General features: G+C 44.5%; 50 protein-coding genes and 1 pseudogene (2 of these 51 cut by a window edge). 16 read left to right on the top strand and 35 right to left on the bottom strand.

Translation table 11 applies throughout. The features are described 5' to 3' along the window. The 10 genes from M3636_RS22250 to M3636_RS22205 form a co-directional block, all read right to left on the bottom strand. On the bottom strand, window positions 1–271 hold the 5' end (the start) of the coding sequence (locus M3636_RS22250) for an ABC transporter permease (protein WP_251384052.1). The gene continues 836 nt to the left of window position 1, outside the view; only the first 271 of its 1,107 coding nucleotides appear in the window; it begins with the start codon at window positions 269–271; its stop codon lies off the left edge, out of view. A 1-nt stretch (window position 272) separates the two neighbouring features. Further along, window positions 273–1,430 carry an ABC transporter permease gene (locus tag M3636_RS22245; RefSeq protein ID WP_251384051.1) on the bottom strand — a complete coding sequence of 386 codons (1,158 nt, stop codon included), beginning with the start codon at window positions 1,428–1,430 and terminating at the stop codon, window positions 273–275. A 4-nt stretch (window positions 1,431–1,434) separates the two neighbouring features. Then, entirely contained in the window at window positions 1,435–2,352 is a 918-nt protein-coding gene (locus tag M3636_RS22240) for an ABC transporter ATP-binding protein (protein WP_251384050.1), read from the bottom strand. A gap of 292 nt (window positions 2,353–2,644) precedes the next feature. Then, window positions 2,645–3,748, bottom strand: coding sequence for a PsbP-related protein (locus tag M3636_RS22235; protein WP_251384049.1), 1,104 nt, complete (start codon window positions 3,746–3,748; stop codon window positions 2,645–2,647). Window positions 3,749–3,933: 185 nt separating this feature from the next. Continuing rightward, on the bottom strand, window positions 3,934–4,098 hold the full coding sequence (locus tag M3636_RS22230; RefSeq protein WP_082560289.1) for a DUF3934 family protein: 165 nt from the start codon (window positions 4,096–4,098) through the stop codon (window positions 3,934–3,936). A gap of 131 nt (window positions 4,099–4,229) precedes the next feature. Then, on the bottom strand, window positions 4,230–5,453 hold the full coding sequence (locus tag M3636_RS22225) for an MFS transporter (RefSeq protein ID WP_251384048.1): 1,224 nt from the start codon (window positions 5,451–5,453) through the stop codon (window positions 4,230–4,232). A 68-nt stretch (window positions 5,454–5,521) separates the two neighbouring features. Continuing rightward, a complete protein-coding gene (locus M3636_RS22220; RefSeq protein WP_128100368.1) occupies window positions 5,522–6,121 on the bottom strand; it encodes a TetR/AcrR family transcriptional regulator in 600 nt (199 codons plus the stop codon). A gap of 236 nt (window positions 6,122–6,357) precedes the next feature. Further along, entirely contained in the window at window positions 6,358–6,528 is a 171-nt protein-coding gene (locus M3636_RS22215; protein WP_164848566.1) for a hypothetical protein, read from the bottom strand. 87 nt (window positions 6,529–6,615) lie between these two features. Beyond that, complete coding sequence (locus M3636_RS22210) at window positions 6,616–6,798, bottom strand: hypothetical protein (RefSeq protein WP_128100367.1); 183 nt, start codon at window positions 6,796–6,798, stop codon at window positions 6,616–6,618. A 179-nt stretch (window positions 6,799–6,977) separates the two neighbouring features. Further along, window positions 6,978–7,397 carry a VOC family protein gene (locus tag M3636_RS22205; RefSeq protein ID WP_128104307.1) on the bottom strand — a complete coding sequence of 140 codons (420 nt, stop codon included), beginning with the start codon at window positions 7,395–7,397 and terminating at the stop codon, window positions 6,978–6,980. Between the two features lie 273 nt (window positions 7,398–7,670). Between M3636_RS22205 and M3636_RS22200 the strand changes: the two genes are divergently transcribed. Next, the gene (locus M3636_RS22200) at window positions 7,671–8,423 is read left to right on the top strand and encodes a class I SAM-dependent methyltransferase (RefSeq protein WP_251384047.1); all 753 of its coding nucleotides are present in this window, start codon (window positions 7,671–7,673) and stop codon (window positions 8,421–8,423) included. A 90-nt stretch (window positions 8,424–8,513) separates the two neighbouring features. Here the strand turns inward: M3636_RS22200 and pbp4 are convergent, their stop codons facing one another. Beyond that, a complete protein-coding gene (pbp4, locus tag M3636_RS22195; RefSeq protein ID WP_128100365.1) occupies window positions 8,514–10,625 on the bottom strand; it encodes a penicillin-binding protein PBP4(5) in 2,112 nt (703 codons plus the stop codon). A 146-nt stretch (window positions 10,626–10,771) separates the two neighbouring features. Between pbp4 and M3636_RS22190 the strand changes: the two genes are divergently transcribed. Further along, on the top strand, window positions 10,772–11,176 hold the full coding sequence (locus M3636_RS22190; protein WP_056692743.1) for a CBS domain-containing protein: 405 nt from the start codon (window positions 10,772–10,774) through the stop codon (window positions 11,174–11,176). 199 nt (window positions 11,177–11,375) lie between these two features. Here M3636_RS22190 and M3636_RS22185 read toward each other — a convergent pair whose 3' ends face one another. The 4 genes from M3636_RS22185 to M3636_RS22170 form a co-directional block, all read right to left on the bottom strand. Further along, complete coding sequence (locus M3636_RS22185) at window positions 11,376–11,825, bottom strand: hypothetical protein (RefSeq protein WP_128100364.1); 450 nt, start codon at window positions 11,823–11,825, stop codon at window positions 11,376–11,378. A 42-nt stretch (window positions 11,826–11,867) separates the two neighbouring features. Further along, window positions 11,868–12,341, bottom strand: a complete 474-nt coding sequence (locus M3636_RS22180; protein ID WP_128100363.1) for a GyrI-like domain-containing protein — start codon at window positions 12,339–12,341, stop codon at window positions 11,868–11,870. Between the two features lie 254 nt (window positions 12,342–12,595). Further along, window positions 12,596–14,515 (bottom strand): beta-glucoside-specific PTS transporter subunit IIABC, encoded by a 1,920-nt coding sequence (locus M3636_RS22175; protein WP_251384046.1) that lies wholly within the window; start codon window positions 14,513–14,515, stop codon window positions 12,596–12,598. A gap of 92 nt (window positions 14,516–14,607) precedes the next feature. Continuing rightward, complete coding sequence (locus tag M3636_RS22170; RefSeq protein ID WP_251384045.1) at window positions 14,608–17,304, bottom strand: glycosyl hydrolase; 2,697 nt, start codon at window positions 17,302–17,304, stop codon at window positions 14,608–14,610. Between the two features lie 299 nt (window positions 17,305–17,603). Between M3636_RS22170 and M3636_RS22165 the strand changes: the two genes are divergently transcribed. Both M3636_RS22165 and M3636_RS22160 read left to right on the top strand, forming a co-directional pair. Continuing rightward, entirely contained in the window at window positions 17,604–18,611 is a 1,008-nt protein-coding gene (locus tag M3636_RS22165; protein ID WP_128100361.1) for an AraC family transcriptional regulator, read from the top strand. Between the two features lie 158 nt (window positions 18,612–18,769). Then, window positions 18,770–19,375 (top strand): hypothetical protein, encoded by a 606-nt coding sequence (locus tag M3636_RS22160; RefSeq protein WP_251384044.1) that lies wholly within the window; start codon window positions 18,770–18,772, stop codon window positions 19,373–19,375. 207 nt (window positions 19,376–19,582) lie between these two features. Here the strand turns inward: M3636_RS22160 and M3636_RS22155 are convergent, their stop codons facing one another. The 3 genes from M3636_RS22155 to M3636_RS22145 all read right to left on the bottom strand — a co-directional run bounded on the left by M3636_RS22155 (window position 19,583) and on the right by M3636_RS22145 (window position 23,279). After that, complete coding sequence (locus M3636_RS22155; RefSeq protein WP_251384043.1) at window positions 19,583–20,569, bottom strand: phosphotransferase enzyme family protein; 987 nt, start codon at window positions 20,567–20,569, stop codon at window positions 19,583–19,585. 495 nt (window positions 20,570–21,064) lie between these two features. Then, entirely contained in the window at window positions 21,065–21,676 is a 612-nt protein-coding gene (locus M3636_RS22150; RefSeq protein ID WP_251384042.1) for a hypothetical protein, read from the bottom strand. A gap of 4 nt (window positions 21,677–21,680) precedes the next feature. After that, window positions 21,681–23,279 (bottom strand): glycosyltransferase family 39 protein, encoded by a 1,599-nt coding sequence (locus M3636_RS22145; protein ID WP_251384041.1) that lies wholly within the window; start codon window positions 23,277–23,279, stop codon window positions 21,681–21,683. Between the two features lie 166 nt (window positions 23,280–23,445). Between M3636_RS22145 and M3636_RS22140 the strand changes: the two genes are divergently transcribed. Further along, window positions 23,446–24,855 (top strand): CAP domain-containing protein, encoded by a 1,410-nt coding sequence (locus M3636_RS22140; protein WP_128100356.1) that lies wholly within the window; start codon window positions 23,446–23,448, stop codon window positions 24,853–24,855. Between the two features lie 163 nt (window positions 24,856–25,018). Here M3636_RS22140 and M3636_RS22135 read toward each other — a convergent pair whose 3' ends face one another. From M3636_RS22135 to M3636_RS22125, 3 genes are read right to left on the bottom strand one after another with little or no spacing between them, the layout of a single operon-like run. Further along, window positions 25,019–25,549, bottom strand: coding sequence for an isochorismatase family protein (locus tag M3636_RS22135; RefSeq protein ID WP_128100355.1), 531 nt, complete (start codon window positions 25,547–25,549; stop codon window positions 25,019–25,021). 29 nt (window positions 25,550–25,578) lie between these two features. Continuing rightward, complete coding sequence (locus M3636_RS22130; RefSeq protein ID WP_251384116.1) at window positions 25,579–25,965, bottom strand: iron chaperone; 387 nt, start codon at window positions 25,963–25,965, stop codon at window positions 25,579–25,581. Window positions 25,966–26,025: 60 nt separating this feature from the next. Continuing rightward, window positions 26,026–26,685: a M48 family metallopeptidase gene (locus M3636_RS22125; RefSeq protein WP_440131389.1), complete on the bottom strand. Its 660-nt coding sequence runs from the start codon at window positions 26,683–26,685 to the stop codon at window positions 26,026–26,028. 250 nt (window positions 26,686–26,935) lie between these two features. Here M3636_RS22125 and M3636_RS22120 point away from each other — a divergent pair, with 250 nt between their 5' ends. Further along, the gene (locus M3636_RS22120; RefSeq protein WP_128100353.1) at window positions 26,936–27,697 is read left to right on the top strand and encodes a GNAT family N-acetyltransferase; all 762 of its coding nucleotides are present in this window, start codon (window positions 26,936–26,938) and stop codon (window positions 27,695–27,697) included. A gap of 366 nt (window positions 27,698–28,063) precedes the next feature. Further along, window positions 28,064–30,559 carry a transglutaminase domain-containing protein gene (locus M3636_RS22115; RefSeq protein ID WP_251384040.1) on the top strand — a complete coding sequence of 832 codons (2,496 nt, stop codon included), beginning with the start codon at window positions 28,064–28,066 and terminating at the stop codon, window positions 30,557–30,559. 224 nt (window positions 30,560–30,783) lie between these two features. On the opposite strand, the gene M3636_RS22110 is transcribed toward M3636_RS22115, so the two are convergent. Continuing rightward, a complete protein-coding gene (locus tag M3636_RS22110; protein ID WP_251384039.1) occupies window positions 30,784–31,686 on the bottom strand; it encodes an SDR family oxidoreductase in 903 nt (300 codons plus the stop codon). Between the two features lie 182 nt (window positions 31,687–31,868). Here M3636_RS22110 and M3636_RS22105 point away from each other — a divergent pair, with 182 nt between their 5' ends. Next, a complete protein-coding gene (locus tag M3636_RS22105) occupies window positions 31,869–32,852 on the top strand; it encodes a MerR family transcriptional regulator (RefSeq protein ID WP_251384038.1) in 984 nt (327 codons plus the stop codon). 56 nt (window positions 32,853–32,908) lie between these two features. Here the strand turns inward: M3636_RS22105 and M3636_RS22100 are convergent, their stop codons facing one another. Next, on the bottom strand, window positions 32,909–34,372 hold the full coding sequence (locus tag M3636_RS22100) for an alpha/beta hydrolase family protein (protein ID WP_251384037.1): 1,464 nt from the start codon (window positions 34,370–34,372) through the stop codon (window positions 32,909–32,911). 251 nt (window positions 34,373–34,623) lie between these two features. After that, window positions 34,624–36,009, bottom strand: coding sequence for an amino acid permease (locus tag M3636_RS22095; protein ID WP_251384036.1), 1,386 nt, complete (start codon window positions 36,007–36,009; stop codon window positions 34,624–34,626). Between the two features lie 216 nt (window positions 36,010–36,225). Here M3636_RS22095 and M3636_RS22090 point away from each other — a divergent pair, with 216 nt between their 5' ends. Together M3636_RS22090 and M3636_RS22085 are read left to right on the top strand one after the other, a co-directional pair. After that, window positions 36,226–38,121, top strand: a complete 1,896-nt coding sequence (locus tag M3636_RS22090) for an AraC family transcriptional regulator (protein ID WP_251384035.1) — start codon at window positions 36,226–36,228, stop codon at window positions 38,119–38,121. A gap of 267 nt (window positions 38,122–38,388) precedes the next feature. Next, complete coding sequence (locus M3636_RS22085) at window positions 38,389–38,757, top strand: DUF6713 family protein (protein WP_128100346.1); 369 nt, start codon at window positions 38,389–38,391, stop codon at window positions 38,755–38,757. Between the two features lie 104 nt (window positions 38,758–38,861). On the opposite strand, the gene M3636_RS22080 is transcribed toward M3636_RS22085, so the two are convergent. From M3636_RS22080 to M3636_RS22070, 3 genes and pseudogenes are all read right to left on the bottom strand, one after another. Then, window positions 38,862–39,851: a phosphotransferase gene (locus M3636_RS22080; protein ID WP_128100345.1), complete on the bottom strand. Its 990-nt coding sequence runs from the start codon at window positions 39,849–39,851 to the stop codon at window positions 38,862–38,864. A gap of 683 nt (window positions 39,852–40,534) precedes the next feature. After that, a pseudogene (locus M3636_RS29820) lies at window positions 40,535–40,747 on the bottom strand (cold-shock protein); the annotation flags it as partial. A gap of 32 nt (window positions 40,748–40,779) precedes the next feature. Then, window positions 40,780–41,394 (bottom strand): hypothetical protein, encoded by a 615-nt coding sequence (locus tag M3636_RS22070; protein ID WP_251384034.1) that lies wholly within the window; start codon window positions 41,392–41,394, stop codon window positions 40,780–40,782. Between the two features lie 216 nt (window positions 41,395–41,610). Here M3636_RS22070 and M3636_RS22065 point away from each other — a divergent pair, with 216 nt between their 5' ends. Both M3636_RS22065 and M3636_RS22060 read left to right on the top strand, forming a co-directional pair. Then, the gene (locus tag M3636_RS22065) at window positions 41,611–42,540 is read left to right on the top strand and encodes an alpha/beta hydrolase fold domain-containing protein (RefSeq protein WP_251384033.1); all 930 of its coding nucleotides are present in this window, start codon (window positions 41,611–41,613) and stop codon (window positions 42,538–42,540) included. Window positions 42,541–42,661: 121 nt separating this feature from the next. Continuing rightward, the gene (locus tag M3636_RS22060) at window positions 42,662–42,985 is read left to right on the top strand and encodes a hypothetical protein (RefSeq protein ID WP_251384032.1); all 324 of its coding nucleotides are present in this window, start codon (window positions 42,662–42,664) and stop codon (window positions 42,983–42,985) included. Window positions 42,986–43,136: 151 nt separating this feature from the next. Here the strand turns inward: M3636_RS22060 and M3636_RS22055 are convergent, their stop codons facing one another. The 3 genes from M3636_RS22055 to M3636_RS22045 form a co-directional block, all read right to left on the bottom strand. After that, window positions 43,137–43,355, bottom strand: coding sequence for a hypothetical protein (locus M3636_RS22055; RefSeq protein ID WP_056692804.1), 219 nt, complete (start codon window positions 43,353–43,355; stop codon window positions 43,137–43,139). A gap of 295 nt (window positions 43,356–43,650) precedes the next feature. Next, window positions 43,651–45,825, bottom strand: a complete 2,175-nt coding sequence (gene gnpA, locus M3636_RS22050) for a 1,3-beta-galactosyl-N-acetylhexosamine phosphorylase (protein WP_251384031.1) — start codon at window positions 45,823–45,825, stop codon at window positions 43,651–43,653. Window positions 45,826–45,838: 13 nt separating this feature from the next. Then, window positions 45,839–46,858, bottom strand: a complete 1,020-nt coding sequence (locus tag M3636_RS22045) for a glycoside hydrolase family 88/105 protein (RefSeq protein ID WP_128104306.1) — start codon at window positions 46,856–46,858, stop codon at window positions 45,839–45,841. 169 nt (window positions 46,859–47,027) lie between these two features. Here M3636_RS22045 and M3636_RS22040 point away from each other — a divergent pair, with 169 nt between their 5' ends. Both M3636_RS22040 and M3636_RS22035 read left to right on the top strand, forming a co-directional pair. Next, the gene (locus M3636_RS22040) at window positions 47,028–47,969 is read left to right on the top strand and encodes an AraC family transcriptional regulator (protein WP_251384030.1); all 942 of its coding nucleotides are present in this window, start codon (window positions 47,028–47,030) and stop codon (window positions 47,967–47,969) included. A 53-nt stretch (window positions 47,970–48,022) separates the two neighbouring features. Continuing rightward, window positions 48,023–49,015 (top strand): DUF4003 family protein, encoded by a 993-nt coding sequence (locus M3636_RS22035; RefSeq protein WP_251384029.1) that lies wholly within the window; start codon window positions 48,023–48,025, stop codon window positions 49,013–49,015. Between the two features lie 109 nt (window positions 49,016–49,124). On the opposite strand, the gene M3636_RS22030 is transcribed toward M3636_RS22035, so the two are convergent. Then, on the bottom strand, window positions 49,125–50,297 hold the full coding sequence (locus M3636_RS22030; protein ID WP_251384028.1) for a DUF4317 domain-containing protein: 1,173 nt from the start codon (window positions 50,295–50,297) through the stop codon (window positions 49,125–49,127). A 377-nt stretch (window positions 50,298–50,674) separates the two neighbouring features. Here M3636_RS22030 and M3636_RS22025 point away from each other — a divergent pair, with 377 nt between their 5' ends. Beyond that, entirely contained in the window at window positions 50,675–51,256 is a 582-nt protein-coding gene (locus M3636_RS22025) for a hypothetical protein (protein ID WP_251384027.1), read from the top strand. 80 nt (window positions 51,257–51,336) lie between these two features. Next, window positions 51,337–51,879, top strand: a complete 543-nt coding sequence (locus M3636_RS22020) for a hypothetical protein (protein WP_251384026.1) — start codon at window positions 51,337–51,339, stop codon at window positions 51,877–51,879. Window positions 51,880–52,017: 138 nt separating this feature from the next. On the opposite strand, the gene M3636_RS22015 is transcribed toward M3636_RS22020, so the two are convergent. The 4 genes from M3636_RS22015 to M3636_RS22000 all read right to left on the bottom strand — a co-directional run. Continuing rightward, window positions 52,018–52,725 carry a DNA alkylation repair protein gene (locus M3636_RS22015; protein ID WP_251384025.1) on the bottom strand — a complete coding sequence of 236 codons (708 nt, stop codon included), beginning with the start codon at window positions 52,723–52,725 and terminating at the stop codon, window positions 52,018–52,020. A 202-nt stretch (window positions 52,726–52,927) separates the two neighbouring features. Then, a complete protein-coding gene (hemG, locus tag M3636_RS22010) occupies window positions 52,928–54,424 on the bottom strand; it encodes a protoporphyrinogen oxidase (protein ID WP_251384024.1) in 1,497 nt (498 codons plus the stop codon). Window positions 54,425–54,443: 19 nt separating this feature from the next. Continuing rightward, window positions 54,444–55,535, bottom strand: coding sequence for a TIGR04053 family radical SAM/SPASM domain-containing protein (locus M3636_RS22005; protein ID WP_251384115.1), 1,092 nt, complete (start codon window positions 55,533–55,535; stop codon window positions 54,444–54,446). 236 nt (window positions 55,536–55,771) lie between these two features. Continuing rightward, window positions 55,772–57,671, bottom strand: the 3' portion of a protein-coding gene (locus tag M3636_RS22000) for a HEAT repeat domain-containing protein (RefSeq protein WP_251384023.1). 1,472 nt of this gene lie beyond the right edge of the window; only the last 1,900 of its 3,372 coding nucleotides appear in the window; the start codon falls outside the window, past its right edge; it ends in the stop codon at window positions 55,772–55,774.

Here is a 57,671-nt window from a genome sequence, read left to right as displayed (position 1 = left end):
TTGGCGTAAACACGATACCCAGATTAGTACGATGATGAATGGCATCATCTGCGGATGAGGCCTGTGTAATGGTGACATTTTGCTTCTTCAGCATGTCTGATACATATGAATTCACCGTTGTATCCTCTATATACATTGTAAGTGTAACCTTCGTCGCTTCCTCATACTGCGCAACGACCGAGTACGTAAATACAACGGGCAACAATAAAATCAGGATAAACGTAAGCTTTCGTTTGAAAACCCGCTTGAGATATAGTTCGAATACCCGCACCTTATCGAACCACCTTTCTAGTCAGGGAGTACACCGAAATGAGGAGAAATCCCATTGCGGTAATAAGCGCTGTGAATACAGGCATCAGATCTATGACACCTTGCTGAATATAATCAAACATAGGACGTTGGAACACTTCATTGATACTTATTGAACTCAGCTCTCCCATATCCAGTTTAACGAATCCACCACCCACAAACGTCATCACTGGAATCAATATGGTGACTAGACCATCCACTTGCTTGATTCGACGGGCAATCACACCGAGCAGCAATCCCAACGCATTGAAGAAGATGGCACCTGCAAGGATAATGAACAACACAAACATAATGCTATCTCCATAGCTAACATCGAAAAACAATTTGGCACATACGACGATGACTACTCCTTGCATGATGGATATCGTCACACCTGTCAGAAATTGCCCCATAATTAACGCTGTCTTGGAGATTGGAGTAACCAGATAACGATCCTCCAACGCTTCACTGTATTCTTCCTGTACAAAGTTCATCGTGTTAGCCAGACCATATACCAGGATTAGAACAAGCATGGTTACACCGTAATAACTCATTGCTGAAATACTGGAACCACTTGATGAGGCAGATGCCCGATCTGTTTCTCCAGATGCAGTTAACATATTGCTGTACTGATGAGAGTAAACGATGTTCTGATTGCTTGCACTTGCGATTTCCATCGCCAAATATCCATCCCCGTAGGCAGATAACGCCAAATCGGTTATATTTACTTTTTCAATATGATTGTCTTTCCCATATACAGTGATATTACCAATCTGATGTGCTTCATAGTCCAGCGTTAGATCACTAGGCAGATAGATAAATTGTTCCACTTGACCAGACTCGAGCATTTTCATAGCTGTCTCACTACTCGTCTGTATCTGGATGTCGAACATCTCTTCATTGGCAGAACTACTCAAGAAAGCAACTACATTTTTGCCGACTTCACCATCATCTTCATTCACAACTACAGTAGAGATCTGTGGGATCAGAGAATGCTTCGATTCCTGATCCTCTGACTGGAATACCCCTGACAATGCGTTGCCCAGAATCAGAATTAACAACAGGGGCAGCAGAATATAATTTACAAACACGACAGGGTTCTGAAGCTTGCGCTTCATACTGGTAGCAAATATCGTCCACATCGCTCTAATCCCTCAAGTTCTTTCTGGTTAATTGGAAAAAAACTTGCTCTAGATTCGGCGTTACATATTGAAAGCTCTTCATGTCTTCCCCGAAAGATTCTCTGATCTGACTTAACGTGTTTATATCATTTTTGGGAACACCAAGCTCTACACGATTGCCATCTGACAGTAGTACAACGTAATCTTCAAGCTGCTTAGCATACGCTGTACTTTTCTGTTGTAGCTCCAATCGAATGATAGCCTGATCGGTATACTCCTGAATAACGTCATGTAGCTTGCCTTGGCATAACAATTGTCCGTCATCCATAATACCGACATGAGAACAGATCTTCTCAACCTCTTCCATATAGTGCGAGATATAGATAACCGTCGTTCCGAGCTGATTCAGCTCTGTAATGGCATCCAAGATGCGATTACGGGATTGTGGATCAACACCAACCGTTGGTTCATCAAGTATAATGACATCCGGGTTGTGGACAATACCACATGCGATGTTAAGCCTTCTTTTCATACCGCCGGAGAACTTTTTAGGTTTCTGTTTGCGTTCTTCCCACAGTCCCACGAATTCAAGCGCGAAGCGAACTTGGTTTTTCAAACGTTCTCCCTTTAATCCATACAACTTACCGAAAAACAACACATTCTCATAGGCAGATAAATCATAGATCAACGCTAGATCCTGTGGAACGTATCCTACACGTTTGTTTGTACTTGCATTGAGATATTCATTAAACCACTGAATTTTCCCACTTTGGGGCTTATCTAGTCCCAATATCACTCTGGTTAACGTGGATTTGCCCGCACCGTTGGGGCCAAGCAATCCATAAATTTGACGATCCCCCACCGATATTGACAGTTGCTTTAATACAGGTTTCTTCTTGTTATAACTGAACTGAATATTCTCTCCGGCGAATACGGTTTGCATTAATCCTACCTCCCAATCACTTCATGCCTTGTATGTAAATTGAGTGTAGCATCCCGCTAAAATACTTACGTTATATAGTCATAACATGCAGATATGATGTCATAACTGTACCTCCAAAGATACAAAATGATGACTTAACTGTTAAAGCAAAATACATGTTGGTATGTCATACACAAAACAGCGATCCCCTAGATACGACGTACCGTATCCAAAGAGCCGCTGTAATATTATAGTTTGAGCTATTTCAGTGAACTGTGCTGACACAAGTTCAAGTTCACGTCGTTCGTGAATGTTACTTTTCAGGCTCCACATACGTACTCGTGTACATTTCATAGTCTTTTTTCACCCGATCAAAGCGGCTCTCTGTGGTGTAGAATATAATCTCTACAAAATGCTTTGGTGACTCCAGAATGGTGCGTAACTCAGCGGTTTGGCGCTTATTATCCACGTAGTGTCCTTCCAGCTGTATGCCTTTCAGACCGTTAATTTCAACAGGTATCATCTCTGGTATGGGAGTATCCTTACCATCCGCGTAGACTTCAGCGACATATCGCCCGTAATCCTCTAATGTTAGATCTGAACCGAACTCATCCTTGGATGCAAGGTATATCGACAACTGCTCATTATTCTCTGCCAAAGATATATCAAGCGCTGATTCCGATAGATCAAATTCATGAACCTGCCAGTTGGAAGGTGTGCTAATCTGGAACTGTGCGTATTTTCCTTGATGGGCAACCAATTCTGTCGAAGATGTGCTATAGTCCGTTGGCTGGTCATTCAAAATACGGAGATGCTTAGCCACTTGTTGTTCAAAAAACTCCTGATCTACTGCCGTAAATTGGTACATCTTCGTATATGTAATGATATAGAAATGCTGATCCGTCTCTAGAAATGCTGTGATGTATCCGAATTGATGTTTGCCATATTTCGTGCGTCCTTCTTTTACATAGGCTTCTTTTTGATCAATTATCAACTGACTTGTTCTAATCACCTCATCACTTGTGTCTACTGACTCTTGTGCTGCATTTATGTTTTCCTGATGCCGAACCATATAATCCGTCAATGACATGTCTGGAATATAGTCTTCACGGTTCACACGGTCAATTCGAAGTGATTTCGTTTGATCCTTTGTAGCTAATTTTAAAAGGGACGGGCTGATCTCCTCCGTAACAACTTCCCATTCGGAAGGGAGGCTGACTGATAGTTCTTTCTGCTGAGGATAGAACGTTACGAGCTTTTCCACAGCATCTTTTGAGGAAACGATGGACTCCGAGTTGATGGTGGGCTCAGATACATAGGACGGTGTAGAAGGTTCACTGCATCCAGTAAGGGTAGCCATCGCGGACAAACTCAGTATAGTAGTACATACAATGCCTTTGGTAACATGCTTAGCCAATGATATAGACTCCTTTGATAAAATAATGAGAATAATGCTCTCTGCAAGTTAGAGGTTTATTTTACCATTTATATCGGCAATTTGGATGGAATAATAAAGTGGCACTTAAGTAAAAAAAGAGATCTGCCCCTGTCTTTAGGTCAGATCTCTTCATCATGAACACCTCACGCTTTGCCAGTCCCCACTCACTGGGACTTGTCATCTGAGGTTTCGTTATCATCCTTTTTCTTCGTACCCTTACTCTTATAGGGTTTCGGTGCACTTTTGGCACGATTGGCACTCGCTTGCCAGCGATTCCAGCCTTTTTTGCCTGTACCGCGGCCTGTTCCGCCACCTTTAGATTTACTCATCGTATCACTCCAATAATCCTGTATATGCTTAAAAATGACCATTCTAGATAACGTTCATCGTAACCCAGCCCAATTATTCACTTCCAGCATCTATTATTATAACAAAATATCACTTCAAATATCGTTAATCGTTACATTTCGGCTTTCAGTTGTCTAGCCTGTTTGCCTCCTCTAAGCACCCACATGGATAATAGGAAACAAATTCCTAGCACAATGGAAGCAGAAACGTACGGGTAATTAATATTTACATCAAATAATGCCCCTGCAACAATCGGTCCTGCGATATTGCCTAGACTTGTATACGCTGAATTCAATCCCGCCACAAAGCCTTGCTGCTCCTGCGCTAGTTTGGACATTTGTGTACTGATTGCAGGGCGTAAGATATCCATTCCAAGGAACACAATAAAGGTAACGACCAGAATCAGCCAATACGTATGCACGAATAAGGTCAGCATGACAAACACTGCTACAAAAAACAGACAGACCGAAATGACCTTTTTCTCCCCAAACCGGTTCAGTAACCAGCCGATGAGAGCGACCTGCACTACAGCCCCTGCAATGGAACCAAACGTAATGATGAACGCAATATCCTGTGTTGTAAATCCGAATTTTTGATATACAAATAGCGAGAATACCGTCTCATAGTTTGCAAGTCCAAATGCCATCACGAATACGATAATCAAACTGAAAAAGTAAGGCGCCTGATATGATCGTAGCAATTGAGATGCCAAGCTCTGTGTTTTAACCTTAACTTTAGGTGCTCCCACATCAGGTTTACTCGTTGCGGGACTACGCGTCGACTCTGGCAAAATGGCCAATGTGATGAGTGCTGCTAACAAACCGGCAACACCTGCAGCGTAGAACGGAATCCGAATACCGAACTCAGCCAGATAACCACCGATACCAGGCCCAATGATGAACCCGGTTGAGATCGCGGCATTGATTAATCCCATTCCTCGACCGCGTTCTTCCTCTGTTGTTATATCTGCCGTGTAGGCCATAACTGCCGGGAAAATCAACGCTGCACCAATGCCGCCAAGCATACGCGCGGCGAAGAGCAGCACAGGTGCATTAACCGCACCAAACATAAATTCGGATACAGCGAAGATTAACATACCGACGACGATAATCCTTTTGCGCCCCAAAGCATCAGACCAACGGCCCGCCACCGGGGAGAACAGAAACTGTGTGAAGGAAAATGCCGCTACCAGCAGTCCCACCGTGAATCCGGTAATATGCAGTAGCTCCATATACGCAGGCATAATGGGCACAACAAGACCTATACCTGTAAAGACGAGAAAAATATTAACCATTAATAGTAGTAATGCGCCCCTATTGCGCGTTAATAAAGCCATGATTGCATCCTCCGTAGTTGTCAAAATGTTGCCTGCTCATATATTCCGTTCAAGTGGCAACCCTATGTTCAATCCTTATCTTTTGCAATGCCGTGCAAGAATACACTTGCAGCGTGACGATATAAGGCAAGAGCCTGTTCTGGCTCCATACTGCGCGACATGTGACTTAGTCCGATAATGGTACTTTCCAATATAAGCGCGAGGTGATCTACGTTGTCGGCCTTGAACTCTCCGTTATCGATCCCCTCTTGTACCAGTTGTCTGTTAAATTGAATATGCCGCTCAAACATCACCGTGATGCGTTCTTCGATATCGTTCTCTTTCTTCTCCTTGGTGAAGAATTCATCGGCTGCCTTGGTCAGTGGGTGATTCATCTCATCCAGGACAAGCTGTTCTGCCAGACCGTAAATTTTCTCGGTAGAGGTGCGATAGAGATGCTCCTTGGCTGTCCAATTTTCTTCCCATTCCCGATCCCATTCATCGATTAAATATAAAAAGAGACCTTCTTTGCTTTTGAAATGGTAATATATATTGCCCTTGCTGCTTCCCGTTGCCGCCACGATATCTTCAATGGATGTTGCCTTATAGCCTTTTTGCACAAAAAGAGCTCTAGAGGCATCCGCTAGTTTCTTCTTCGTTTGCTCTGTTTGAAGTTGCTTTTTGTTCATTCTTTCACTCCGTTTCTTACATACTGCTTGCATACTGAACATTCGTTCTATATTTTAACGGATGAATGTTTAATAAGCAATATCCTATCCCGGTTGTTTTCGTGACAAAAATGACATACCCGGTTCGCCTCTTCACGTGACTTCTCTCTTCTCCAGCGTCAATGGCAGTCTAATATACAACAAAGAAGGTGCCATCTGGCACCTTCTTAGCTTCTATTTATCTGGCTTAATACCGATTATTGTTGTCCCGCACGTACCCTAATATTCCCGAGTTCATTGGCATTGATGGCGAAGGCATTACCACCCTGACCCACCGAAGCTTTCGCAGATTGTGTCGCATGAAACTTCAAACGACTTTTGTCTACCTCTACCCGGTTTACGTGTTTAGCTTGTTTTTTCTTAGCCACACCGATCTACCTCCCAGTCTTAATCGTTCTCTTTTGTAGAAACAGAAGCATGGTGAACACTTCGCATTCATTGATTCATTGACCAGACTAGCGTTTACGCGAGGATCTGCTTCCCTTCTTCTTCTCTTTTATAATCTGAACATTAACAGCATTACTCGCAAGCACATTCCCAGACTCCGCGTAACCTTTGGCAGTTTGGTGAATCTGAATGACAATGTACTGATTCTTCCCGACACGATAACGGTAACTTTTCACATTGGAACGGTTCATATCCATCTCCCTGTACATCGTTGTGGTCATGCATGCTCTATGTTATTCATGTCCATATTCGAGGGGCTGTGTGAATGCTGTATGTACGATAGATTTCTCAAAAAAACAACCTTCCTATGGCATAGGAAGGTTATCTCATTTAATGTATACACTTTATTGTTTATATGCTTAATGTTCAATTATTCTCCAGCAGGGAATGCACTCATATCCATATAAGTTATTTCCCACAAGTGATCGTCCAGATCTTGAAAACTCCAGCCATACATGAAGCCATGATCCTGCGGATCATTGTAGTGCTTGCCGCCTGCATCCAGAGCAGCTTGTACAATCTGATCGACCTGTTCACGGCTATCTACGGATAGCGCAACGATAACTTCGGCCGTCTCGGCAGCATTAGAGATTTTCTTAGGAATGAACGATAGAAAACGCTCTTCCACCAGCAGCATAGCATAAATGTTGTCCCCAATGATCATACAGGTGGTTGATTCATCCGTAAAATTAGCATTAAATTCAAAACCGATCTTGGTGAAAAACTCCACTGATTTCTTCAAATCTTTGACGGGTAGGTTAACAAAAATCTGATTTGCGCTTACAGCCACCATCGATCACCTCGATCTGTTGAATTAGATTCCAACTCAAAATAACATTTCGCATATAGGCTGTCAAATGATTATACTGGTTATATTCCAAATGGTGAGGTGACAAGCATGTTATTCCAATTCGTTCGAAGTAATTAGTTATCGGGCTGGGTCAAAACGCGTACCAGCTATGCAGGGATACGTCTGTCTTCTTGACCTAACTCAGCAGGTTACTGTATCGAACGTGAATAACATTACCACTTGTTGTATCAACTCAAATTTGGAGGAATACGAATGAAACAAACCATACAATATGATGCTTTTTATGAACAGATCGGGGCGATCAACGGTTGGGATTTTAGTTCCATTCAGGTTGTATCCGAAGGTGTCCTATGGAACCTGTATACTGAAGTTATGCGCCACACACGCCCCTCTGATCTCTTACTCGACATTGGCACAGGTGGCGGAGAAGCTCTACTCGCTCATGCAGCGTCTGCGTCATTACTTGTTGGGATCGATCTTTCCCACGGCATGATGGAGACTGCCCAGCGTAATCTTCTCAAGTCAGGCCACTCCAACGTCCGATTTGTGCAGATGAATGCCGAGCAACTTCAATTCCCGGATCAATTTTTCAATATCATTTCTTGCAGACATGCTCCCTTCTGCGCATCAGAAGCATATCGTGTACTCGCTGATGGAGGTATGTTTCTGACCCAGCAGGTTCGGGAAAATGATAAATATAACATCAAAGAAGCCTTCGGCTTCGAGGCAACCGAAGACTTGCCAACAAGCGCATTAGCGGAGAGATATGTGAACGAGCTACGTGAAGCTGGATTCCGTGATGTTCAACTCAAGGAATATAATGCGACCGAGTATTATGCTCGTCCAGAAGATCTGCTCTTCCTGTTAACCCATGCGCCGATTATTCCTGGATTCGGAGAACGGGCTACAGATGTGCAGACGTTCCAGCGTTTTATTCAGCAATATCAGTGTGATCAGGGAATTCAGACAAATGCCGCACGTTTCATGATAACAGCACGCAAATAAAGCTCTATAGTCTAGCTAAAAAAATAACAAAGAAACAGCCCACCAGACCTTTGGCAATGCAATTCAGGTCTGGTGGGCTGTTATATATTATCATGATGCCGGTACGTTCAATTTCTCCAGAAACGGCTCTAGCTTATCCACGACATAATGACTTCCGCCCCGGCCGTTCACTTGTTCGATTACAGCAGAGATGAGGAAGGACGGGGACTCGGTATCAAACACCACGACGAATCCGTTCTCCTGTCCTTTCTCTCCTTTCTTCGCTTTCAATTCTGCGGTTCCCGTCTTGGCGGCCAGTTCTCCTGGTAGCGGATTAAGGGAATGAGCCGTTCCACCTGAACGGGTAACGACTTGACCGAGTGCATCCTTCACCGTAGCTGCAACATCAGGTGTGATAATCACCTCGGGTTCAGATGTTTCTTTGCCTATAATCAGTACTGGCTTCACCATTTTCCCTTCATTAATAAAGGGTGTAAACGAAGTCGCCAGATGGATCGGAGACATCAACATCTCTCCTTGACCGTAGGACGTATCGGCGAGAAGCACCTCTGATGCAAGATCCAGATGCGCCTCATTTGCATACTGGCTTGGCTTCAAATACAATTCGTCCAATCCGAAGTTATCACCGAATCCAAACTTTTGAATACCTTCGATGAATTTGGCACTTCCCATCTCAATGGCTTCTTGGGCAAAATAGATATTGTCTGAATAGACCAAGGCATCGACCATATTCACCGGTGATACACTCTTCACACGTTTCACATAATAACCGCCCCAGCTCTCATCCTTACGCCATTGTAAACCAGGGATATCATGTTCCTTATCCGCAGTAGTTACGTTCTCCATAAGTCCTGCTGCTGCCGTTATTGCTTTGAACGTTGATCCTGGTGCATAACGATTCGTGAATCGATTGATAAAAGGTAACCCTTCATCTGCGGAATACGCATCCCACTCCGCCTGCGTAAGACCTGTAACCATTTTATTTGGATCGTAGGCTGGCGCACTAGCCATAGCAAGTAGATGGCCATCTGTCGGATTCATCAGCACCATGGCTCCGGCGTCTCCACCGCTGGAAAGGGTCTGATACAATTTTCGCTGTGTTTGCGCATCAATGGTCAACTGTACATCTTGTCCATCGACGGCATCTTTACGAATTAACTCAGACCGTACATTTCCTAGTTCATCCGTTATCTCAATCAAGCCACCTCGCTCGCCGCGAAGTTGTTTCTCCATGGATTGCTCCAGGCCAGCTTTACCAATCCAGTCCTCTGCCCGGTAATAACCTTCGGTATCTTTATCCAGATCCTCTTTTGTCACTTTACGCACATAACCAACCAGATGAGCAGCCGCTTCACCCAGCGGGTAGTATCGAATGGTTTTGGATTGCAGCTTCACGCCATTTAGCCCGTCAGGCACGCTGGATTCATCGGTCGTAGCAATCGGAACAAAATATTCTGGCTTCACCCACTTCTGGTCTAATAGCTTATTAATGGCGTCTACAGACACGTTGTAATGCTGAGCAATCTGGGCAAGTATTGCATCTGGGTTGTCGCCCAGCTCTCCTGGCACAATGCCCCATTCATTGACCGACCCTTTTGTAGCAAGAGGCATTCCTTCATGATCTACGATGCTGCCACGTTCCGGAAATAGTGTCCGCACTCTCACCTTACTGCCTTTAACCATATCTTTGAGAATCATCGACGGCTGCCAATCAATCCGCCAGACTTTAGTGCCATCCTCAAGCTCTTGTCTGACAAGTTTCAACGACTGAGTTTCGTTCAAGTCGCCAAGCAAGGTTGTCAATTGCAGACTATAGTCCACCTCGTAGATGTCAGGGTTCGTTCCCTCGGCGCTTGCTTTTTCACTTGTTCCGGATTCCGATTCGTTGGAATCCGATGTCGTTTCGGTGACCCGCAGTTTCACTTCCGCCTTTACCTCGGATACCTCCATGCCAGAGTAGATTGCATTATACTTTTCCACAAACTGTTCTCTGCTCAGTCCAGATTCATCCAGTGAAGCAGGTGTCATCATCGTATATAGCTGATCGAATTCCTTTTTCTGCAGATGATCTATGTACTGGGCTACAGTGGTCTCTGGCTTCGCTTCTTCAGCCTTACCGTTTTGCATATATAAGTACATTCCGACTCCACCCGCAAACAAGATCGGGAGTAGTCCGTACAAAATTTTATGTTTCTTTTTCATGTCATATCACCTCTACAATATACTATAGATTTCCAAACTCATTTAAACAATGGCACAAATCTGACGAAATTATCATTAAAAATAGCCGAATGCTCACATAATATGTTTAAATAAGGAGAGTGAAATTACTGCAAAGGAGCCCGATGATGGAAATCAGCTATTTTTTACTCCCCAAAGCCGAAGTGGCCTATATCAAGTCTTCTGCTTCCATGAAGGATGCAATCGAGCAGCTTGAAGCGCAGCATTATACTGCCATACCCGTAATTGATCAGGATGGAAAATATGTTGCTACCCTGTCCGAAGGTGACTTGTTATGGAAAATGCGAAGTACGCCTGGATTGACTTTTGATAATATGGATCAGGTTGAGGTACATGAGATTAACAATCGTGTATACAATGAATGCGTATACATCGAGGCCGAAATGGAGGATATGCTGACATTGGCAGCGGATCAAAATTTCGTACCTGTTGTTGATGTGGATCGTGTGTTCCTTGGCATCATCCGTCGTAAAGACATTATCGAATACTATACGCGCAATATCTCTGATTAGAGCAAAAACAACACTTGCCCACTGCACGCTACATAGCACCAAGCTACACTGCTGTACAAGAGGGTGAAACAAATAAGGCGAGCCGCGGCTCGTCTTTTTTGCATGATTTTGGCTATGACACTTGGGTATGTCACCAGGCTAGGTCGTAACTTGCTCTACGCTCAGATTTACTTCATTTTCCTTCAATATAACCCTTCCTTCATTGCGTAGGTTCCTCATCGAGCTTGAAGTACCATTCTAGAAAAACATTAAAATTCGACCATTGTGGTGTACTCTCTCCCCGAAGGAAACGCTCAATTGATTCGCCGAGCTCAACCAAAATAACTTCGCCCGTCACACGATTATAAAAGAATCCTCCCTCACCCTCGAAGCTATCCAGCGGAATATATGCTTCCGGTAGCCCCAACGTGAGCTGTGCTACAGTGATGTCTTCCATATAAACGGTATTCACCATAAACCAGCAAATCTGATAAAGCTCCTGATTTCTACTATAGAATGTAGGCCCATCTTCAGCATGCAAATAAAACTGCGCAAAATCGGACTCCAAATCAATACCCAGTTTCCGTAACGCTTCTTCATAATCTGCCGGGACATCTTCATGCCACCAGCCTTGATCCTCACAGTACTCCATTACCCGAGTTGATAACATGATACGCCTCCTAATGATTGAACCTTCTAGAAATTAACCCGCTTACGACTTTACAGGTATCCACACTTGGGGCGGAGCACCGTCACCACTGTATACTTCAAGTTCCGGAATGCCTGCATGCTCATAAGAACCTGTAGGGAACCATTCAGAGATAATATATGTCCACAAGCGCTGTATCGCTTCTGGCGCAAGTTCTTCTGCTTCAAATACAACCCATTTCACCGCAGGAAGCTCTATTCCATACATGCCTGCTGGAACTTCACCCGAATGAGAGGTAGCAATCCAGTACTCCATTTGCCCGTCATGTAATTGCCTCTGATCTACACAGATACCCACCAAGCCAGGGATTACCCCGTTATTCAACTCGCCCAGTCGATCCTCAATCCCCTCAGCTAGAGCTTCTTGCCACATTTGAGGAATGCCTCTAAGATTCTCACCGTCTACGCAAGAGAAGGTTCGTTTGATCCCGGCAAAAGTAAGAGCCTGCTGCTCAATAACGTTATACTTTACATTCATTAGAATTCCCCTCTCCAATTCGCGCTTGTGTCTTCCCTCAGGAAGACCTTTAACTACTGTATCAAAAGAGTCTTACGAATGGAAATACTATGCTTCCCCTTTGTTCTTCTACGTAAAAAAGCCCGCTGTAGTCGCGGGCTTCGGTGCTTCAGAAATTGAAATATTTATATAGAGGGATACTTCATAAGTTAGGATGGAGATACTATCCCTTAGTGCAATCGGGCGCAGTGAAGTTACCCGACCTACCAGATCAACTATGGTTTAATTAAGATTATTGGTGTCCCTGTGGTAATTGTTTCCGCTTCGAATCCACTCACTGATGCATAGCTGCCAGAATTCGTGATGATTACTGGAGTAACGATATCAAAGCCTTTATTTTGGATCAGCACTAAATCGACCTCCATCAACACATCGCCAACATGAACCTGATCTCCTTCCTTCACATGGAGAGTAAAGCCTTCACCCTTCAGTTTGACAGTATCCATTCCGACATGGATGAGTACCTCTACCCCATCGTTACCAATGACAGCAATTGCATGTTTGGACTTGGTTATCGTTGCTACTACGCCATCTACCGGAGAGACAACGGTTCCCGCGGACGGAATAATTGCCACTCCCTTGCCCATTGCTTCACTTGCGAAAGCTTCATCAGCCACATTGGCAAGTGGAACTACCTGACCAGACAGTGGGCTATGCACTGTCAACGCCGTTACTGACTGAACTGAAGCTGAACTATGCTGTGTTGCATGAACTTCTTTTACAGATTCCGCATCTGCTATTGCTCCATGTGTGTCTGACTCTGACTTGGTGGATACATTCCGAGGTTTATATCCCCACAAATACGTTAAGATGAAGCCCACAACAAGACCTACCGCCATCTGCAAAACGTAACCGTAGAACCCCGCATCAACACCTTGCGGGTTGACGGCACCTGGAATACCAAATACGCCAGATGGAGCAAAGGCATATACCTTGGACAAGAAAGCTCCACCGATGACTCCACCCACACTACCACCGATAATCGCCATAACTAGCGGTTTTTTCTGTGGAAGTAACACCCCGTACAACGCCGGCTCACTCACACCTAGCAAAGTAGTTCCTCCCGTAGAAATACCTAACGTTCTCATTTGTTTATCTTTGGCTCTCAGTCCAAAAGCCAACGCTGCTCCTGCCATGGCAAACTGATTGGCTGCGAGCAAGCCCATAACGGAGTCATAGCCGATGGTTGCCATATTGTTAATAAAGATCGGAATAAATGCCCAATGTAATCCAAACATAACAATTAGAATCCAAGGTCCACCCAATACAAGCCCAGCGAGAACAGGATTAAAATTGTAAATGGCTGTAGTAATGTCCGCTAACCCGTTACTGAGGTACGATATTACAGGACCAATGATAAATAAGGTTAGTGGAACAGTTATTAATAACACGATGAATGGAGCCAGGAAATAACGGAAGCCTTGAGCTATACGCTTTTCAATTACGCGATTCAGCAGCGATGCGAACCAGACTGCTACAATCGCTGGAAATACGGATGAGGTGTAATTCATGATATTCATCGGAAGGCTAAGGAAGGTCAACTGCTGCTCGGAACCTACAAAACTCAGCAATGAAGGGTATACCATTGAACCGCCAATAACCATACCGATATATTGATTAAGACCAAAGTACTTCGCTGCAGAGGCGCCTAAAAATACGGGGAAGAAATAGAACAGTGTATCTCCGATCGCGTTTAACACAATATAGGTTCCATCCGTGGCAGTTAGAACACCAAACGCAGACAGACAGGCTAACAAACCTTTAATAATACCGCTCGCTGCAAGCGCTCCCATAATTGGCATGAATACACCGGAGATCATCGATGTGAAGCGGTCGAACAGATTCTTTTTCTCACCCTGTACATCATCGGACGAATTAGACTCCCCGAGGTCCCCTAGAAGGGATGACAGCTCGTTGAATACAGGCACAACTTGATTTCCTATGACAACCTGATATTGCCCCCCTTGCTGAATGACAGTGAGCACGCCATCCATTTTCTTGATTTCCTCAGCATTAGGGATTTTGTTATTTTTCAACTCAAATCTCAAACGGGTAACACAGTGAGTAACTTTATTGATGTTCTCCTTGCCTCCGACACTGCGTAACACATCCGTTGCCAGTTGACGATGATCCATGCCTAATCACTCCTTAAGGGGGATTCGGAATGAACCTACGTGAAGGTAAATTCATTCTGCCATTCACATTTTGGTTCATTCCGTATCCATTTTCAGTATTGTAAATAAACGTGACCTACGATCCCTGTTGGCTCCTGAATTAGGAACTGGGATAGGAAATCCTGCTGCTCTTTCACCAGAGTATTGGTTACTTCGATGACAAGTCGATTGCCCGTCAATTGTAGACATCCGCTTGCTTCATATGCGTACGGCGGGCAAATTCGTGTTCCAATGTCATAACCATTCAACCAAACTTGAGCCACTTCATATGGTTCTTTAATGACTAGTCGTGCGCGGTCAGGAACCTCATGTAGATCAAAATCAATCTCATATCGAACGGTGCCTGAGAAGTCCGGTCGTCGCTCTGGGACAGCGAGAGAAGTTAGCTCTACAGCCTGCCCATAGGTTGTGAAGGACGGGTATTGCATCGCTTTCGCCAAAGAGATATTCCACGTTCCTGTAATCTCCTGTACCTGCTCGTAAGCTCCGTTCGTCTCTAAACCAGCTGTGATCTGATTCATTACTCCTGAACCTTGAACAATCATCACCGATTCATACTTATCCAATCGCAGAGTGAACGTATGTTTCGCACCATCTACACGCACATGAAGCGGGCGGAGTGTATTAGCAAAGGCATCATAGATCACCCATTCGTTTAATCCTTCCTGCACAGGTATTTCAACCGTTGTCTCTAACGACTGTGCTGGATCTTCATTGAAGAACATATAGATATCACCGTCCTTATGACGGTAGTGATAATAGCGCAGGTATGGCTGATACTCTGATACAGAAATTTCATGCAAAGCTTCCCTCTGCATCCGAGCAGATAGTTCATCCAGTCCAACGATGCTAACACGCTCATGCTGTGCCAAGGCTGACAAGACTGCTGTACCATCTTCGCCTTCACTGCTGCGTTCAGGCATCCCTTGCACGAAGTACACGCGCAATCCCGCTTCCGCGAAGACAAGCAACTGTGCCATGAGATCACTTGGCAGCGCCTCTGCATATGGAATGATCAGAGCAGAGAATTGTTCGCCGTTCATCTGAAGTTTCCCATCCGAGGCTTGCGCCGATATAACCAGTTCAGCAGGCACAATATCAAAATCAATCTGATGCTGTGTAAGCTCTCGCGCTGGTTTCTGGAACAGCATATATTCGCCAGACCATTCCGCTTCGGCATGGTACAGAATTGCTGCTGGTGCGACATGCACACCGTCTGATAACAGATGACTAACTCTATTCATATAATGTGTGAGCGTTGGCAAGTAACGGTATTGAGGATCATGCCCATTCGCATACCAATGTGGTGGACAATCAGGATCAGGATACTTTTTCGGTGAGAATGCATGGGGTACAAAGTGATTCACACCTCTGACAAGCATATGATCCGTAAGCCATTTCATCAGCTTAAGCCCTTCCCCAAACCCATATGCGCCGTATACCTCACACATCGTACGCCCTTGTTTCTTCGGATCGAGATGTCCCAGAGAGGTTCCCATCTTCGCCAATCCGTAATGGAAGAACTCACCGTCCCATCCCGTGGAGGTAAAGGACTTGAAGTAACCATCATCCATTCCCGGCAAGATCTGATGCAGCACAACGTCTAGGCCTGACATATCTTGTCCCCATAAACTCCGGTAGAAGTGACCCGCTCCATAACCTAATCTGGCATGAGCATTATTGTCCTCGATGACATGCCCGATATACTCCACACGATGTTCCCTGCACCAATCGCCCAATCTTGCTGTGAAATGCTCTGCGTACAACGCCGTGAGCAGATTCATATAGTGATAGCGTATTTCATGACCTCTTGAACCTGCATTCGCCCATAATAGAGGTAACAAGCGAATAACATCCTCATCCGCAAGCTGTTCCTTTAACAGCTCAGGAAGATCCTCTCGCCATGGTAAAACCATATCTAGACGTCCGATGGACGCCATCGGTCCTTTTATATTGCCGAATCGCGGCTCGTCAGAGAAGAAACCAGCCAGAGTCGAGCCAAAATCATGCTTATATCGTTCATAATGCGCTTCATACACGGTGTCAATCAGAACCTGAGTTGCTTCTGGTACAATCGGATTCAGATATCCTTCCGTTGCCTGCTCACCGCCCTCATAGGTTAGAACCAGGGTGAAAATTCTCCAGCGCCCTTCAGGCAGATCCCAATGAACGGTTCCCCCATTCAAGTGGGGAGTCAGATTAATGAGTGAGTAAGGATCGATCTCATCGGGTGCAATTTTGCGAGCCGCCACCACACCTACAATGCGATCTTTAGCCGAGAAAGCTTCCAGCTGTTCACTCTTCTCCTGATCCGAATCCAATTGCTCGATACCAACACTAATGCCTCTCTGCCCTGGTCTTTGCAGTGCCCACTTCACCATTATGCCTGCCTGATTTTGTGGACCAACAAAGTCCTGTTGATGGACTTTCAGAAATTGCTTCTGATACTGGGGATAATCGCTCTTGATCCTCCCCGCGGCATACCCCGTCGGAAAATGGGAGTCATCTAAAATCCACACTTTCATGTTGCGTTCTCGTGCCTCATCCATGATGATGTCCAGATCTGTCCACCAGCGCGGACCCACAAAGTCCGGATGCGGACGTGATTCTACACACACAGCCTTGATGCCACTCTCGTCAATGATCTGCATATGTTCACGCAGTACATGCTCTTCCTCACCATGCTGCCAGAAGAAGGGCAGAATATAGTTACTCTCTTTCTTTTCCAATACCTCAGTTAGCTTTCTCATCGAGTTCTCTCCTCTCGCCTTGCATCCAACCAAATTATTAACACAAATGATTATAAGTATCAAAACTTCATATAGTTGAAAAATTAACCATTACGATATAACGGGGTAATCATGCATAATTCATCACTTTTTTTAGTGAATCGGGCATATATAAAACAAAACAAAGCATAATCCAAAACTACATTTCCAATATAGCGCTTTCAATCTAACGTCGAAATATCAAAACAGCATATATTGACTGTCATAATTACAGATGTTATGGTTGCATCAATTATTGAGTCCGCTAGGAGGTGCTTCATGTGAATCACGATCAATTAGATGTTAAACTTCGCACGCTTACAGACAGCGAAATTCGTTACAAGGCTCAACCTGCTGCCGCTGCTCTATCTTCCTCCTACAATTTAATAGATAAAAAAAACTATGAAGGGCAGGAAGTTTACGTATTTGCAGATGTCATAGCAATAAAAGACAATATCATGATATCTAAGCACACACGTTTTGCTGAGGTTCCACCTCACATTCACACCTTTATTGAGCTAAGCTTTGTCTATTCAGGGCAATGTTCGCAGATTATTAATGGGAAAAAGGTCACCTTGAAACAAGGGCAGATTTGCATTGTCGATACGGGTGTTCCGCACGCGATTCTGCCTACATCAGAAGAGGATATCATCATCAATATCCTGATTCGTAAGGAGTATTTCACCTCTTCATTTCTAAGCAAGCTGTCGAACAACGGCATATTATCCCACTTTCTAGGCAATGCGATCTCTGATCGACAGAACCACAACAGGTACATTATTTTTCACTCAGAGAACAATACCAACGTCCCACTCCTGATGAGACAACTGCTCTGTGAGTACTATGAGCCCTCATTAGGCTCTTCCGATATCATGAATTCTTATATGCTGTTGATCTTCTATGAGCTGCTGCGGGTGTTCCAATATGACACGAATCGTCCAGGCACGTTGACCCAAAGTAAAGTGACCATCATTGAAATATTGAAATACATCGACCAACATTATATGGACTGTACGCTCACATCCACCGCAGAACACTTCAACTTCAATCCCAATTACTTGTCCACTATGATCAAAAAAACAACAGGCCAATCCTTCAAGGAGCTTGTCCAACGTGAGAAGCTTAACTACTGCTCATTCTTGCTCGCCAATACAGATCGCCCTATCTATGAAATTGCAAACAGTACAGGGCACAGCAACCTCAATTTTTTCTATAAAAAATTTCAGAGTCATTTCGGTATAACACCACAGCAATATCGGGAACAGCACATGGTTAGGCTGCCAGAGTAAGCTCTACGAGTAAGGAGCAACAGTACGATGTCGCTATAACTTCTGGTCAGAGCCTGTGCTCTCCAATTCATTCCAGGCATCGTGACATATGCTTATTGGTTCGCAACCTTTCCTACTACCGTTCGTCTAATCACTAATAACTGAATAGGGAGATGACTATGCGGATAACTTGCGAAGCTGGTACTGGATTTACGATTGGCAAGATTGCACTTCAACCAGAGGCACTGGACGTAGACTGCTCCAGCAGCCAGATCACCACTGTGGTTGATCCTGAACGAATCGCTATCCCCTACGTGGATGATGCTGAATATGGCGCGTGCTTCGATAAAATGACCATGATGGAAGGCACCTACCAAGAGGAATTTGGGAAAAGTTATGATGTTGAATTTACCATTGATGTAGACAAGAAGGGGTACATTACAAAGTTTGAGCATACGTTCCCACTGGAGCGTTATATTGACCTTGTGCAGACACAATCCTATCAAGTGATTCGTACCAATTGGCGTGGTCGGACATTTCACGTAATGACGTATGCATACGCTGAAGAAGTGCGCAATCCGAATAATGTCATTTATCGATGTACAAATGAAGAAGACGTATTTGTAGTAGGTGAGATTGTTTCTTACTCCACTACATCATCCACCGGTCAACGCTACGGTACGCTCCATTTCCGTGCCTTAATCTCTGCCAGGGATGATCTCTATCCCCTTAGCTACATGTGCAAACCCGATTTCGATCTAACCATTCATGCTTCGGAATCATAGTTTGGCAGTTTGGCGATACATAATATGAAAGAGCGCTAGGTTTACCCTGATGTGGGTTCACCTGCGCTCTTTCATGAAAGTAAAGTATACGTTGCCTTTAGCATGTTGCTTTAGGAGTGCTGCTTGTGGGGACTAGCTGGTGCTATTTACACGTTATGAACTCTGATAAGGTAGTCATACTACGTACGCATTGCAGCTCCTACAACTCTACGATAGCGGTTGAGCGAATAACTTCGCTTTTTCTACCAATGACTTCTCCAGCCTCTCCCGCAATCCACACATCCACTCAGGCTCATGCGCCCATTGCTGAGAGGTAGATCGAAGTATACGTACATAGCCGTACAGGTTGGCGAAGCGGCGACATACCGGAAACATCGTCTCCATATCAACCGTTTCTTCGGATACAGACCAGTATCCTCGCATAAAGGATTGTTTCATACGCTCCCAGTGCTCTGGCTCAATCTCCTCCTGTAAAGTATCCAATGATTGCTGCACATCCATCGCATACCAGTGAACCATAGCATCATCGAAATCAATGGCATAAAAAGCATGATTCGCCTGATCATAAAATACATTATCCAGTTCAAAATCATAATGAATGAGACCGAAGTTCTGCCTCGTAACAGGCCATGATGCTAACACTGTTCGCACAGCATTGACCTCATTCAAAGCCTCTGTCTCATCCGAAAACTCCTCTAACACACCTTGCATCCAATCCAGCACTTCTGTATAAGTCCAGCGACCCGTATGCTCTGGCACGTATTGACGGGACACGTTGTGCAGCTTGCCTAGTGCCTGACCATAACCGTGAACAATCCCCTCATCCAGTTCAACACGAGCAAGTGATATCCCTGGAACCCGCTTGAACACCGATGCATAATAGGCCCCCCACGGTGTATGAACCTGAACAAGCTCCTCCCCGTTATGTGCCGGAACAGCCTCCAGCGCTCCATATTGATGTCGGTGAAGCTCATGCAGGAATGCTAATTCGGCTTCTATATTTGATTTATCCTTTTCGTCCACAGGTGCAAAACGAAGCAACCGAACCTCCTCTTGAAATCGGAACGGGTACACCGCATTCGACGATATCCGGTAATGTTGGAACATATCCAGCGACTCAGCATCATAGTCCCATTGCTTCAATATCATCTCGGCAAGATCATGGTTGTGGAATAAATATTTTAATTTTAACATGGGCATCTAGCTCCTCATTTTGATTTTGTTAATACTTCTTGGGCTTACTGGGTCAAAAGATTGACTCCAAGCATCTATTGCCTGCAATAGATCGTTTCATTGAGCCAACGCCGAGTTGAATGGCTATTTATGCGCGCAAAAAACCGCAGGCTATGCCTGCGGCTTTTAAAATTCGTGGTGTACAAGAAGTATGCATAAACAAATAAACCTCGTCAGCACCAGGAAAAAAATGCAGTTATATCCCTATGGTCAGCAGCCATCCGATGGAATTCTGAGCAGCCTATTGCCGCAGCCTAACCCCCGATGTCTGCTGTATCTATTCAGTTCATAATCACCTTAATGGTTGTAGTCATTGGGTTCATCTTAGCCCGTCGTTTCATGACGCTCACTCCCTTCGATAAACAAAGTTATTTCTATAATAATCCAACTATTTCATGTAAGCAATTACAAAATCGCCTCACTACCTCAACACTTAGCATGTAACATCTTCAACATTTAGAAAGCGTTGATCACAATCCGTTCTATCTTCTCCGTATTGTCTTGGTACCAGATCATGATCATATCCCCTTGCTTGAGATCAGACAACTGTAATGCCGAACTAGCGTTTGAATTGTTATCCTGAATCCCCATCGCCATTCCTCTAGTAATGGTCACATCATCATTCACCGTCCATTTCATTTCCACGCCCGTAGCATTCATTTCCATGTTAGTTCCTGGAAAACTCCCCTGCTGACTGTTGTCGCTCGAACTGGAGGGTTGTCCGTTCTGCACCGGCTCCAATAATGCCACGGTGATTACATTGCCATCGACAGAGATCACTTTGCCCATGGAATCTGCATTCATCATGCCTCCCCGCATGGCTTCCCGGTTACCTGTACGTGCATCTGAATCTGTTCCGCCAGCACCACCTCGATTGAAACCTCCGTTAGCATTAGGCGCACCGTTCATACCTCCATCGCCGCCATTCATATTAGGAAATCCAGTCATACCTGGATTGGAACTCGGCATTGCAATCTGCTGAGACGTAATGGCATCACAGGATACCAAAAGGACAGAACATACAAGCATCATCCATATATAAGATGTAGTTCTATTACGTTTATGCATACGGTCACCCTTTTCCTAGGGAAGTCTGTGAAGCTGGTTTCCAGTCGATTTTTCCTCGAAATACGAAGTCATATACATCCTTGAATCCCATGTAGGACAGCACAATGAGCAGCGGATATACCGGATAAATATACCTCGACTTGATCTCCCACAAGATATAGAATCCGATAAACCCTAGAATCACTAATATCAGCGAAACCTCATCGTATCTCTTGGCACGTATCGCACCGATCACCCGAATCAGGATGAAACAATACATCAAGAAGTTCATGACATATACGATCCATAACACACCAACTCGGTACGGCGAATCTCCTGCAAATAATTCTGTCATTGGATTCGTATAACTGTAGGAGCCTGCAATTCCTGCACCCCCACCTCTACCTCTTCCCATGTCCGTCCCACTTTCATTACCGATTCCATATCGATCCATCTGATAGGTACCCTCAGTCCACGTCCATATGACCTTCTTATAGTACATTTCCGCCAGTTCACCTAAGCTTGCCTCGGATAACTTCCTCTCAATCTCTTGCTTAAATAGCTCTACACTTGTTGCTTGATTGTAGTTCGCCTCTCGCTGATAGATTCGATAACTCTCCATATTGTCCCAGAATCCGAATCGTTCCAGATTAATCCCCATATTGAGCCACATGTAGATCGGTGCCGAGTTCTCATTCACGGATCCTTCAACGGTATGCGTCGATTGCAACACTGCATTCTGCGTCCAGCTTGGAACGTTAAATAGAATAGACAGTATGCCGATGGATGCTATAACTTTTTTGACTCCAATATTGCGCCAGTTAAGCAGGATATACAGAATAGCAGCAATCAGGATGACCGCACCCACACTTCGGAAATAGTTACCGATCGCCAATAGAACAGCAGCTATGATCAACATGCTCCACGATGTTTTTTTCGTAAATCGGATCAAGCAATGTAAGGAAGTTGTAAAAAATGCGGTCGCAATCACATCGTTATAGATCAGATTGTTCATAAATAACGACGGAAGATACGTCGCTGCAAAGATTAAAATGCCATAATCACGCGCTGTGGATCTGCGATTCAATTGTTTATAGATCAGATAGATCATATAGGTCGTTACGAGTGAAAAGAAAATATTAAATAGCTTAATAACCAGATAATTGTCTGGAAACAAGTAGAGCAACGTTTTTAAATACAGCACGATAGAGAAATTGAATGGAAACATATGCAGATATCCACCCGTCTCAAACGAGGAATAGTCCTGATCATAGAGCATATTCATCGCCAGAGAGAGTACAGTCTGTGAATCATCTGTAGGCACACGCGGGAACAGGAAAATAATCCCCACCTGAATGACAAACGAACAAAGTAACACCACAGGAATGACAACCTTGGGGCGGAATTTATCCAATGTCAGACAGAGCCTGTAGAGCAGGATGCTAGATACGAGTAGTACGATAATAATTGGAATGAATATATCCCATTGCTGCGTCTCTAATATGGGATTATCTCCATACATGGCGTAATTGTACTGCGCCCGGAGAAAGAAGGACGAAGCGATAAATAGCCCAATACATAACGCCATAATGAGATAGAGCGTCTGATGAATCACCTTAAACATGTCACAACTCCTTTTCCATTACAGGATTCGAACCGTATTATAAGGGCTCTAACTGAAAAATCGCTGAATTTAAGGAGAACAAAGCTAACGAAAGATACCTCTGCTGTCGATAATAACCATTAGATACATAATATTAAAATTTATAATTAAAAAAGGAGATTGAAACATGTTTAATGGAAAACGCTACATCCGTTCGTTACTAACAGTACCTCTAGCAGGTCTACTACTCGTTTTGTTTGCATCCCAGCAGGCTTCGGCAGCTCCTATCGACAGTTTGTTACCGGAGCGGAGCGAGCAAGAGATTACTCAGAAGTGGAATGAATGGATGAGTGAGAAAGATAAATCCGTGACATTCACTGAGACACCTTCCGCTATGGCACCTTATATTGCGGGGAAAATTAGTGATGCTTCCTTAGAGCACGCTCTGAATGCAGCTAACTTTTATCGTTTCCTGTCAGGACTCGAGGGGGATCTCGTTCTAGATGCTGCGCTCAATCATCAAGCACAACATGGAGCAGTCGTTATCTCTACATCGGCGCTGTCGCATTATCCGCCTCAACCGGTGGACATGCCAAAGGACTTTTACGACTTAGGTGCCAAGTCGGCATCAAGCTCCAATCTGTTTGCGGCCTACAGCTCCAGAGGAAATGTCGCAGTTAATAGTATTGAGGCTTATATGGATGATTCGGATGCGAGCAACATTGCTGCACTAGGTCATCGCCGCTGGATTTTGAGCACACAATTGAAGAAGACCGGATTCGGTGTTGCGTACCGTGATAACAAGTCGTATGCCAACCAGTTCAGTACCATGCAAGTTTTCGATACCAGCCGTGCGGAAAAGGTAAACTATAATTACAGCTTGTATCCGAATAAAGGGGACTTTCCGATTGAAGCATTCAAAAGCTCTCAAGCTTGGTCCGTACAACTGAACCCAGATGTCTTCGCGAAGCCTTCCCAATCGAATGTACGAGTTGAGGTTGTTCGCTCATCAGATCAACGGACGTGGGTATTAGGAGCCAATCATAAGAACAGCACTGACCCTTCAGGGGCATACTTTAATGTAAATAACGATTCGTATGCATACAATTACGCTATCATTTTCCGTCCAGATCAGATTCAGTCTTTGAAAGAAAATGACACGTTTAACATCCGAATTACAGGTCTGAAGAAGAAAGACGGCTCCAATGCCGAGATTACGTATCAAACCCGATTCTTCTCTGTAAATAAGACACAACCGAATCCGGGGGTAGACCCAGGTTCACAGGAACCTGATCCCCAAGATATCTTGGATAATTTCCTAGTTAAATTCCAATACACAGCAGACCGTACATTAAAGATTAATGGGACACTGTTGAAATATGCTAACCAAACCTTCACCTTCCAGATCTATGGACCATCACCCGATGAGAGCCATATCAGAACAGTCACTGTAAATGTAGATGCACGTGGTAGATTCGGTCTCACACTCCCTAACCTGTCCGCTTCCGATCTCAACATCTACATGAAGGTCAGCGATGATATTACCTATCTCATTACAGCGGCCGGCAACTCAAACGTGACCTACTATATTAATTAACTAGATTCAACTGGTTTACACGAACCACTCCGATGACAGAGCAACGCTCTGATCAACAACAAAAACAGTCGGGAAGCCTTGAAGGCATGTCCGACTGTTTTCTTGTAATGATGCATATCCATTCCGTCAGGAATCTGTGGCAGAAATCTTTTGATAAATAAACTTAGGTGTACATTTCCTTGAACTCATCCACATATAACACTTCAATACACCCAGACCAATTGAGAATCGAGCCGACAAAGTCCTGTATGTCTAATCCCTTCATCTCATACGTCTCCTCGGTGTTGACAGTGCCTGTCGCATCCTCGATCAAGGTCACCTGGAAACCTTCATGCTCTGCCGTAATTGCTGTGAACAGACAACAGTATTCCGTATTGAACCCTACAATACATACATGCTCGATGTGCCGTTCCAACATCCATGTCTTTAACTCCGGATTGCTGAACGCACTCGGCTTGCTCTTCTCCAGCACAGGGTGCTGCTTCGTATCGAGCACAATCTCTAGATTGGCATGCTCCTTATAATACAAAGACGAGCCCTCTTGCTTGTAATCTACATGCTTCATATATACAATCGGCCAGTCCCGTTCCTCAAACTCAGCAATGACAGACTGAATCTTGGCAACTGGTTCTGATACGTCACGCAAACGTACAATCCCCTGCTGTACATCCAGTACGATTAAGGCCTTATTCATCTAAACTCTCCTTTGATCAGGTGGGTTTATTACTTCTTCTGCTTCTTCGTTGCTGCTTTCTCCACGTTCTCTTTCACCCGGAATTCAACAATTCGTCGAATCAACGCTTCGGGTAAAGGCTGATTGTGCGGGAACTGAACCGATCCCTTCGCACTTTTGAATATGGAGAGTTCCTCTTGAAATGCTGTGATCCCACTAGGAGCTGGGTAGAATCCAATATGATTCTGGTATGCAGCAAAATGAACCAAATTCCCATGCTGCGCATACGTGGGCATCTTGTAACTGATCTTCTCTTCCGCATTCGGGGCTGCTTCCCGGATCATCTGCCTTAACGCTTGAAGTCGTGCCTGCACCTCAGGTGCAAAACCCATAATATATTCGTCCACCTGCACAGAAAATGGGGTGTTATCTGGCATCATTAACTCCTTCCACCACGGAGTAAACCTCGTGGTACGGGTATTTGGATTCATTGTAATTCACAACGTCATCGCTCGTCCATGTCTCATCAGGTAGTCTTCCTTCGATTTGTAATCAGGCATAATGCTGCCGACACGACGCCAGAACGAGCGGTCATGATTCATATGATGAATGTGGCAGAGCTCATGGATAATGACATAATCAATGACCTCATATGGTGCCATAGCTAGGCGATAGTTAAAGGTTAGCTTTTTGTCCCAACTACAACTTCCCCACTTCGTGGCAGATTCCACAATATCTACAGACTTCGGCTTCACCTTCAACTCCTGTTGGTAGCGGATGATGCGCTCCCCAATTACTCTTTTGCATTCACTAAAGTAGAACTTCTTCAGCGTCGCTCTTAGCTCCTCTTCCCCCAATCCCTCGACAGGGATTAATTCATGTAGTGCATATTCCTTACCAAAATGTAAAAATGCTCCCTTGCCCTCTTGTTCGTACTCCTTAGCCTGAGGGCCTTCCAGTGCCTGTTGCATGAGCGCCGATTTGGTCAGGATGACCTCTCCGTGCTGCTGCACGAGTGCTGTTAACGCCTCTTCACTGGTGCCATTAGGTGCCTTAATGGTGACCATGTAGGGCAAGTCCATCGTGATGGAAGCTTTTTTTCGTTTGCCATATTCGATATGACATGTAATGATCTGTCCCTGAATCTCTATAGTAATCATGTTGTACTCCATTTCTGCAACTTAAGCTGTCTACCGATGCTTGTTTACTGATATAACTTCTTATTTGTAACTTCTTGTTTATCCTTACTTGTTATTGCTGCATTTCACTCTATCCTACAGATTGTATACCAATAATCAGATGTTTAACATCCGAACGATCTCAATTGAATTTTTATTTATTTTTATGTATTATTATTTAATTCAATTCTTACATATATTTGATCATTAAACTGGGAGGATGAACCAAATGTATGCAATAGAGTGTACGCATCGGCATATTGAAGAATTAACGCTCAACCACTGGCAGCCTTTATCAACCTCACTGTATGACGGATGGGTGCTGCGTTTTGCCAAAGGATATACGAAGCGAGCCAACTCGGTTCAAGCGATCTACCCTTCTACCCTGGATGTACATGAGAAAATCACAGCCTGTGAGCAACTCTATACGTCCAACCAGCTAAGTACCATTTTCAAAATCACACCATTTGTTCAGCCAGAAGAATTAGATCAGCTCTTGCAGGATAAAGGTTATGTCGTCATTGATCGGACGATCGTACAGCTTCGAAATCTGGAGGAACTAAAAGCTCCTGAGCATCTGGAGGTACATATCGACGAGCAGCTAACTGACGAATGGTTGAACCATTTCTGTCGTTTGAATGCGGTCAACGAGGAATTCAGGGAAACGATGACACAGATGCTCTTCAACGTGCGCGCAAAGACAGGTTTCATCACCCTATCTGTTGATGGCGTTGTGGCGGCCTGCGGGCTTGGTGTGGTTGAGCAGGGAGTAATCGGACTGCATGACATTATTACAGAACCAACGTACCGTAATCGCGGCCTGGCGGAGCAGATGATTCTGCATCTGTTGCACTGGGGTAAAAATCATGGCGCAGTGTCAAGCTATCTGCAAGTCGTTGAAAACAATGCCCCCGCACGGCGGCTATATGCCAAGTTGGGGTATACCGATGCCTATTCGTATTGGTATCGGATTAAGCAATACACACAGTAAAGCTTCAATATATAAGGTAGTCCATACAAAACCAACAAGTGCCTCGCTTATCTAATAAGAAAGGTCTCTTGTTGGTTTTTTGTTTTAACATCCTCACGTATAAACAAAACTACTCCATTTTGCCTAATTATAGGTCTCAGAACCCTCAATACCTGCCTTGACAATAAGCCATTATGACCATAAACTAGCAAAGATATTAGGGAATTAATAGGAGGTTTTGATGGTAAGAGGATCGTAAACGAGTTTTACCCATCTATGCACATCTTCGGATGAAAGGCTTATTAGTATATAGATCGGTAGATAGAATCTCATGTAGAACGACCAAGACAAACGTAGAAAATCAGAACAAGTAGAAAGCGGTGTACCATGAAACGACTATTTTTCATTATGTTCGCACTCACCCTGCTCCTCGCCGGTTGCCAGAGTAATGATCAGGAGAGCAGCCCATCCGAGAATGAACCTACCGAATTACAGCAAGGCTCCAGCATTTTAAGCTTAAAAGAAAAGTATGGCTCGGCATCCGACAAAGCAATGATGCCCATGTACAACGTAGCACAGGATGAAGAATTTACGTTTAAGTTTAAAGCAGATTTGAGCCAATCAAGACTATCTTCTGATGATATTATTTCTGTACATACTGATATTAAAGGACTTACAGCCAGTAAAGTATATGCTCTTCCTGAGATTAATGGAGACAGCGTATCGATTAAACCACTAGGCTGGGGAGTACTAAGTTCCGAAGCAATGATGACGACTGGAGACAGTGGTTGGGGTGGCGCTCCCATCTATTATATCCGTCTGAACTATGATCCAGATGCGGAAAAGCTTACTTTGCTCGATCAACCACTCATCATTCCTTTTACGGTGAAATCGGAGTTACCTGTTCCTAAACTGAATTATGTTATCGATAAAGATAGACGTTTCTCTTTAGTATGGGACAAGGTTGAAGGCGCCACTCAATATAAAATTTATAAACGTATTGACCGCAGTAGAATTTTCGATCCATACAATCTTCCTCTGCAAGGTGCAGAAGAGGCTTACAGCGAGAGCACGCCTTTGGTTATCGCAACGACAACCGAAACGACCTTTAATGATTTTATGAAAGATGGGCAAGGCGGCCTTAGTATTCATAATGACATGATTACAACGCATCAAAATTTCGGTATTCAGGGCGAGTACTACGTAACCGCACTGGGTGAAGGCAAAGAATCCAATTTCAGTAATGGAGTTGCTACAGCGCCATTGGCATCGCAGTTACCGTCCGAGTTGAAAGAACAACTCTATCTCCATACATTTAGCAGCGTTACCTTGCTTCCTCAGAAAATTACGGTAGAGTACAATGATGGTACACTAGCCCGTGAAACGCTTGTCTATGATACAGCTAATGTGAAAATTTCAGAGTTCAATGAAACCGAAATTCCTTTTCACATCAAAGGAACAGCACTTAAAAGCTACGTACGCGTAGAGAATGTCACTCAGGAGGATCTAGACAAGCTTACACAGCAACGTGTGGCCGATTCCAGCAATGGACTCGTTGAACCCAAAAATGATACTCCTTACGTACCTGCACCTGATGTACCAACGATTATTAATAATCATGAGACACCCGCTGTAGAGGATAGTGCAGACTCTTCAGCAGCAGCAACAACGGAAACCAATGACAGCACGGAAGAAGTTTCTGAAGAACCGGCAAATGAATCTACTGGCGATACTTCAAACGAGACAGTTGCTCCAGATACCAATGCTGAGACAGATACTCAGACAGACTCCCAGCAAAACCTTATAGATGAGCAAAAGTCTAATACCGAGCAAAATGTTGAACAAGGCAATCAGGAGATCGTGCCGGAGCCTGCTACCGGTGATGATTTCATCAATGCAGATTCTGCACTTGAGGAAGTTTTAGCTAAAAATATGATTGCCGCTCAAGACAAAATCTCACTGAAAGCTTTTCCTGAAGCCCAGAATTTTACCACGCTCTCGGATGTTGTCTTGAAAGTAATGTACCAGAATCCGCTGATTCTTGGGGTTGAAGGCTTCGAATACAACTACGGTACACTTACCCTGTCCATTTATTACGAAGAATCGGCGGCAGATATCCAGAGAAAACAGAGCGAAATCATCACAAAAGCCAAAGAGGTTGTTGCATCCATTATCAAACAAGGCATGAGCGATGATGAGAAGCGTAAAGCGATCTATGATTATCTCAATGACAATGCGACATATGATGATGCCGCACTAGAAAATGCGGAGCAGAACAACTTCAAGCAAGTAGATGCACAGTATAATGACTCATTTACGACGTACGGTATTTTGGTGAAAGGTGTAGGCGTCTGTGCAAGTTATGCTTCCGTATACAAGCTGCTCTCAGACCTGTCCGATTTGGAAAGCATCGTTGTCACTGGAACCTCCAGCGGCGTGCCTCATGCATGGAATAAGGTCAAAATCGGAAACGAATGGTTACATGTCGATGCGACCAATAACCTGACTAACTCGGGAATCCCTTATTTCTTATACAATGCCAATGACGAAACGGCTCTGAGTCAGAAGACGGTAGCGGATAAAGACTATTGGCTGGATTCCGAGCTGGATCAGTTCAAAGGCGAGAGTGACAGCAACGATTATTATGTACAGAACAACCTTGAAGTCGCATCCATTAGCGAATATAAAACCAAGGCCGAGACAGAGTTGAAAAAAGGGGAGACTTCTGTCATCCTACGGTTCGCTTCACCTGTTAATTCAGATGAACTGATGACAGCCGCTGGTGAAGCATTGGCTGCAGTGGATGAATCATTGCTGAATACAGCACAGCTTGCCACCCTTGGCAGCTATGCCATTCTGGAATCTAAGCCAGAACAGAAATAGTACAAGTTCTAATCTGACACGAGACATACAAAACGGGACAAGGCAGCTTACCACTGCGTTGTCCCGTTTTCTTTTTGGCGGATTGTAATATGCGATACGACACCGACTGGAATACATTGTGTTGACGAAGGCTCTATGTGTATCTATATGAATCAATAGTCTTACCTCGGTAATGGCATGTGTCGTATGAATCGATGCGCTCTTTTTTCCCGAATTTCACTCTTTTACGGGCTTACTGTACCGCCATTGGCATTCAACGTCTCACCACTTACATAGCTCGATTCCTGACTCGCCAGAAATACGTAGGCTGGAGCCATCTCTGCAGGTTGTCCCGGACGACCCAGCGGTGTATTGTTCCCGAATTCGGCCAACTTCTCTACAGGTTGTCCACCGACAATCTGAAGTGGTGTCCACACCGGCCCTGGTGCAACAACGTTCACACGAATGCCTTTGCTGCCAACCTGTTGAGCGAGTGCTTTACTGAAGGTATTGATCGAAGCCTTCGTGGTGGCATAGTCCAGCAAAATGGGAGACGGACTGTAGGCTTGGATGGACGATGTATTAATGATTGAACTACCTGGCTTCATATGTTTCACGGCTGCTTTGCAGAGCCAGAACATAGAATACACATTCGTTTTGAACGTCGCATCGAATTGTTCAGTTGTCAGATCGGCAATCTGCTCGACAAACTGCTGCTTCCCTGCCACATTAGCCAGAATGTCTATACCGCCCAGTTCTTTGACCGCAGTTTCAATCAATTTCTCGCAGTATTTCTCATCCTTAAGATCACCGGGAACAGCAATAGCTTTGCGGCCAGCTTCCTCGATTAGTTGCACGACTTCCTTCGCATCCGCTTCTTCCTCTGGCAGATAGGAGAGTATGACATCCGCACCTTCACGAGCATATGCAATCGCCGCTGCCCGGCCAATCCCGCTGTCCGCACCGGTAACGACTGCTTTACGGCCTGTAAGCTTGCCACTGCCTTTATATGTCTTCTCACCGCAATCCGGAACAGGAGTCATCTCACGCTGCAATCCCGGCTCTTCCTGCTGCTGTTTCCACTCCGGTGTAGCTTTCGGATATTGTGTAGTCGGATCTTGTATGGTGTGTTGATCTTGGTTTGCCATCGTCAATTTCCTCCTCGATTATTATCGTTAGATTTCATATAGGTTGTTATAAAAGTCTCACTCCTTCCTTTGTAACCGAGTTAGGCAGAGTTTAAACTGAGCATTCCCATTTACCATTCGCTCCTACATGTGAATCTTCAAGAACCTGAACCTGTATAATGAATCCTGAGGTGAACTACGTTATGCAACAACAGACGACATATTCCATAGGTGAAGCGGCCAAGATGATTGGATCTACGGTCAAAACAATCCGGTATTACGACGAAATTGCACTGCTCCAGCCATCCCAATATACAGAAGGTGGACACCGCCTTTATACACTTCAAGACCTGTGGCGACTAGAATTGATCACAACGCTACGCTATTTGAATTTTGGCATACCCGACATTCGCAAACTCATGTCCGGTGAGCTTGGTATGTCACAAGCACTGGACTTACAGATTGAAGCGTTGGAATCCCAGGTGCACACCCTCCAATCCATGCTCTCCATTCTGCATCAAGCCAAACAATATGAAGCCGATTCCGCACTAGGTACAGAACAATCGCTTGGTTATGTATCCAGTCTGGTCGAATCGATGAACGCCAGTGCAACTAGACGAAAACAATTTGTCTCCACCAAGTTAGAGCAGTCTCGCTTACTGGAAAGTATTCCACAAGAGTGGAGAGTCACATTTCTTCACTTTTTCGATAAATACATCATGAAAGACACGAAGCTGTCCGCCAAACAAGACGTCGCCTGGCAAGAAGTACAAGCCTTACTCAGTGATCCTGTCTATCTCGCTGATCTGGCTCGTTTGGAGATCCCTTTCTTCACGATGGCTAACCATCCACAGGTTCAGGCTGCGACTTGGGTTAAGAAAATGGAAGCAATCCATATTCGAGCTATCGAGGCGCTGGAAAACCAATGGTCGGAAGACAGCCCGGCAGTACAATCCATCGTTTGGGATTTCGTGATGATGTACGGCAGTAGCGAACAGTCCAGTAATCCAGAGGATTTTTTTCGTAATCAATCCCGATATATGCTTGATTCCGTCACAGAACGCATTCTACGGTTTAACAAACTATGCTCCATCCTGAATCCTGAATGGGGTCAGTTGGTGGAATGCATTGAACTCTTACAGAGAGGAATGCGCTGGAGACTACAGCAGTTAGATCGTCCAGAGTAGGGCGATCTTACTCCTTTTTTTACAATTTGGACGGAGTGCGATGACGAACGTAAAGATCATCCTTTTTGCAATGAATATGCCTGGTGATCTCCAACTTCTTCATTCAAGAGCTTCAATGGTTCGCCTTTTAACACATGATTGAAGAAATCAAGCGTTGCCTCGTTCACGAGTTCCTGCGTTCCTCTAGCATCTACACCCTGCGACCATTCCAGAATTGGGGATATGAGATACAGATCCGAGAAACTGAGATGTGTCGTATTGTTCAGTGTCATCCAGTAGTTCCCGCCTGCAGTGACAGGCTCGTACCTTGCATATACCTCTTCATAATACTTCTCAGCCTCTGGACGTGTTGCACCTAGAGCGGCAATGGCATCGTCATCCATCACACTTGTTCCAGCCAATGTCTCATCAGCACTCATCATAAGAAAAGGCTTGCCCACGCCTTGAGCCGGGATACGCTTCTCTCCGAATAATACGCCGTCCATGTTGATGCCTGCTTGGACACGAGGATCATCCATCAATATCTGCACTGTTGTTGCTCCGCCGAAGGAATGACCGAACATGCCGATACGTTCCAGATCCATATGACCTGTAAAGCGCCCTTCCGGGTCACTCGCTGCCAATTTCTCCAGTTGATCCAGCACAATTTGGGCATCCTTCACCCAAGTCTCGTTAAGCTTGTCCATGTAATCAAATTGCAGTTGATCAAAGCCTTCCTTTCCCTCAGATTCAAACTGAGCCACACGCCCATCTTGGAAGATGGAGACCAAGCTGCTATACGTGTGATTAATGCCGACTACAATATATCCCTGACTCACCAACTGCTCGACCTGGAAAGTATTTTGTTTCTCATATCCATGCAGACCATGGGAAAAAACAAGTATAGGATACTTGGCCTCTGCATCCGACAGCTCTGCATCTTGGATTGCATGAGTCTTAACATCACCTAGGCTGGAGAAAAGCGCCTTGGGCAGTTTCAGCACTTCATTAAAGGCAGTACTATACACTGCCGAATCAGAGACATAAGGTGCTGGTGCTCCCTTCACATCTTTATTCGTTGGATACCATACCTGTACCATCAGTTCGCGATGATCTCCAGTTTGTGTTGTGAACAACTCTTCACGCGTTTCATCCGTCCAATCATAAGAAACCGTACCAATTCCGTATGAACCTGCCGGTTCTGCAAAAGTAAATATCGGAAATAATAGCGGTAGCCCTACGGCAATCGCAGCATACACCAACACGAATAGCGACGTTGCAGCGACCCGCAGACGGCTCCGCGATTCTGTGGAACGTTGCTTTCCTCTTGTAACAATCAACAGTAATATGGGCATAAACGTCATAGCGTAACCTGGAATCATCGGCCACCGCAGCCCCTCCATCCAACCATGTAACAACAGCAATACCGCTGATATTACGAATCCACCCCATATCATCGGGCGAGATTTGCGTGGTTTAACCACCAGCCCAACCAACATGACTACGTTGAAAATGATGTAGATCCACTCTAACCATCTCATCGTGCTATTTCCTCCTTCGCTGCTTCGCTTAAATGTGTAACTCCTTCAAAATAGAGCAGCTTTTCTATCTCCTATCCTAAAACCTCCAGTTACAGGAGATTCAAGAACAAAAAAAGATGAAGCTGAATTTTCTCAGCTTCATCTTGAAGTTTGAACTATTTTCACCACGGATGGTTAAGAGGCCTAACCGCTTTCTTACTTGCTTGCTCAGTCACACGGCTGGGATCTTCCAATGCCATCTGCATCATCGCTTATTCATGTCGAGTTGGGTCCTGCCCAATCCGCTGCTTTTTCCCGATTCCGAATAGGAAATAACCGATGACTACAATCGCCATAAAGGTCGCACCTACCAGCAACGGTACTCTTGTATCTGGGTTGAAACACATCCCAATAATAACAAGCACCAGATATACAATGATGATGTAGTTACTGATCGGGAACCATTTGGATCTAAAGTTATGTTCAGCCATCTCATTGCCCCAGCGCTTACGGAACCTGAATTGGCTGAATGCCAGTGCAAACCATGGAACCATCCCTGGCAGCACACTCGCACTGTAGATGTATAGGAACAGCTTCGAATCTGGCATTAGATAGTTCAGAATTACGCCAATAAGCAACAAGGAAATCGTAACGATAATACTATTGCGGGGAACCCCGCCCTTGGATAACTTTTTGAAAAAGGCTGGCGCCTGTCCATTCTCCGCAAGGGTATACAGCATACGCCCTGCACTATAAATACCGCTATTACAGCCTGACATCGCAGCCGTAAGTACAACAAAGTTAATGATCCCTGCTGCAGCCACAATGCCTACCTTAGCAAACGTCAACACGAACGGGCTTCCTGTCTCTCCAACCTCATTCCATGGATACAGGGTCACAATAACGAAGATCGCGCCTACATAAAAGATAAGGATACGCCAAACGATGTTTTTGATCGCTTTGCGCAACGTATACTTGGGATTCTCCGCTTCTCCCGCTGTGATACCAACCATCTCAACGCCCTGGTATGCCGCTGTGACGATACATAGCGCAAAAAGGAATCCTTTTAGTCCACCTGGGAAGAATCCACCATGGCTAAACAGGTTCGATAGACCAATCGCTTGTCCGCCGTTGCCCCAGCCGAAGAAAATCAGCCCTGTACCAATCACGATCATTGCAACAATGGCGGTTACCTTGATCATGGCAAACCAGAACTCGAATTCACCATAGAACTTCACCGCAGCGAGATTCGCCGCAGCAATAATCAGCACCCCAGCAAGCGCAGGAATCCACTGCGGAATATCTGGGTACCAATACCCCACGTAAATACCAATCGCCGTAACCTCGGCCATGCCGACCGTTACCCAGAGGAACCAATAACTCCAGGCGGTGAGAAAGCCAGCAAGTGGATCAATATATTTGTGGGCAAATGTAGCGAAGGAGCCTGTTACTGGTTCCTGAATCAACATTTCTCCCATAATGCGCATGACAAAAAAGATCACGATCCCAGCCAGCAGATAGGCAAGCAATACGGAAGGGCCAGCCCATTTAATCGTACTTGCCGAACCCATAAACAAACCTACGCCAATCGTGCCGCCGAGTGCAATCAGCTCAACGTGCCTAGGCTTCAGCCCTCTAGATAGTTGCTTCGATTCCAAACGTCATTCCCCTTTTCTTGTGTACATCTTCATGTTGTAAACAATCAACTCTTTCACATCCACATTAACGCAATGCAGAATTACTTCACCAAATTGTACGAGATGTGTCGCAGAAATACAACAAGGAATGTGAGGAAGGATTGAAATGAGAATGATTATCAACTATAATAACTACAAAAATCCCATTCTGACATTCACTATGGATGAGGAGGCATCATGGATTTATCCACCTATATACAGCAATGGACTCAATCGTCCATTCATATACTCGATGTTCGTTATACGCTAATCCCAACGGGTAAGCCGCTTCCGCCCTATCGATTTCCCGCAAACGCCTTCTTACTTGTCTGCCGAGGGCAAGGAGAATTCATCCTTAACCAGACTTCCTACCTTGTCTCCCACAGTCATGTGATTCATGGTAACAAAGGACTTCATATAGAGGTCATCAGTCAGGAGCCGATGGCCTATTATCTCATTTTGTATAAAACAGAACACACGGCAAACACAGATCCTCTTCGAGTGTTAAATGGTTTGCATACCACATTGGAAGACCCTTTTGCCCTCCAATCGGATTATCCTGCTGTACTACACCAACATGTACAGGAGTTATATCATTCCTGGACGGATGGCGGAGATCTGGCACGCTTTAAAGCACACGCCATTTTCCAACTGTTTCTACACGAAATCATGCACCAACTGGATCAGCAGTCTGCGGTAACCGTTAAACCGGATATTGTGGATCAGGCGATTCGATACATTGAAGAACATTTTGCCGAATCCGTGACGTTAGATGATCTTTCGCGAACGCTGAATTATAACGTGCAGTATCTGTCTCGCAAGTTCAAATCCAAAATGGGACGTAGCCCCATTGATTACTTGATTCATTTTCGCATGGAGAAAGCCATTCTCCTGTTATCAGAAACCGATGCAGCGGTTCAAGATATTGCACGCCAAGTCGGTTATGATGATCTATTTTATTTTATACGACGATTCAAAAAACATACGGGTCTCGTCCCTGGACAATTCCGAAAGCAAGCTGCTGAGCAGCAGTTATCGAATATTACATACAAGAGGCTCAAATCATCCATATGGAACTCTGCTTCTCTGAACTATACTGAATGGCGTAGCAACACTGTCGATCATGTAGGCGAGAAGGGAGATTCACTCATGTCAAAAGAACACAAGACACCATTAGCTGTAGCATTGCTCATGTGCATGATGATTATGCTCAGCGCCTGCGGGACTAGTATCCAGCCATCTCAGGCAAGCACGGCTGTTGAATACCAGCATGATATGGGCGTAACGAAACTGGAAGGCACACCGAATAAAATTGCAGCGGCAGATTATCGCATCATGGATACGCTGTATGCGTTAGGTGTATATCCCCATGCCACCACCACTTATGGGGGCTCTACAGTTCTGCCCTATATGGATGTAGACCAGCAAAATCCAGATATTCTGCCTTTAGGGGATAAGATTAATCTTGAAGCCGCTGTGGAAAGCGAACCGGATCTCATCATTGCTCGTCATATTGAGCCCACCGTCTATGAGCAATTGAGCAAAGTAGCTCCTGTGATCGTATTCCGGGGGGATGGCGATTGGCGAGAGGAAATGAAGGAGATTGCCACTGTCGTGGGTAAAGAGCAGCAGGCCGAAGACTGGCTAGCGCAGTACGATCTCAAAGCCGCACAGATTAAAGAAAAAATGGCACAGCATATCGGTGAAGATGAGACCTTCCTATTCATGCGTGTTCAAAAAAATGTGCAAGTTGCCAGCCCCAATGTTCATCTGGGAGCAACCTTGTCCAATGATTTAGGACTCAAGTATGTGCCTCAATTGGCAAACATGAAAGATACGTATGAGACGTTATCCTTGGAGACACTCCCAGAGTTGAACCCGGATCATATCTTTATGACCATAGGAAAATCGACAGTTAGTCATGATGATGAAGCTGAGAAGGTGCTCGAAGAGATGAAACAATCTGCCGTATGGAGCAATCTGAAGGCTGTAAAAGCGGGAAATATTCACATCATGCCACAGTGGGTGTTTGGGGATTACCCGAATATTAAGGTTGAGTCACTTGAACTTGTTGAGCAGGCTTTAGTGAAATAATAGCTACAGTTCATTGCTATAGTTCATCGTACAACTCATCATTTCCAATAGGAATGTTCCATTATAAAAGACTCTCCGAGATCGAATGGATCGGAGAGTCTTTTATTGTACTTCACCTATTTGGTAGTCAAACTATGAATTATTCCTTACCATGCTGAAAATGAAAAATAGAACCCTATCGATCTGCCACAACGCATTCTTGGAACTAATGCAATTTAACGCTCGTATGTATATCCGATGTTCATTCTGTTTGAAGGGAGGCTTCGCATGCCCGATCTGTTATTGATCTTATTTTTATTCAATCTCTCCCTATTTCTTCTACATGAAATGGATGCCATTAGGCGATCCGAATGGAGACTATTTATCGTATTAAAAGATATGGAAGACGATAAAGCCTATAAGTATTTCACTTGGATTCACCTGCCGATGTACACGATCATCCTTGGGCTTCTATTTAGTTCATATCAGAGCATTACCTTCTGGGTACTGGATATCTTTTTCATCATACATACCGTGTTACACTTCTTCTTCGAAAAGCATCCGCGCAATGAATTCAAAAATAGTTTCTCCAGATCCATTATCTACTTCATGGGACTGGGCGCATCCATTCACTTGATATGGTTAGCACTTCAGTAAATGATAGATTCAAATGTTGTAAAAAGTGGGGCAACGGAGAAAGAAATGTTCTTTCTCCTCTTCTACCCGTTCGCTATTCCGAACCGTCTACTAGAAACAACACGTTACCCCACAATTCCCATACCCCGGAACTCCTCTACAAAATCATTTAGCCAATCCTCGCCATAATCCAGTGCACCCATATCATTATCAATAAAGGCCACGTCCAGACCCATGATCCAGAAGCGTCGAACCATAATAAAGAGATCAACGGCCTGTTCGTCCTCGGAAGAAAAGTTCCGAATAGAACGATAGCCGGACAGAAGCGCCTGCCATAACACATCTTTCTTCTCTCCCGATTGCCGCTTGCGCGCCTTCACCTGAGCCAGATCATAAGCACGCCACCCCTTAGCCACCCACTCAAAATCATAATGGGTAAATACCTGCCCCTGCTGAAACGCATTATTATTTCCATGCATGTCTCCATGGCATAAGCCGGTATCCAATCCATGTTGGGACGCAATGTTAATGCGTTCTTTCAACACACTCGCGAACGTCTGGAGGAAGGCAGTCGCTTCATGTGTTTCACCAATATAACGGATAATCCGCTCTAGTGGTTGATCAATAAGAAACGATGTATCCAATTCATAACGCGGCTGATCAACAATGACGAGATCCAGCGCCTCATGCAGCTGTGCCGCAGATTGACCAAATACATAACAGGATGCCTCATCCTCAAGATTGTTCTCTACTCCATCAATATAGCGGAACATCACGGCAATCCGTGTACCTTCCGGGGCATCAAGAACGGTATATGTACTATGATCTTTCTTCGCAATATACTCTCCGACATCTGCATGGCCGGAAGAGTTCAGCTTCTCTTTTAATTGAGAGATCACGGATAGTTCATACTGCACCTCTTCTTCCTTAATTTCAGTGCGGTACACACGAAGAATATACAGTCCTTTTGACGTCTTTACGCGGTACGTATCATTTAGACCTCTTAGCCAGTACACGCATTCTTGCCAATTTCCGATGTCATACTGCTCACTCATAACGAATTCTAGATACCTACCATCTAGTACAGATCGCAAAGCTTTCGGTTGGGTATACATGTACTATTCTCCTTTAAGTTAAATGAATAACAACTCTGATTCAGCCAGTAATGAAAGCGATACCAAAATATTGCAAGTTGAGCCTCTCAGCCCAACTTATGTATAACATATTATAGTTAACATTGAATTACCAGTTTTTATGTATAATCCGATCTGGATTAGAGTAGTCTATGAAACTCATTTAGATTAAATAAATAGCTTTCCGTGGCATTCTTCGTGTCATTAATTCGATGTTTATATTGGTGTAATGCTACTTCGTTAGCTTCGATCCGCTCTTGAAGATATGTAAAGGGTACTTCCCAAACGCCATACAGCGGTTCTACCGTGTACGCTTTATATTGAAGCTGTCCCCAGTGCACCCAGAAGTATATGGTGGCTGTCGGATACAATCTTTTATAATGATCATAATCCTTGTGATTAAAGGTCACCGTGTATTGGGGATCATATCCATAACGACCTGCCGAGAAAAAGGGTGTCTTTTGCGTTTTGAGATCGGCTAGTGTTCCTTGATCTATGTTCAGTAAATCTATCATCGTTTTGCGAATCTTTTTGTCTGGATGAACGATAAGATTACGATGGATACGGGGAACAATCTCACGGACAAATGCCTCTTCTTCAATCTCCCCTGCCCGGCACCAATACAGCTTGTCCTCGGTGTCATGCTCAATCGCTTGATTTCGCTCCAGAACCCGAACTTGGATCGCGGTTAAGCCGCGCGGTGTCTCTTCTATATCATATTCAACGCTCTGACCTTCTATTAATGTCCTGTATCCTTCTGCCTGGATGTTGCTAAAATGTACATTTATATCTCTATGGCCATGATTACCTGAGATAAAGCCATACCCTTTGGTTTTGTTAAACATTTTCACCTTACCGTTGAACTTCCCCACTGGCATCCTCCTTATTATTTCATCATGTGCAATCCACCTTATATTTTAAAATCCTTGAATGTATTGGATGCCAGCTCTTGGCGCTTCACAAAACCGAAATACGTCTCATCCCTATTGGGGTTCAATACATAGTCATGGTAGTGCACACAATCATCTGTATCAAATTCGAACACCACATTGCCTTTCGCGTACAAGTTCAGATCACAATGACCGAATGGAAATGCCACTTTTGAATCAAAACCATATTCATAACACGCTGAGTCTACAGATTCCATGCCCCATTCTCTTCGGAAAGACAAGATTTGTCCCTGCCGATCTCTAAAATACGTATAATCTTCCTTCACCGTCATATCTAAAGGGGATACCTCAATATTTCCGCCTACTAACCCTTCCAATCTCAGCTTGCCAAAACCCTGAATTTGTACGGCTATACTCTTACTTCTATCTATAATTTCTCTAAGGCGTGTGTCCTTCTCAAGGTTTACATATGAAGACCAGTCGAACTCTGGCATCAAGCTCGCGCCCCACACCATTATCTCCAGATCCTTGGGCAGTGTCGTCGGGATATCAAAAAACAGCGTCTTGCCATCATAGAAATCTACTCCGTTGATATCATCAAATTTCTCGCGAGTTAAATCCACTTTAATTTTCATTAAGATCACCCCAATTCTGATATTATTATGGTTTATGAAATTTTCAAAAGAACACATTGCTTTCAGTCGTACACCTCCTAAATTATAACATGTCAGTACCGTGAGATTCACACTAATATACATAGGCAACCCGCTTTCCCAGCCTTGACCTTGAAGTATACTTCAACCTCTATACTGTAGATATATTAATTTTCAACCATGAAAGGCGGCAAACCAATGAGTGTAAATATATATCCTAACAAACGCTCTGTCATGAGCTATCTCTTTGAGAAATACATCGGCTTATTAGATACCAAGAAAAATCTATCCTCACGGGAAAACACGATGAAACATCTTGAGCACATGGGTCAGCAAAATAACAAACCCTATCAACTAGGGAAGGTTAAACTAACGTCTGCCATAATCGAAAGCTCTTTTGAAGGCATGCAGGTATTCACCTTGAATGATCAGCATTCCACTAACCAAAACGTTATTCTATATATCCATGGAGGTGCGCATACTCATCAGCCTTTATCCTTTCACTGGCGGTTTATGGATCGCATGGCACAAGCGCTGAATGCCAAAGTTATCGCTCCAATCTATCCTAAAGTACCTCATTTTAATTATCAGCATACGTATCCGAGGCTCTTAAATCTGTACCGAGAAATGATTAAATCCGTAAAAACCACCTCTCAACTCACCATCATGGGAGATTCAGCAGGAGGCAATATTTCACTTAGCTTCGCTCATTACATCAAGATGAATTCTCTACCACAACCCAAAGATATCATTTTGTTATCGCCATGCGTTGATATGGTACTGGACAACCCGGTCATCTTCGATTACGAAACCAGAGATCCGATGCTGGCCTTGGAAGGATATGATGTGATTCGACGGATCTGGGCAGCCGATAAACCTTTAGACGATCCACTCATCAGCCCGATCTACGGTGATTTTGAAGGGCTCAGCAAGATTAGTATCTTTATTGGAACCCATGAAGGTCTATTTCCCGATAACATGAAGCTTGATAAAATGCTTACAGACCAAGGCATTGAGCACAATACCTTTGTATATCCCAAAATGAATCATGTCTTCGTACTATATCCGATCCCTGAAGCCAAAGATGCTCAGCACAAAATCATTGATATCATTAGACGTCAAGGATGATCTCCATCGCGTTATAGTTATATTTTATCAAGAAAAATCAGTTCAGCCCTTGTAAATTATATTATTCCGGGTATAATACTCGGTATATAGAAAAGCGTAGCTGACTGGAGTGAACAACGCCATGAGTTCTTGGACACAAGCTTGGGTTAACGATTATTTGGATTTATATAATTATGCCCGTAGAATCGGTGATTCGGAATGGGCTGAACATATTCTGGGGAAGCTTCGTGATCAGAAGGACGTATTGCTAGAGGAAGAACGGAAAGACATCATGCTTCGTGAGCTGCTTGCCAGCTATGATCGAATCAATAAACAATTGATAGAGATTTTTAGCAAGCTGAGAGTTGCTTCCGAGGGCTATCAGACGGAGTCTTTACAGGAGCAATGGTACAAATTAAAACTGATGCGGATTGATATTTCACGTAAAATCCTTCAACATCAATAAACAAGAAAAAAAGCCGGTCTGCAGTTCGTCTGCTTAACCCGCCCGATGATAAGGCTATTATGGTTTTATGGTTGCATACAGTCGTCTGTTCTGCAATATTGTAAAGCCCGCCAGCTTTACAGATTAATCATTGATCCATAATTACTTATGATTACATGGATGCTTTTTTCATGTTGCTCATCATGCCCATCATCGTGGTCATCATTTCATCGCATTCTTGCATGCAGGACATCATTTTGTTCATATCCATGCCTTCCATCATGCTCTTGTCTTCCATACATTCCATCATCATTTTCATGGACTTCATTTTGCACATCATTTCTTCCATGCACATATTCATCATCATGTTCATCATCATCATGTTTTCCATCAGCCATACCTCCTCTTAAAATGTAATAGACTTCCTTTTTTTAGAATAAACGATCATTCGACGAAAAGCAATCTTTTTCCTATTGCATTTCCTATCAATTAATTGTATAATACGCATTTTGCTTATCAATCCAGTCGGAAATAAAGGTTTTCTGAATGATATAAAACGGACGAAAGGACATTAACTTCGTTTATTTCATCTATCCCAGACAAAAAGCTCAAGCTTCCGACGAATCTCGTCAGTCGCTTGAGCTTTTTTAATAGGATTTTGCCGCAATCTTAAGACACAACCATCTCTATACGGATTTGATTACACCAATATTCGTGATCACCGTATCATACGGCTCGAGTGTGAACGTTTGTTGCCCATACTCCGTATCAATCGTCGTGGATTGTGCTTGATCACTATTGTTGATCACAACTAGTATTTTACTTTCTGGATAATAGGCGCACTCCGTATACCAATTATCTGAAATGTATTTTGGCTCACTCGGCTCATGACCTGCTGAACGAATTAAGTTCAGCAATAATCTTGTGTTTGCCCAGGTAAATTCGAATGAAGGCAGATAAATTCCTTTTCCTTTACCAAAATCATGCGTAGATAGCGTAATGTCGCCGTCTTGATCCTTGACCACGGTTGCTGATCCATCGGTAAGATAAATGTTATGTTTACCTTTTATAGTCGCTCCCTCAGGAACTAATTGATGCTCATCCTTCACGGTGTACGACCATTTGCCATGAACCACTCTCGCGCCGGTATCCTCATCGACACCTAGCACATGCGCCATTCTGAAAAAGTGATCATAGCCCGGAACCGCCGAAGGCTGATTCACACCAATGAAGGTTCCCCCTTCATACACCCATTGAGTCAGAAGCTCCACACAGGTGTGGTCATTCCAGTGTTCTCCACCACTCCAGGCAGAGCCCGCTGATCCTGCATTAATCAAGACATCACAATGTTCAAGGGCTCCCTGACGGATATCTTCAAAATCAATAAACTTCACGTCAACCGGTAACCCGGACAATGCCTCATTGATATGAATCAAATCATGCATATACGTTTCGTGGAAATGCCCAGACAACGTCCATGATCTTAATTTGCCCCAGCTATGCAGAATAGCTACCTTGGTCTTCAATTGATAAGGCTTGCCAGCCTGATGCAGCTCTTTCATCTCTCTGAATTCATCGGCAATCTTCTCAATATACGCCACAAATTCAGGATAAGGCTCGACTAGATGTAAGTAGCCTCCCAATCCGATTCGATCAATCGACTCTCTTAACAGCGCACGCCGGATGTTAATCCAATATTTTTTCGCGTCCAGTGTAGGGTCTCCGCCTTCTTTAAATGTAGGCAGTCCACCTAATCCCACTGGAAACAGGTATGGATGCAATCGTATCTCATGCGTATCCACCTTAACCTCGGAGCACATCCGCGCCTCATAACCGGAGAATACACATTTGATCATGCCATCGAATCCAAACTCTTGGAAACGATCATTGTAGGGTTCCATCCCCACCCAGCTATCATCGAAGAACACATAGGCTAACTTGTCATGCTTGTGCACAATGTCTATTAGCTGCTTCCCGAACTCAATGACAAAATCATTAATGAATGCCATCCAGTCTAATTTGCGTTGCTGTGCTGGAACGTGGCTAACCCGATATTTTCCGCCGTTCACAAAGTCCTCTGCCGTTAAGGAATACCCGTACTTCTGGGCAAATAGATCCAATGCTCTGGAGCTTACGGTAAAATCGTATGAGCCCCAGTCTGAGAACAGATGGCGATTACGCTCATCACTACCCCAGATCCAGGCAAAATTATAGAACAAGGACGTGAATCGCACGACTGTTGTTTCCGGATGCTCTACACACCACTTTTCCATCCAATCGATTAGATAGGTTTGCGTCTCTGTATAGATCGGGTCAATCTGCATGAGATGCTCTTTGTCCCAATGATTGGTGGTGTGATTGTACATGGAGATCTCTTCCCAGATCCGATAAGCTAAGAAACTAACGGTATATTTATGCCAAGGAACAATGCCCGTTAGAACAACATTCCCAGACTCCCGCTCATAGTTCCACTGCTCTCTTGGCACTTCCTCACCCGTCGTTCGATCATACACCTGCCAATACTTAAAGGCCTCTTTGGAGTCATTGACCTTGAACTGTTCAGCAAAAAAGTCCTCCATCAAATAGATGGAAATATAATCTTGTACAGCCACTTTAGGGTTCGTAATCAAAAAACACTGTTGCAGCTTATCGAGATTACGCGATGCCCACTCGTTGTGATCCCGAATAATACAAATGGTCGAGTAGATACCGTACCCGGCATTAATGATCTCATCAGACAACTTCGTACCATCACTGTCACGAATGACATCGGCACCCCAGCGCTCAGCAAGTTCCAGCGTGAGCGCCTCATAACCGGATTCGCCCGGTAATGTAAAAGAGCCTTTCGTTGTTTTGGACAACTTAATTCCCTCCCTATCTCAACATGTCGGACAGAAAAGCGAGTGTGAGCCCTTGACCCCAGCCCTGAATCCAATCTTTAGGGATATTGCGATACCCATCCCGGTCTTTCATTACTGCAGTGCCTCCGGATACGCCTAGGACACGACCGTCTTCACTAATATTTTGCAAAATACCTTCCAGCGCCTTCTGCACATACTTGGTATGAAGCGGGTTACCGTTATTAATCATCGCGGCTGCGATTCCGCTGGATGCAGATACTTCCTCATATGAATCAACATCATCCAAAACCGTCCGCCACAGGCCGTTCTCTGTCTGAAGCAGCTTCAGCGCTGCCAGTTGATCGCGAAGTGAACACTCCACATCCATACACTGCGGGTATAAGTACCAATCTTTTAATTGAGGTTTAACCTGGGACATCGTATATGCTCCCCACGCATTCGCTCTTCCCCAATAGAATCCGGACATGTGATCCTTGTTCACGTTATTGTAGCCGTGATACCACAGACCCGTGCTTGGATCTTGAAGGTATTTGATATGCCAGTAGTACTGATTCAAGGCATCTTGAATCATCGCTTCATCCTTCAGCTTGCTACCTACACGAAGCAGGAAAAACGCTGCCATAAACAAAGTATCCGCCCATGCCTGTTCCGGAAAATCATTGGCAACAGATACCGTATGTTGAAGCACATTGTCTCCAAAACGAAGCGCATGATTCTGGAGATAATCCACCTTGCTCATTGCAATATCCCAGTATTTCTGATCCCCAGTTTCTTCATATAACGTAATCAACATATGCCCCATCGCACATGTATTTACTGTCCAGCTCGGTAGACCCAGCTCAATATATTCATCTGCCCACTTCACAAGCCTGTCCAGAATCTCTTGGTTGCCTGTCGTCTGGTAGGCTCTAGACACACCGTAATAGGCTACACCGCAGGGCCAATCCCACGTCAAATCCATATCTAGTGTTTTCTTGGTAACGGTATCAATAACCTTAAGAATCTCTTCTCTGTCATATTTCACTTGAAGCATTGTCATACCCCTCTCCTGCGCACACGCCCCCAAGTGCGTTCTGAGAGGTGTCCGTCCATTTTTGTAAACGCTTTACTTATTCCATTGTACGCAGTAAAATAGTCTCAATCTAAGCATATTCGCAACAAAACTGCGCAATTTCAATCATTTATGAATGGGAGCATCGAATATGCCAAAAAAAAAGAAACCCGTCATTGAATACCGACATTACAGCCTGCCTATTGATTTTCCTGTCTTGCTGCTCAGCGGGGATCGCTGGAAAATATCAGACATCAAGAGTGAACACCTTCATTTTCATAATCACATGGAGATTGGCATCTGTTATTCCGATGGAGGCATTATGGAGATTAAGGGTGAATCTGTACCTTTTCGGGCAGGGGACATCACGTTTATTCCCCGCTATCTTCCGCACACTACATACAGTTCACCTAATACCGCGAGCTTGTGGGCGTATATCTTTTTTTCTCCAGAAGAGCTCTTCCGTCACTCACTAAAAACAGCCCAAAGCCACATCGAACCTAACCTATGGGCGATACAAGGAACAAACTGCATTTTGAATAAAGAACAGCATCCGAAGATCTACACACTCGCAACTTCCATCGTAGAAGAAATCAAGCAGCAGTCCCCCTACTACCAGGAGAGCGCATATGGCTTGTTAATGTCTCTATATATCGAGCTGCTTCGAATTCACGCGAGCAACGAGAGCTGGTCTGAACAGGAGCAGGAGCCTGACCTTCAAGGGGAGTTGGTCATTTCACCTGTACTGGAGTTTATCACTAAAAATTATATGATGCCTGTAAGCGTCGATTACCTCGCCGATCTATGCCATCTGAGCACCACACATTTTCGCCGCAAGTTTCAGGAGCTTATGGGAACTACACCGCTGGAATTTCTGAATAGCACTCGCATTGAAGAGGCATGCAAACGACTGAAGAGCACGGAAGCATCCATTCTATCTATCTCTGAGCAAGTCGGCTTCCGTTCCATCTCAAGCTTTAACCGCTGCTTCGCCAAACTGATGGGAGAATCACCTAAAGCCTGGCGAAAAGCCGCACAGTCTGAAGCACAGTCCGCCAAAGCCTCTATTCTGGAATTTACAGGCTGGGTATAAAATGATAGATATCTCATAACTGAACTCATACAAACTTAGCAGGAGGATGATTTATGTTAGAGCAGCACGCAGCTAGAATTGAATTATTCGTATCCAACACTCACTTGATGAAAAAAGCGTTTAAATGGCAAAATGTGATGATCCATCGTCTGGCAGCCTTATTGTACGCATCCGAAAATAAAACCGTTGATACGGAAGATATCAAACAGAACTATGAGCGAATTAGGGAAAATACCGGATTATTCTCTACCTTCAGAGGAAATACGTCTATCCTGCTCGCTACCCTACTATCCCTTTCGCCAGATCGAGAGAGCTTGCTGGCTGACAGCCTGATGCTGTATGACGTAATGAAGGAACATAAATTTTACGCCTCGGATTATCTCGTGATCGCTGCATACCAGATTGCTGCACATGCACCTAAGGAAACATTCCAAGACACGGTACAACGAGCAAAAGTGTTCTATGATCTAATGAAGAAGGAGCATTCTTTCCTGACAGGTAAAGATGATTACATATTTGCTTCAATGCTTGCATTGTCCACACTAGAGCCCGATCCTGCTGTTGAACGCATGGAGGAACTCTACACGGAGCTTCGACGAGAATTTTCAATTGGGAATGGCCTGCAGACTTTAACTCAAGTGCTAACCTTAGGAGAGGATTCTATGCAGACTAGAACCCGATTACTTGAATTAAACGACACATTCCGCACAAGGGGCTTACGAATGGACAGAGCACAAACGTTGCCTACACTGGGTGTACTCTCCCTACTTCCTGTTGAAACAAGCACGATTGTCGAAGAGATTACCCAAACCTTCGAAGGACTGCGCCAGCAAAAAGGTTTCGGTTCTTGGTCAGTGACCAAACAAGAGCTATTGCTTCATTCTTCGGCGCTCGTTGCCACGAGTCATGTTGAGAATTTGCAAAAGGGCGTGCTGACCACAAGTTTATCGACCAGCATCGTGAACATGCTCATAGCACAGCAGGCAGCAATGGCTGCCGCCGCGGCATCTGCAGCAGCAGCTGCATCATCATCTAGCAGCAGTTGATACGAAACGTAAAAAAGCCCAATGCCTTGGCGATATCGCTTAGGCATGGGCTCTTTGCTGTATTTGAGATGTTGGATTAATCCCATGGAAATTTCATATGATTATCTTTTTATAGCGTCTCTGTAGTAAGTGTAAATCCTTCGATAACGGCATCCTCATCAACCTCAATCATAATGCAGCGTTTGCCCTGATAGTTGACTTGTCTCACATATTTTAAATCCTGTGGGCTGACCGAGATCGTGGCAACTTTGGTATCAATTTTGATCGATTTGGAAGTGTATTTCGGCATGACACTATTGGCCTTCAACTCATAGTTCTTGTTATCCACAATTGTCTCGAATGCCCGCTCTACTTTCTCCTCTGTCAGATCCTCTACACCGCTCGCGGTGAGTACACGCTCCACATCCTTGTAATCAAGCTTCGGCGGCTCTTCCTCGTGTGACTCTTCACTCACTTCAATCACTCGGTTAATCTCCTCATATACATGAGCAAGGGTAGACGCATCCATTTGTTCCCCCGTGATCTCTTTCACGATATCTTCAAAGATGGCTCGTTCCTCCAGTGCTGTCACAGACCGATCGCCATTCAACACCTGTTCTACAAAGTGTGGATCTGGAAAATTGGATTTCCCGGTACAGTATAGAACACGATTTACGTCAGAATAATTATCTGTCACGCTCGGATACAGGAACCCCTGCTCTGGCGTGCTCAATTTGATAATCGGATCAACAATGACATTATACTTAAACTCCCGTTCCACATAGTCAAACAACATTGTCTTCTTTTGTTTTTCCGTTGAATTTACGCTGCACAGAATGAAGGGATGAGCAAACACTTCGTTCTTCTCACTCTCTTCCGTTGCTTCGTTTCTGGCCTGAGTTGGCAAGTAGTATTGCCCCTTAACAAACGTAACTACCATGTCCCGCTCATACTTCGCATCGGCCAGCATACGATCCACAAGCAGCAACATCAGGTCTGACCATTCGTCCGGATCACCTGTTACGAGTGCTTGGTGCAGCATCACCTGTGCAGGCTCCTCTGCCTGTTCTTGAAACTTCAGCTCGAACAATTTCTGATCTAGTTCGCCGGTTAGTAGTTTTTTGAAATTCCCCATGTATAGCTCTTGCTTTTCCCGATCCACGAGCTCAAACGGGTGGCGCTCCCAATGGTAGACCTCATTCGTTTCTTTCGTAATATAGACGTTAAGAATATCGTGAATATTCAGTAGATCGTGATCCATTTTGAATTGTTTGCGTATATGCGCGACTTCTTTTTTATTCATGTTCCGTTAGACAACTCCTATAATAAAATAATTTTATCTATCCGCAGCTCCCATATGCTAGACATGAATGCTGCCTATGAAGTCTTCCACCTATGCTAGATTGCGATCGGGGCGCAGGTATGAAGTAGCTACATATAACTGTGCTTGCTCTCCATTTTTGCACGCTCAGTGAAAAATTATATCATATAATGAAGCGGATGAATGAGAATCAATCTGTGGTATTTCACCTTATTATCACCAATTGATATGAGCACCCACATCGGCGTAAATGACCCCTTTTTGATGCCTACACATCTTGTAATGAACCCAATGAACGTAGAAACTTCACATATCATCTGGTAGACTTATTAAGATTACATACCAATGGAGGAAATATTGTGAAGAAATTAGCACTCGTTTTATCAGCCTTTATGGTAGTTTCCGTGTTGAGTGCATGCAATGCAACGACAAAGGCAGGAGAGACTGCACCAGCAAGTACTGAAAGTACAGAAGGTACAGAAAGCGCAACAGCTGTGGCAAAAGAGGAAGTATCTACGACCAGTGCCGTCGAACAGCCGGAACAGAATGACCAGACAGAACAAACTTTGGTAGATTGGAGATCAAAAGTAAATGAATTGGCTGACAGCGCCCTTTCACCTACAGCCAAAGCAGAAGCTACCGAAAAGCTTGCACGGGAGTACAAGCCTACAACAGATGAACTCGAAGAGTTTAAGTACCATGTCCTTCAGGAGTTTATTAATTTTCAATATCTCGAAGACGGCTCGAATGCAGAATACATGTTAAACAATTTATTTCAAGCCATTGTGTTAGAACATCACGATGTTTCTGTTGTAAGGGACTTCGCTCTTGCCTTCTATCACAACACTAAGAATGTGTTTACAGGGGCAGAAGCAGTAGATAGCGATAGTGTGAAGGCTTACGAAGAACTACTCTTCAAAGCCATTAATGATGGTAGATAGTTCTTTCGAGTGAAGATAAACTCATGTAACCACAAATAGATCAGCCTATACTCAACCTTAGTAACATTGGAGGTAGCAGGATGGACATGTTCCAGTATTTAGATGAACTACAGGTAGATTTAAGTAGTAAGCACCTTGAAGAAATTGAAGAAAAGTATTTTCGTATTTGTTCCAGGTTAGCTGGAGTGGATCGAGCCCTTGCAATTAAGCAAGTGAACTTAAATGAGTATGTGAATGACCTTAAATCTGGCCTCCACCAATCTATTACATTGGCTCAGCAACAATTGGCCAAAGCAATCTACTTTGAATATGATTTAGATAACAACTGGGATAGCGCTTTTTATATTTGTGAGCAATACAGTACACTCGAGGATCATGATGATGATTGGGCTAGTGATTGGCTTGAGGATCTAGAAGGCCCTTCTTTAGAAGCGTTTGCTAACATTTATGCGTTAGAAAGATTTGATGGTAATGCGACAGCTCTTGGTTCAACGATATACTTAATCGCTAGAACCGTTGTATCTTATGCCAAAGCATATCAATCACTACCTGGTGCAAGTTCACTCGCAGTTTGTATTGCTTTTCATGATCAAGACCCTATCCTTAGAATGAAGAAATCGTGATAGTATGCGTAATCATTGTGTGCACCAAGTAGAATAAGAAAACCGCTCCTTAAATGAACTGCACCTTCAATTGGTAGTTGTGTCTAACAATTGGGGTGCAGTTCACATAGGTAGCGGTTTTCTTCATCCAATCTCGTACTAACACCTTACATACTTGCGTTTAAAACCTATCCGCCCTTGATCCACGGTCTTCTGGATGTTCTCAGAAGCTTGTATTAGTTTGCTCTTAGGCTTGTCCTTATTCACTTCAACAGGGCCAACCAGCTTAGCTGTCTCCACTGCCTGATCATGTAGAGGTTGATAAGATGTCGCTACAGTATATATGAAGTTATTCATAGAAAATTTTGTTCGTTCCGGCGAATCATGAATTGTATCTTTCACCTGGTCCAGCATTGCTTCTAGCTTATCTGAGGAAAACTCATTATCCTTGCGGCTTCCGAGCAACCAACAGTAACAGCTCCAGCCTGCTGACATCTTCAGCTCATCCCCACTCGCGATCCAAGCATCGGCAACCTCTTGAGCAATATCTGTTTCCGCGAGTGTGACCGCTACGATATAATCAGAGATCATGTAGAAATAAGCTGTTTCCATCCAACGCTCAAAATCTGCTGCAGTCATGGCTTCGGGGTCAGCAATAACGCCAGCAAAATACATTGCATCGTAATTGCCCGTAGCATAGAGTTGGTCGGCAAGTTCCTGGTCTTTCTTAATCTTACGGGACATCGGTTTCATCGCACCAGTAGCAACACCAAAAAGTGGCTCGTGCGCGCCATTGGACATATATATTTTTTTCGTCCGTTCCTTGCCTAAGGCTTCAAGCTCCTGCATCACTTCTTCTAGATTCATTGGAGGGTATGCCCCTTTCTATAGAAACACTATTCATAGTTTACGATGTTATTAGACCTATATTTATTTTATCACAGTTGCTCCCACATCATACATTCACAAAGAGCTGAAGTCATCACTTTTAATGCTCTCTCTCAGCCAACAACAACACAAATAGCCGCCACTCCTGAGAGCCGCGACAATTTGGTTAAGAACCTAAAAACTACACACTCATATCTATTAATCTGGTTAACAACTTATTCGCCATAGCCTTACCTTGGGATATACAATCCGGAACTCCGATCCCACGGTATCCCCCACCGCCAAGGTACACACCTGGCATAACCGTTGCCAGAGCATCGTCCAGCTCCTGCATACGCTCCAGATGTCCCACCTTATATTGTGGCATTGCATCGGGGAGTCGGTTCACTTCCGTAAAGATTGGATCCGCAGATATGCCCATCATCTCTTCCAGTTCACGGCGTACATGGTGCACCAGCTTCTCATCTGAGAGCTGATCATCATTCTCCTGCCCGTATTTGCCCACATAAGCTCTTAACAGAATGTGACCCTCTGGAGCCGTATGTGCCCATTTGGAAGACGTCCAAGTACAGGCTGTTACCGTTCGCCCCTCTTTACGGGGAACAACGAAGCCCGATGCTTCCAAGGAGATGCCTACATCCTGCGCGCGATAAGCAAGTACAACATTCATCACGGATGCGTAGGGAATGGTTTGCAATAACTCGGATATAGACGGGTCGGGCAATAACCTAGCTGCTACATGGGCAGGAGTAGCGATTACCATCGCATCTGCATGAAGCTTCGTTCCATTATGCAAGTGAACAACATAACGCTCCCCTTCATGTGTGACACCTGATATTTCTGTATTCTTCATCATATTAATACTGGAGGATAACGACTTTTCGAGATGAGTCACGACTTCTTCCAACCCTCCACGGGCACTTAAAAACATGCTTTTCTTCACCGTACTTGTACTACCACTACCACGTCCAGTTTTACTTGTAGTTTTAATTGCCGTCTGGCTCGATTGGTTAGGTTGCTTCGGAACTCTGCTCTTTCGAACGCCAAGCATACCTACAATTAAGCTCCGATGCTTTTGTTCCGTTTCTTGCAGCATTGGAAAGGTAGCCTGCACACTTAGAGCATCTGCATTCCCTGCATAGATCCCAGCCAGCAGTGGCTCGGCAATCTGTTCCAGCACCTCATCTCCGAGTCGTCTACGAAGCAGTTGACCAAGAGACTCATCTGTTGCACTTGACCTTTTTGGCAAAACCAGATCGGCAGCTGCTCGCACCTTCCCCCGCACAGTTAACAACTTCGTTGTAATGAAAGGTTTCCACTTTGTCGGTACGCCAAGCATAAAGCCATCCGGGATGGGATGCAGCCGATTCCGATAAGCAATGTAACTGTGGGATATCCCAGGTCTTGTGCCAACGATGTCATCGCCGATGCCCAGCTCCTGCATAAGTTCAATAATTGATGTTTTCCGAGCAAGAAACGAGTCCGGCCCCCGTTCAATGACAAATCCATCCCTTTTCCCGGTATGCACATGTCCGCCGAGTCGATCACTTTTCTCCACCAACACGATCTCTGCTTCAATCGCGTGCACCCTGCACAACTGCTCTACATAATAAGCCGTACTGAGTCCCGTAATTCCGCCTCCAGCAATAACGATTTGCTTCCTGCGTTGTTTATCCATTTCACACTTCCCACCAGTATTATCTTTGTCGCAACGCAGACGGAATATAGGCACATGCAGAATCACTCGCCATATAGTCTCCCGTAAGCGCATACGCTCTTGCCCTTGATCCACCGCACATCGTTTTGAATTCACAGACACCACATTTGCCCTGTAATTGAGACTTGTCTCGCAACGTCTGCATTACTTGAGAATTCCTGTACACATCAATGAGCGCTTGCTCCTTCACATTGCCGCACACAACAGGCAGAAATCCGCTAGGATACACATCGCCAGTGTGACTGATAAATACAAATCCATCCCCATCATTCACACTTTGAGGTGCACGTCCCAGCATATCCACACGTTTCATAGAGCTACGCTCGGATCCCGCTGCCCCGCGACCCTGCATCATCACCCGCCGATAGTGCGGTGCCTCCGTCGATTTCACCCCGTATGGCATCTCTTGCGCAATGCGCACCATCCACTTCATGACCTCTTCATGCTCTTCTGGGCTAATCATATCCTTCTCTTGGGCTCTCCCTGTCGGGATCAGAAAAAATAAACTCCACAGAACCACGCCCATCTCCTTCACCTTGCGGCTAATCGCCTGCAAATCATGCAGGTTGTATCGGGAAACGGTGGTATTCACTTGAATCGGAATGTGAGCTTCTTGCAGATACTGGATGCCCTTCATCGTCATATCGTAAGAACCCTTCGTTCCGCGAAAATGGTCATGGATCTCCGCTGTCGAACCGTCCAGGCTGAATGCCCAGCGGGATAAACCTACTTCTTTCGCTTTCGTTATTGCAGCACGCGTCACCTTGGGTGTAGCACTTGGTGTCATGGAGACAGGAAGCTGCTTCTCCTTGATGGCATACTCTGCTAACTCAAATAAATCCGTTCGCATTAACGGATCACCACCCGTAAACACAAATAACGGCTGCTCTTCCATTGCCGCAATGTCATCGATCAATTTTTTCCCCTGTTCTGTTGTCAGCTGCCTTGGGTCTGCTCTATACTGGGCTTCCGCCCGGCAATGAAGACATTTCAGAGCACACGCTCGTGTGACCTCCCAGATCACAATGAACGGATATTTAGCATAATCTCGCGGTTTCATCTGAGGCTTCATCATCCATTCTCCTCCTCATACACATTCCATTAATTTTAAAGTAGCTGGAATAGCATGAAAGTGAGATGAATCACAATTATGTATTTGTCCTAGATCGCCTGCTCACTTGTATGAAAATAGATCAAAAAAAAAAACCGGACTCACCGCCGTATGGAGGTAAAGACCGATCTTTGATTATTTATATTCACGTAACTTCGAACTAAAGTTATAAACACTAGCGAATTCAGATCGTGTTTTTATTCAACAACAGTCCACAAATTTAATGCCATCATGCGGATGATCTCATGATCATGATTCCGATAAGCCCTTAACCGATCGGCAGAAGCCTCGTTCCATAATAAAGCCTTTCCGGCAATCTTCAACAGCGAAAGACCAATATATGAGGAAGCGAGCTGCGGCTGAGCATTCAATCGATCCACGAGTTCAAGCAGCCCCTCCGGTTTCCAGTAACCTTTGCTGTCATTGACGACTCGTGCAACCTGATGGTATGCATAGTCCAACAAATAAGGCTGTCCATCCACCATCGCAATAACAGTATTCAAACTAGCGACTGCTCCGTCAGTATTGCTCCAATCCGTCATAGCTAGTTGCAACTTAATCACAGAAGGTTTCATCGTATCTTGAGACTGGAGACATTCAATTAAGCCTTCATATAAAGGAACAAGTAACCGCCTAACAGGGCGAGGCAATGAGGCAAGTTTATCAATTAAGGCGAGCAAACGCTGCCGGTGTGGCAGATCACGCTCGGTTCCGGCATTCCAATCAGCGGTCGTTTCAGTATCAGCTAATTGTCTGCACACGGCGATGACCTGTTCATTCGTTTGGCCATCATGACAAGTTGAAACTAGTGTATCAAGCGCTGCTCCCCAACGTGAGCTATCCTGGAGATCACCGAGTGCTCTGCTCGCGCAGGTCGCAATAACCTCTTCGTTCCCGTTCACCCACCGGGTCATTGCCCGAAAAGCTTCTTTCGCAACAGTCGAATCCGTGTGATCTGCAATCTCTGTAATCCATTGCAGATATCGCGGACGCGCCTCCACAGGAAGATCCCCTGGTTGCTGGTTCAGTAGGCTCCGTGCGATGTCCCGCTGTGGGGACGAAGCCATTGTGCTCATCATCGCCCAGCTCCGTTCATCGTCAAGACATTGCCTTGCCGCATGACCTATAGCAATAATCACGTCTTTGTGCGTATTCGGTTTCTCGTATTCTCGAACGAGCAGAGACATGCTATCACTCGTTTTATAAGCGCCCAGAAGTCGAATCGCTTCTTTTCTAACCGTAACTTTCAGTTTCTCCCGATCTAGCAGCTCTGAGAGAATGGATGTTAGCAAAAACGGACTTACCCTACGCGCGCATCTAGGAATCGAATACATCGCAACACGTGCCCGGTCTCCCTCTAGGTTGTCTAACAAAACAGGGAGTGCCTTCTCCGGCTCTTCCCATAACGAAAACGCATGAAGCGCTGCTTCAACGACGTGTACTTCCTTATCCTGCAACAGGACTTCCAGTTGATCCGAAGCATAGTCGGGCATACTCGCAAGAGTTCTCATCGCCGATGCACGCTCATGGAAGCTGCGTTTAGCATCTAATGCGACTCGTTCAAGCAAGGTAGCAAGAGCTTTTTGCTGACGTGGCAGCCAACGATAAAATCCATTATAGGCTGGCACAAGATAGATCGTTTTGCCTGATAGATGTTTTCCTTTAATAACTTTTCCTGAGATAAACGGGTCTAGCCACTCTTGTCGTTTCAAATGCAGATGGTTGAATACCTCATAGAATGAAATGAAGGACGGATCTCTGTCGAGCAGCTCTCTGACTCTCTCATCTCGCGTTTTATAAGGAGCTAGCCAGTGCCGCACAGCCTGTGCAGGAGACTTTTGAGTTTTGACCAATTGCTCTAACAAGTGTTGGAGCTTCGGCAGTCGCTCTACAGCTTTACCGAATGCATCTGCCATCCGCAGAACTACATGGTCATTTTCACGTTTGTTAGCTTCCGTGGCAAAAGCATAAATCTCATCAAACAAAATTTCAAGTGCATGACTGGGTATGCTATCCCAATCTTTGGCGAACAATACAAACTGCCCATCACGCATAACCATTCTCTCAAATGTTCGCAAAGCGAATCTAAATAGCTTG

This window comes from Paenibacillus sp. MER 99-2 (assembly GCF_023714095.1).
Classification (GTDB): Bacteria; Bacillota; Bacilli; order Paenibacillales; family Paenibacillaceae; genus Paenibacillus.
This window is presented reverse-complemented; position numbering and strand designations above follow the sequence as displayed.

Coding starts and splice junctions, on each gene's coding strand:
- M3636_RS22065 (WP_251384033.1), top strand. CDS start 41,611: ATGAGTGTAAATATATATCCTAACAAACGCTCTGTCATGAGCTATCTC.
- M3636_RS22170 (WP_251384045.1), bottom strand. CDS start 17,304: ATGAGAAAGCTAACTGAGGTATTGGAAAAGAAAGAGAGTAACTATATT.
- M3636_RS22005 (WP_251384115.1), bottom strand. CDS start 55,535: ATGAAGCCTCAGATGAAACCGCGAGATTATGCTAAATATCCGTTCATT.
- M3636_RS22030 (WP_251384028.1), bottom strand. CDS start 50,297: ATGAATAAAAAAGAAGTCGCGCATATACGCAAACAATTCAAAATGGAT.
- M3636_RS22060 (WP_251384032.1), top strand. CDS start 42,662: ATGAGTTCTTGGACACAAGCTTGGGTTAACGATTATTTGGATTTATAT.
- M3636_RS22100 (WP_251384037.1), bottom strand. CDS start 34,372: ATGAGATGGTTAGAGTGGATCTACATCATTTTCAACGTAGTCATGTTG.
- M3636_RS22120 (WP_128100353.1), top strand. CDS start 26,936: ATGTATGCAATAGAGTGTACGCATCGGCATATTGAAGAATTAACGCTC.
- M3636_RS22200 (WP_251384047.1), top strand. CDS start 7,671: ATGAAACAAACCATACAATATGATGCTTTTTATGAACAGATCGGGGCG.
- M3636_RS22090 (WP_251384035.1), top strand. CDS start 36,226: ATGGATTTATCCACCTATATACAGCAATGGACTCAATCGTCCATTCAT.
- M3636_RS22015 (WP_251384025.1), bottom strand. CDS start 52,725: ATGAATCTAGAAGAAGTGATGCAGGAGCTTGAAGCCTTAGGCAAGGAA.
- M3636_RS22080 (WP_128100345.1), bottom strand. CDS start 39,851: ATGTATACCCAACCGAAAGCTTTGCGATCTGTACTAGATGGTAGGTAT.
- M3636_RS22115 (WP_251384040.1), top strand. CDS start 28,064: ATGAAACGACTATTTTTCATTATGTTCGCACTCACCCTGCTCCTCGCC.
- M3636_RS22210 (WP_128100367.1), bottom strand. CDS start 6,798: ATGAACCGTTCCAATGTGAAAAGTTACCGTTATCGTGTCGGGAAGAAT.
- M3636_RS22175 (WP_251384046.1), bottom strand. CDS start 14,515: ATGGATCATCGTCAACTGGCAACGGATGTGTTACGCAGTGTCGGAGGC.
- M3636_RS22240 (WP_251384050.1), bottom strand. CDS start 2,352: ATGCAAACCGTATTCGCCGGAGAGAATATTCAGTTCAGTTATAACAAG.
- M3636_RS22145 (WP_251384041.1), bottom strand. CDS start 23,279: ATGTTTAAGGTGATTCATCAGACGCTCTATCTCATTATGGCGTTATGT.
- M3636_RS22110 (WP_251384039.1), bottom strand. CDS start 31,686: ATGGCAAACCAAGATCAACACACCATACAAGATCCGACTACACAATAT.
- pbp4 (WP_128100365.1), bottom strand. CDS start 10,625: ATGAAAAAGAAACATAAAATTTTGTACGGACTACTCCCGATCTTGTTT.
- M3636_RS22130 (WP_251384116.1), bottom strand. CDS start 25,965: ATGCCAGATAACACCCCATTTTCTGTGCAGGTGGACGAATATATTATG.
- M3636_RS22070 (WP_251384034.1), bottom strand. CDS start 41,394: ATGAAAATTAAAGTGGATTTAACTCGCGAGAAATTTGATGATATCAAC.
- M3636_RS22155 (WP_251384043.1), bottom strand. CDS start 20,569: ATGTTAAAATTAAAATATTTATTCCACAACCATGATCTTGCCGAGATG.
- M3636_RS22135 (WP_128100355.1), bottom strand. CDS start 25,549: ATGAATAAGGCCTTAATCGTACTGGATGTACAGCAGGGGATTGTACGT.
- M3636_RS22230 (WP_082560289.1), bottom strand. CDS start 4,098: ATGAGTAAATCTAAAGGTGGCGGAACAGGCCGCGGTACAGGCAAAAAA.
- M3636_RS22245 (WP_251384051.1), bottom strand. CDS start 1,430: ATGTGGACGATATTTGCTACCAGTATGAAGCGCAAGCTTCAGAACCCT.
- M3636_RS22105 (WP_251384038.1), top strand. CDS start 31,869: ATGCAACAACAGACGACATATTCCATAGGTGAAGCGGCCAAGATGATT.
- M3636_RS22160 (WP_251384044.1), top strand. CDS start 18,770: ATGCGGATAACTTGCGAAGCTGGTACTGGATTTACGATTGGCAAGATT.
- M3636_RS22225 (WP_251384048.1), bottom strand. CDS start 5,453: ATGGCTTTATTAACGCGCAATAGGGGCGCATTACTACTATTAATGGTT.
- hemG (WP_251384024.1), bottom strand. CDS start 54,424: ATGGATAAACAACGCAGGAAGCAAATCGTTATTGCTGGAGGCGGAATT.
- M3636_RS22140 (WP_128100356.1), top strand. CDS start 23,446: ATGTTTAATGGAAAACGCTACATCCGTTCGTTACTAACAGTACCTCTA.
- M3636_RS22055 (WP_056692804.1), bottom strand. CDS start 43,355: ATGGAAAACATGATGATGATGAACATGATGATGAATATGTGCATGGAA.
- M3636_RS22035 (WP_251384029.1), top strand. CDS start 48,023: ATGTTAGAGCAGCACGCAGCTAGAATTGAATTATTCGTATCCAACACT.
- M3636_RS22045 (WP_128104306.1), bottom strand. CDS start 46,858: ATGCTTCAAGTGAAATATGACAGAGAAGAGATTCTTAAGGTTATTGAT.
- M3636_RS22180 (WP_128100363.1), bottom strand. CDS start 12,341: ATGAATGTAAAGTATAACGTTATTGAGCAGCAGGCTCTTACTTTTGCC.
- M3636_RS22020 (WP_251384026.1), top strand. CDS start 51,337: ATGGACATGTTCCAGTATTTAGATGAACTACAGGTAGATTTAAGTAGT.
- M3636_RS22085 (WP_128100346.1), top strand. CDS start 38,389: ATGCCCGATCTGTTATTGATCTTATTTTTATTCAATCTCTCCCTATTT.
- M3636_RS22040 (WP_251384030.1), top strand. CDS start 47,028: ATGCCAAAAAAAAAGAAACCCGTCATTGAATACCGACATTACAGCCTG.
- M3636_RS22185 (WP_128100364.1), bottom strand. CDS start 11,825: ATGTTATCAACTCGGGTAATGGAGTACTGTGAGGATCAAGGCTGGTGG.
- M3636_RS22190 (WP_056692743.1), top strand. CDS start 10,772: ATGGAAATCAGCTATTTTTTACTCCCCAAAGCCGAAGTGGCCTATATC.
- M3636_RS22220 (WP_128100368.1), bottom strand. CDS start 6,121: ATGAACAAAAAGCAACTTCAAACAGAGCAAACGAAGAAGAAACTAGCG.
- M3636_RS22150 (WP_251384042.1), bottom strand. CDS start 21,676: ATGCATAAACGTAATAGAACTACATCTTATATATGGATGATGCTTGTA.